Raw genomic sequence first — 42,455 nt, forward strand, 5'->3', positions numbered from 1 at the left:
GAGGATGAAGTAGGCGCTGAGGTTGCTGCCGATGGCCGCGGCCCAGATGGTCGCGAGGTGCAGCCGCTTGGGCAGCCGGTCCCAGCCGAAGATCCACAGGCCGATGAAGGTCGACTCCAGGAAGAACGCGACGAGCGCCTCGATGGCCAGGGGGATGCCGAAGATGTCGCCGACGAAGCGGGAGTAGTCGCTCCAGTTCATGCCGAACTGGAACTCCTGCACGATGCCGGTCACCACGCCCATGGCGAAGTTGATCAGGAAGAGCTTGCCGTAGAACTTGGTGAGCTTGAGGTACTTCTCGTCGCCGGTGCGGTGCCACATGGTCTGCAGGATCGCCACCAGCACGGACAGGCCGATGGTCAGCGGCACGAAGAGAAAGTGGTAGACGGTGGTGACACCGAACTGCCAGCGGGCGACGTCCAACGCGTCCACCAGTACCCCCCAGGCTGTGCATACTACGGGACGTAGTAAATACTACCGCTCGTCGTAGAGGATTCGGCAGGGACGGCGGTCCCCAAGCGGCCCGGGACCGATGACCCTGATCACCCCTGCCGGACGGCCCGCCGTGCCGGCGCCGCGTGAACCCCGCGCCGGGCGCGCGGGGCGCGCGTGCGACCATTGCGCGCTGATGGAGACCACCCGCCCGAGCTGGCGGCCGCCCCTGATCTGGCGCGTCGCGCAGGTACTCGCCCGCGTCGTCGTCGCGCTCGTGGCCCGCCTGCGGGTCAGCGGCGACGTGCCCGAGGCGCTGCGCCGCGGCCCGCTGATCCTGGCCGCCAACCACATCAGCCCGTTCGATCCCGTCGTGCTCGCCGCCGCCTGCCGGAGTCGGGGTGTCGCCCCCCGGTTCATGGCCACCGGCGGACTCTTCCGCGCCCCCGTCCTCGGCGCCGCCATGCGTCACGCCGGGCACCTGCGCGTCGACCGGGGCACCGCCGCCGTCGGTCGCGCCCTCGACGACGCCGCCGCGGCGGTCTCCGCCGGCTCGGTGATCCTGGTCTACCCGGAGGGGCGCATCGGGCTGGACCCGGGCATCTGGCCCGAACGCGGCAAGACCGGCACGGCGCGCCTCGCCCTGGCCTGCGGCGCCCCGGTGATCCCGGTCGCCCAGTGGGGCTCGCACGAGGTGGTGCCCTACCGGGCCCCCGAGGGGCTGTTGCGCGGGCTCGCCCGCGCGATGTGGCGCCGCCCCGTGCTGCGGGTGCACTTCGGTGACCCGGTCGACCTGGCCGACGTGGCCCACGCGACGCCCGGTGCGGCCCGGCACGCCACCGACCGGATCATCGACGCCATCACCGACGCCCTCGTCCCGCTGCGCCCGGACGAACCGGAGCTTCCCCGGCACGTCGACCCCGGGCGCCCCACCGACACCAGCCGCTCCCACGCTCGCCGCCAGCCCCGCTGACACCCGCGCCGCGCCCGGACGCGACCGACACCCGGGCCCCTGCCGGCCACGACGACCGGCTCCCAGCCCCGCGGGCCGGCCCGGTGGCGGGTGCGGCCCGGGTGCTGTGCGACCCCAGGCGGCCGACTGGCGCCGGCCCCGTCGCCGCTCCATGTCCGCTTCCACGCGCCCACGCCGAGCGGCCCTTCCGGCTCGTCTTCGCGGCTGGGCGTCACACAGCGCACGGGCCGCGCCGCCCCGCCGCCCTCCCTCGCCGCCCCTTTGCTCTGCAGCCATCCACGCACCGGCGACCGAGAGTGAGATCCGCCGACGCGGTCTGCCTCCGAGCGCGAGATGAACCGGCAGCTCAACGGCGTGGTGCGGATCGGGGTGCAGAGCAAAGCGCGAGAATGGTGCCCACCTTGCTCCCCGAAGTCGACTACGCAAGGTGACACGGCGCGAACATCACGTTGCGTGGGTGCGATCTCGGGGCCGGCCGAGGAGGCGGCGGCCCGGTCGGGCGGGCGGCGGTGCGCGGGCTGGCCGCCGGGCGGCGGGCGCGGACCGGCATACTGCGTCGCGTGCTCACCGGCCACCCGTTTCTCGACGCCCCCGCGCCGCTGGCGTTCGCCCACCGCGGTGGCGCCGCCGAGGGCGACGAGAACACGACCGCGGCGTTCGCCCGCGCGATCGAGCTCGGCTACCGGTACGTCGAGACCGACGTGCACGGCACCGCCGACGGGGTGGCGGTGGTCTTCCACGACGCCACCCTCACCCGGGTCACCGGCGAGCCGGGGCGCATCGCCGAGCTGCGCTGGGCCGACCTGGCCTCCGTACGCGTCGGCGGCGCCGCCGTGGTGCCCCGCCTCGACGAGGTCCTCGACGCCTGGCCGGCGGTGCGGTTCAACATCGACGTCAAGGCCGACGGGGGCGTCCAACCGACCGTGACCACCGTCGGGCGCGCCAACGCCGCCGAGCGGGTACTGCTGGCCTCGTTCAGCGACGCCCGGCTGGCGCGGCTGCGCGCCCTCACCGGGGGCCGGGTCGCCACCAGCCTCGGCATGCGCGGGGTGGCCCGGCTGCGGATGGCCTCCCTGACCGGTCGGCCGCTGCGGCTGCCCCCCTCGGTGATCGCCGCGCAGGTGCCGGTGCGCTACGGGCGGGTGCCCGTGGTGGACCGCCGGTTCCTGCGCCACGCCCACCGACTCGGCCTGCACGTGCACGTCTGGACGATCGACGAACCTGCCGAGATGCACGAGTTACTTGATCTTGGAGTGGATGGCATCATGACCGATCACGTCGGCGTGCTGCGCGACGTCTACCGCAGCCGCGGCCACTGGGCCGCCTGAGCGTCGAAGGACCCCGATGGCCGAGACCGTCACCCCCGCGGTGGGCGACACGCCCGCCCCGGCGAGCACCCGCCGCGAACGCAGCGGCTGGTACTTCTACGACTGGGCGATGTCCGCCTTCTCCACCACCGTGATCACCGTGTTCCTCGGCCCGTTCCTGACCACGGTCACCAAACTCGCGGCCGGCTGCGAACTCGGTGCCGACGACTGCTCCGGCTACGTCTACCCGCTCGGTGTCAAGGTCGCCGCCGGCTCGTACTTCCCGTACCTGGTGTCGCTGTCGGTGTTCCTGACCGTGTTCGCGTTGCCGGTCGTCGGCGCGATCGCCGACCGGTCGGCGCACAAGAAGCGGCTGCTCGCCGCCGCCGCGTTCACCGGCGCCGGCGCCACCGTCGGCATGCTCTTCGTCACCGGCGACCGGTACCTGCTCGGCGGGGCCCTCTTCCTCGTCGCCAACATCGCCTTCGGCGCCGGCGTCGTGGTCTACAACTCGTTCCTGCCGCAACTGGGCGGCCCCGACGACCGCGACGGCATCTCCAGCCGCGGTTGGGCGCTGGGCTACCTGGGTGGCGGCCTGCTGCTGGCACTCAACCTGGTCGTGGTCACCCTGTTCAGCGAGGAGGGCAACGACCAGCGCACCCTCGACCTGGCGCGCTGGTCGATCGTCTCCGCCGGCGTGTGGTGGGCGCTGTTCACCCTGGTGCCGCTGCGTTGGCTGCGCGAGCGCCCCACCGCCGCCGCGCTGGCCGGCGGCAACCCGCTCACCGACGGGTTCCGGCAGCTCGGACGCACCCTGCGCGAGATCAAGGCGTACCCGCTGACGTTGTTCTTCCTGCTCGCGTTCCTGGTCTACAACGACGGCATCCAGACCGTCATCGCCCTGGCCAGCCAGTACGGCACCGAGGAGCTGAAGCTCGGGCAGACCACCCTGATCATCACCATCCTGCTGGTGCAGTTCCTCGCCTTCGGCGGCGCGCTGCTGCTGGGCGCCCTCGCCAAGCGCATCGGCGCGTGGAAGACGGTGCTGATCAGCCTGGTGCTCTGGACCGGGGTGATCCTCGGCGCGTTCCGGCTGCCGGCCGAGGCCCCGCTGCCGTTCATGATCCTGGGCGCGGCCATCGGCCTGGTGCTCGGCGGCAGCCAGGCCCTGAGCCGGTCGCTGTTCAGCCAGCTCATCCCCGCCGGCAAGGAGGGCGAGTACTACGGCTTCTACGAGATCAGCGACAAGGGCACCAGCTGGCTCGGCCCACTGGCCTTCGGCCTGGTGTTCCAGCTCACCAACTCCTACCGGGTGGGCCTGGTCTCCCTGCTGATCTTCTTCGTCGTCGGGTTCCTGCTGCTGCTGGCCGTGCCGATCCGGCGGGCCATCGTCGCCGCCGGCAACACCCCGCCCCGGGTGCTCTGAGGCGGGCCGATCGGGCGGTGTCGATCGGCTAGGCTGCCCGACCGTGACCGACCACGCCGCCGCCCCGACCTGTCTGGCGCGCCCCCCGCTGGGCCCCGACGACTCCCCCGCCGGCTGCGCCGCGGCGCGGGGCGTCGACGGGCGTCCGCTGCACGCGGCGGCGTTGAAGTTTTTCTGGGGACCGATGGACTGCGGCAAGTCCACCATGGCGTTGCAGATGAACCACAACCACTCTCGGCAGGGCCGCCGCGGCCTGGTCACCACCCGCATCGACCGCTCGCTGGGCCCGCAGGTGACCACCCGCATCGGCCTGGCCCACGAGGCCGTCGAGGTCACCGACGAGCTGGACCTGCGCGCCCTCGTGCGCGACACCTGGGCCGAGGGCGTACGCGTCGACTACCTGATCTGCGACGAGGCGTCGTTCTACAACCTGGAGCACATCGAGCAGATGGCCGAACTCGTCGACAGCTACGACGTCGACGTGTACGCGTTCGGGCTGGCCACCGACTTCCGCTCCTGCCTGTTCCCGGCCGCGCGGCGACTCTTCGAGCTGGCCGACGAGGTGGCCCGCATCCAGGTCGAGGTGCTCTGCTGGTGCGGGCGCGAAGGGCTGCTCAACGCCCGGGTCGTCGACGGGCGGGTGGTCCGCGAGGGCCTGCAGGTCGTCATCGGCGACACCCTGGACAGCGCCGAGGTGCGCTACCAGGTGCTCTGCCGGCGGCACTACCGGGCCGGCGAGCTCGGCCCCCGCGGCTAGGGGCCGGCTCAGTACGGGTCACCGCACACCCGCCAGTCCCCGTCCTCGCGCACCACCGACAGCTTCCGCTCCTCGCTGAGGCCGCTGTCGCGGGTCAGCCGCACCGTCACCGTGCCGCGCGGACGACCGCCCCGGGTCGCCACCGACACGTCGACGATCTCGTAGTCGTCGACCACCGGCGGGGTACGCACCCAGCTGGCGAACCCGATCGGGCTCCACCGCGTGCGCGCGTCGGCGCAGAGCCGGTCGTACGCGCCGTCGCTGTCGCCGGCGGCGACGGAGCGCAGGAAACCGTCGGCGCTCTCCCGCACCGGGCCGCTGGCCTGCGTGACCACCTGCACGTTCCAGGCGCCCAGCCCGGCCACCCCGACACAGCACAGCAGCACGCCCAGGCCCGCGAACACCAGCCCGGTACGCACCGGGCGGCGCCGCCGGGCCGGCCGGCTCCACGGCTGCTCAGCGCCCACCCGTCGACCGTAGAGAACCGGCGGGCCCGTCCGCAGGAAAGTCGCCCTGTCGCCCGCGGCACCGCATCGTCTACCGTCGGCGCAGACCCCTCCGACGCCGCCGGGAGACAGTCGATGACCCGATTCGTGCAGCCAATGCCGGCACCCGACGACCCGTACACCGGTGACCGGCTGCTGCGCTCGTGGCTGGAGCGGCAGCTCGGCGCGGCCGGGCACGCCGCCGCGAAGGGCCGGCTGGCTGACCTGGCCGCCGACGTGGCCGGGCCGCTGCGCGCCGCGCACGCCGACGCGGAGGCACACCCACCCACCCTGGTGCGCTACGACCCGTGGGGCGCCCGGGTGGACCGCGTCGACACCTCCGCCGGCTGGCAGGCCCAGCGCGCCGCCGCCGCCCGCCACGCCGTGGTCGCCCTGCCCTACCTGGAGTCCGCCCGCGCCACCTGGGGGGCCGCCGCGCGGGTCGTGCAGCACGCCCTGCTGCACCTGTACGGGCCGGAGTCGGCCACCTTCTCCTGCCCCGTGGCGATGGCCGACGGGGCGGCGGCGCTGCTCAGCCTCCCCGGGGTCGACCCGGACGTGCGCGACGCCTGGCTGCCCCGGCTGGTCAGCACCGACCCGGACACCGCGATCACCAGCGGGCAGTGGATGACCGAGTCGCAGGGCGGCTCCGATCTGGGCCGATCCAGCACCGTCGGCCGGCCCGCCGCCGACGGGTCGTGGCGGCTGACCGGCGAGAAGTGGTTCTGCTCGGCCGCCGACTCGGCGATGGCGGTCGCCCTGGCCCGTCCGGAGGGCGCCGGGCGGGGCAGCCGCGTGCTCGCCCCGTTCCTGGTGCCCCGCTACGCCGCCGACTCGCCCCTGGCCGGCGGGGCCGCCCCGCACGCGCCCGCCCCCGGGGTGCGGCTGCACCGGCTCAAGGACAAGCTCGGCACCCGCGCGCTGCCGACCGCCGAGATCGGGCTGCGCGACGCGTACGCGCTGCCGCTGGGCGATCCGGCCGTGCCGGGGCTGGCCCGGGCGATGACCCTGGTCGTGGTGACCCGGGTGCACAACGCCGCCGCGGCGGCCGGCGGGATGCGCCGCGGCCTGGCCTACGCCCGCGCGTACGCCACCGCCCGGCACGTGGCCGGCGGAGCGCTGGCGGACGATCCGCTGCACCGGGCCACCCTCGGCGCCCTGGCCGTCGACGCCGCCGGCGCGTTCGCCCTGGCCGGGCACGCCTTCGCGCTGCTGGGCCGCATCGAGGTCGGCGCCGACCCGGGCGCCGTGGCCGAGCTGCGCGTGGTGGCGCCGCTGGCCAAGCTCGCCACCGGCCGGCTCGCGGTGGCCTGCGCCAGCGAGTACGTGGAGAGCTTCGGCGGGGCCGGCTACGTCGAGGACACCGGCGTGCCCCGGCTGCTGCGCGACGCGCAGGTGCTGCCGATCTGGGAGGGCACCACCAACGTGCTCGCCCTCGACGTGCTGCGCGCCGTCACCCGGGAGGACGCCGGCGCGCCGCTGCTGCGCCGTCTGGGTGCCGCCGCCGACCTGGCCCGGCCGCTGTCACCCACGCTGGCCGACACGCTCGCCGCCGTGACCGGGGAGTTGCGGGCCGCCCTGGCGGAGGTCACCGCCGAGCCGGGGGCCGCCGCGCTCGTCGCCGGCGCGCGCGGGCTGGCGCTGCGGATGGCGCATGCGCTGACCGCCGCGCTGCTGGTGGAGCACGCCGCGTGGGGCGACGAGCAGGCGGAGCTGGCGGCCCGGCTGTGGGCGCGCCGGTGGCTGCGGCACGAGGAGATCGCTGTCGAGGCGCACCACCACCTGGACGTGCTCTGCTGAGCCCCGTCAGGCCTCGATCAGGCCGGCGCGGATGGCGTAGCGGGTCAGCTCCAGCCGGTCCTTGAGGCCGAGCTTCTGCAACAGGTTCGCCCGGTGCCGTTCGACTGTCTTGACGCTGATGAAGAGCAGCCGGGCGATCTCCTTGGAGGAGTGTCCCTCGGCGACGAGCTTGAGGATCTCCTCCTCGCGTTCGGTGATGGCCCTGGCCGGCGGGCTCTCGCCGCGCGCGGCGCGTTGCAGGTAGGTGCGGACGACGGCGTTGAGGGCACCGGGATACAGGAACGGCTCGTCGCGTACGGCGGCGCGGCAGGCCTCCACCAGGTCGCGGTCGGCGACGGACTTGAGCACGTACCCGTTGGCGCCGACCTTGAGGGCCTCGAAGAAGTACTGCTCGTTGTCGTACATGGTGAGGATGAGGATGCGCAGGCCCGGCAGTTGCCGCGACAGCTCCCGGGCCGCCTGCAGGCCGGTCAGCCGCGGCATGGCGATGTCGAGGATCGCCAGGTCGGGGCGCTCGCTGAGGGCCAGGGCGATGGCCTGCGCGCCGTCGCCGGCCTCGGCCACCACCGTCAGGTCCGGTTCGCCGTCGAGGATGAGGCGTACGCCCCGGCGCACCAGTGCGTGGTCGTCGGCGAGCAGGATGCGGGTGGTCACGGCCGTCCCTCCGGTTCGTCGACGGGTACCCGCAGCCGCACCTCGGTGCCGCCCCGCGGGCCTGCCGTCACGTTCAACTGGGCGCCGATGAGCAGGGCCCGCTCCCGCATGCCGCGGATGCCGGCGCCCTCGGCGGCGTCGCCGACGCCCCGGCCGTCGTCGCGGATCCGCAACCGCACGTGGCCCGCCTCGCGGGCCAGGGACAGCTCGACGCCGGTCGCCCCCGCGTGCCGGACCGTGTTGGTCAAGGCCTCCTGGGCGACCCGGTAGATCACCAGTTCGGCCTCGCCGTCGAGGGCCGGCAGGTCGGCGCCGAGGTGCTGGCGCACGGTCAGGTCGGTGTGCCCGGTGACCTCCGCGGTGAGCGCCTTGAGGGCACTGGTCAGGCCGAGTTCCTCCAGTACGCCGGGGCGTAGCCGGCGCGCGATGCGGCGGATCTCGTCGAGGCTGTCGCGGGTGGTCTCCTGCACCTGCACCAGCTGCACGCGCACCGCCTCGGGCGCGTGCCGGGCGACCTGCCCGAGTTCGAGCAGGACGGCGGTCAGCGTCTGACCGACCTCGTCGTGCAGTTCCTGGGCGATGCGGCGCCGCTCGGCCTCCTGCGCGGACAGGGCACTGGCGGCGCTGGTGGCCCGTTCCGCCTCCAGCCGGTCGATCATGGCGTTGAACGCGCGGATCAGGTCGGCGATGTCGGCCTGCCCGGCCGGGACCGGGCGCGGCTCGGGCTGCAACAGGTCGATGGTGGTCATGGCCCGGGTCAGCCGGTGCAGCGGCGCCAGCCCGACGCGCAGCAGCGCGGCGTTGGCGACCAGCATGGCGGCCAGGCCCACGGTCAGGACGACGGCCTCGGTGAGCAGCACCGGGGTGGAGACGGTGACCGGGCCGAGCAGCAGCAGCGTGGCGGCGACGAGCACGGCGGCGTTGAGCAGGAAGATGCGCCAGAACAGCGACACGACACCACCTCCCTCTCCCGACCGGGGGCGCGTCGCGCTCCCCGCCGACGCAGGCACCCGGCGCCGCCGTCCTCGTCGTGGTCAGCCTGCCGGCCGGGGCAGGCGCGGTGAATCCGTGCCCGCACCCATCTTCCACCCGGCGCCGGAGAATGGGTGTCAGCCCCGATGCCGTCGTACGCCGGACGACCGACGATTGCGACGAGGCCCGCGACCGGCGCCGCCGCGGACCTCCTCCGGCGAAGCCGGCCGCCCCACGCCGCGCCACAGGACAGGAGGCAATGATGCAGATCGAACGTGTGCCGCTGCCCGGAATCGGCGTCGGTTACACCCTGCACACCGGCGAGGGCCAGGCGCTCGGGGTCGTCTGCCACCGCGGCGGGCGACGCGACCTCGTCGTCTACGCGCCCGGCGACCCGGACACGGTCGAGCGCTCCCTGACCCTCACCGAGACGGAGGCGCAGGAGGTGGCCGAGCTGCTGCATCCCGTCGCCACCATCGACCACGTCGCCCACCTGGAGCGGCACTCCGAGTCGATCAGCGTCGCCGAACTGCCGGTCACGGCCGCCTCGCCGTACGACGGCCACCCGCTGGCCGAGGTCGTCGCGCGTGTCCAGGGAGTGAGCGTCATCGCCGTCGTGCGCGACGGACGGACGAGCACGGCGCCGGGGCTGGGGTTCGTCCTGGCCCACGGCGACGTGCTGGTCGTCGCCGGCGCCCCGGGAAGCATCGGCGCGCTGAGCCGGGTGCTCGTGCTGGCGCAGCCGTAGGCCGCCGCCCGCCTGCCTTCCCGGCGGGACGCTGGCGGTGGGCGGCGGTCAGCCGCGGCGGCGGGCGCGGGCCGCCCAGACCGCGTACGCGGGGTCACGGTCGAGGTTGTGCCGGTCGCGGTCGTAGCGCCGGGTGGTGCGCGGGTCGGCGTGACCCATCGCGTCCTGCACGTCCTCCAGGGGGACGCCCTCGGCGCGGGCGGTGGTGGCGAACGCGTGCCGCAGGGAGTGCGGTGACAGTCTCGCCCAGGCCGCGATGCCCGCGTCGCGGGCCAGCCTGCGCACGAGCCGGAACACCGCGTGCCGGTCCAGCCGGGCCCCGGTGGCGGTGACCAGCAGCGGGCCGGTCAGGTCGGGCACCGCCACGCCGAGCGCGGCGGCCCGCTGGGCCAGGTAGGCGTCGACCGCGTACGCGGTGCCGGGGGTCAGGGCGCGGCGTCGGGGCTTGCCGCCCTTGCCGACGAAGCGCACGCTGCGGTGGCCCCGCTCGGCGCCCAGGTCGCTCAGGTCGAGCGAGACCAGCTCCCCCACGCGCAGCCCGAGGTCGGCCAGCAGCGCGATCGCGGCCCGGTTGCGGGCGGCGGTGGGCCCGGTGTCGGCCTCGGCGGCGGCGAGCAGCGCGTCGACCTCCTCGGGGGTGAGCCCCACGGTGGCGGAGTGGTCCCGGTCGATGCGGGGCCGGTCGGCGCCGGACACCGGGTTGGCCTCGACCGCCCGCAGCTTGACCAGGAAGTCGTACCAGCTGGACAGGGCGGAGAGCCGGCGGGCGACGGTGGCCGGGGTGAGCGGTTTGCCGCTGCGCGCGCCCAGCGTGCTCTCCAACTCCCGGGCGTACTCGTTGACGTGCAGGAAGTTCGCGCGCAGGGGGTCCAGCTCGTGCGCGGCGCACCAGGCGAGCCAGCCGGCGACGTCCCGCCGGTACGCGTCGCGGGTGTGCTCGGACAGCCGCCGGTTGCGCAGCCAGGCCTCGGTGAAGTCGGTGGGCCCGCCGGGCAGGGCGGGCGGGGACGCCGGGCGGGTACGCACCGGCGCGTTCGACGACAGCATGTGAAAAAGGTTCCCAGAGTCGGGTGGGAAAAGGGCGGAGGCGCGCCCTACCCGATCGCCTCGCCTCGCCTCGCCTGCCGGGCGGGCGGGCGGCACCGGCGCCGGCGATCGGGGCGGGTGCGGGCCGCGGACGCGCGTCGGGGCGGGCGGCCGTCGTCGGCCGTCCCGCCCCGAGATGCCGGTTCAGGCGTTGATCTCCCGGCGGCCGTTGCCGCCCGCGGCGGCGGTGATGGTGACCCGGCGGGGCTTGGCCCGCTCCGCCACCGGGATGCGCAGGGTCAGCACGCCGTTGTCGTAGCCGGCCTCGAGCTTGTCGGTGTCGAGGGTGTCGCCGAGGAAGAGTCGCCGGGTGAATGTGCCCATCGGACGCTCGGCGGCGACGAGTTCGACGTTCTCGCCGCTGGCCCGGCGGCGCTCGGCGCGTACGGTCAACACGTTGCGCTCGACGGTGCAGTCGATGCTGTCCGGGTCCACGCCCGGCAGGTCGAACGCCGCGTAGAACCAGTCGCCGTCACGGTAGGCGTCCAGCGGCATGACCGCGGGGCGCGCGGCGGTGCCGAAGAACTGCTCGGTGATCCGGTCGATCTCACGGAACGGGTCGGTACGCATCAGCATGGTCGTGCCTCCTCGGTTCTCCTGGCCGAAGGTTCCAAGTTGAGTCTGACTGACTCAACTTCTGCTTCCGTTTTAGCGCGCCACGCACGCGTCGTCAAGCCGGGACCGCGAACGTGTCGACGGTGCGGCGAGGGCGGGGTCAGTCGCCGACGCGCCAGTACACGCCCCGCTCCCGGGCCAGCAACGACTCGTCGACGAGGTAGCGCCACGTGGTCGCAGCCGCCGGCCTCGCACCGGCCCCGCAGCACCTCGTCCACCGCCCGCTCCGGATAGCGCACCCCCGGCTCGAAGGACCTCGCCAGGTGGGCCAGCACGATCGCCGCGAAGACCCGCCGCCGTACGTCGTCGGCGAGCGCGCCCGCCAGCACCTGTGCTGTCATGCCACCCTGCCAGCCGGCCGGCGCGCGACGCACGTCATTTCGGGCCGCCGACCGACCAGCCGCGCCGCAGCCGGAGGGCGCGGCCCGAATCCGACCCCTGCCGGTTCTGCGCGCCGGCGCCGGGTGCGGCAGAGTGGCACCGACGACCGAGGGGCGGCCGGACGGCCGGCGGCGAAGGGACGGTGCTCGTGGAGGGTCCGACCGGGGTGGTGTTCCCGAAGACCGACGGGGCACGCAGCACGTCCGCGCTCGGGCGCGCGGTCGTCGCCGACGCCCTGCGTGCCGTGGACCCGGTCGGCGCGCGTGCGGTCGAGCACGAGACGAACTGGCGGCACGGATACCTCGGGCACTTCCGGCGGCTCGTCGAGGCCGGACTGCTCTCCCGCGAGGCCGCGGTGACGATCGCCCGCGACGGGCTCGCCGCCCTGCACTCCCGGATGAGCGTGCTGCGCGCCGACGGCACCGAGACCCGCCTCGGCGACGTGTTCGCCGTCGGCACGGACGTCGAGCCGCTGCACACCGCGACGGTGGCGGGCACCGGCGAGGTCGAACGCGAGCTGTCCGTGCCGTACCGGGGCCGGCGGCTGCGCGGCGACGACCTGCGCCGCCGGCTCGACGCGTGGGTCGCCGCCGGCGTCGTCGAGCCGTCCTGCGCGGAGGCCGTACGCGCCGTGCTGGCCAACCCCGACTGGCTCGACCTGCGCGACCAGCGCGTCGTGGTGCTCGGCGCGGGCGCGGAGATGGGGCCGCTGCCCTCCGTGCTGCGCTGGGGCGGCGACGTCGTCGCGGTCGACCTTCCCCGGCCGGACATCTGGCGGCGCCTGCTGCACACGACGCGCCGCTGCGGCGGCCGACTCCACCTGCCCGTGCCGGCCGACACCGCACCCGACGACGGCGCGCTGGCCGCCCGCGCGGGCGCCGACCTGCTGCACAACCTCCCGCAGGTGGCCGACTGGCTGCTCGGCCTCGACGGCCGGCTCGTGCTGGGCAACTACGTCTACGCCGACGGCGCGACCAACGTCCGGGTCGCCACGGCCGTCGACGCGCTCACCTTGCGGCTGCGCGAGCAGCGCGACAACACGGCGCTGGCGTTCCTGGCCACCCCCACCGACGTCTTCGCCGTGCCCGGCGACGCCGTACGCCACGCCGAGCGGGGCTACGCCGCCCGCGGCGTCCTGCGGCGGTCGCTGCGGGTGGCCTCCGGCGGCAGGCTCCTGCACCGCAACTACCCGCCGGGGGCGGACCCCGGCGTCAACGACAGCCTGGTGCCGCAGCAGGGCCCCAACTACGCGCTGGCGAAGCGGTTGCAGCGGTGGCGGGCGACGGTCGCCCGGGAGGCCGGGGCGACGGTGTCGTTCACGGTCGCCCCGCCCACCCGTACCCGCTCGGTGCTGCGCAACCGGGCCCTGGCCGCCGCGTACGCCGGCGCGCACCGCTTCGGCATCGAGGTGTTCGACCCGGCCACCAGCAACACGCTCATGGCCGCGCTGCTGGTGCACGACCTGCGTGCCGGCCGGCCGGCCCTGCCGCACCCGTGGCAGGACGAGGCGTACGGCGCGGCACACGGCGGGCTGTGGCGCGTCCCGTACGCCCCGCGCAGCGCCCTGGGCCTCGCGGTGCTGCTCGGCCTCGGCGGCGCGCGGACCTGACGCTCCGTGCCGGTGCCCCGCCGGTTCACTACCCTGACCGGGTGCTGTCACAGGTCAAAGGGTTGTCCCGGCACTTCACCGAGGAGACCCTGCGCGCCCACCTGCTCGACCGTTCCACCCGCCTCGCCAGCGGCTGCCTCGTCGTGCGCGGCTACGGCGACCGGCGCGGCGTGCACCAGAAGCTCGCCGGGCGGGCCTGGGCGCACATCGCGGCCTTCGTCGTCTTCGTCGGCGGCTACGACCCCGACCTCGACGTCCACCACTCGTGCGGGGTGCCGGACTGCATCGAGCCGAGCCACCTGCGCCAGGTCAGCCGCGCCGAGACCTGCCGCGGCCGGACACCGCACGCCACCTGCCGCAACGGCCACGACCGCGAACTCGACCCCGGCACGGGCCGCTACCGGCGGGCATGCCGCGTCTGCAACCGCGAGGCGCAGCGGCGATGGCGCGAACGCCGGGCGGCGGAGGTCGCCGAGGCCCGGGCCGGCTACGGCCGCCAGGCCGCACAGCAGCGGTGACCGACCGGCGCGGCGCACACGGCGGGGCGGCAGACCGCGCGCCTGCCGCCCCGCCGATGATGAGGTGGCACGGTGACCATCCACGATGACGAGGCTTCCGTCCCGCCGTCGACACTGGCCTGGGTGGGTCGGCACCTGGAGCCCGGCGAACGAATCGTCGGCATCGAGGTGCTGCGCGGCGGCATCACCGCCCGGATGCGGAGGATGACCGTCGGCAGGCCCGACGGCGGCACCCGCGCCCTGGTGCTGCGCAGCTTCGTCGACCCGTCGTACTTGGGACACGCCGAGGACTGGCTGAACCGGGAAGCCGACGCCCTGTCCCTGCTCGCGCGGACCAGCGTGCCGGCTCCTGGACTGGTCGCGTTCGATCCGACCGCCGCGCACTGCGAGTATCCGTCGCTCCTGATGACGCATCTGGCAGGCCGCAGCGTCCTGCACGACGAGGGCGCGCAGACGCGCGTCCTCCTGCTGGCCCGTCAGCTCGTGGCGATCCACGCGGTGCGCCCCGCCGAGCGGCCCCGACAGTACGTGACCCTGACGACCGCCGACACCGTGGTGACTCCGAAGGGCGCCGACGCGGCGGCCTGGGCCGCGGCGATCGACGTGATCCGCCGGCCCGCACCGCCCTGCGCGGGGCGGTTCCTGCACCGGGACTTCCAACCGGGCAACGTGCTGTTCGACGTGGCGTCCCCCGCGTCGGCAGGGGCCCGGATCACCGGGGTCGTCGACTGGGCGGGTACCTCCTGGGGCCCGGCGGATCTCGATGTGGCGCACTGCGCCACCAATCTCGCGCTGCTGCACGGCCCGGCCTGGGGCCCGCGGTTCACGCAGGCGTACGAGGAGGCCGGCGGGGAGCTGGCCGCGGCCGCGAGCGAGCGGCTGTACTGGCATGTGCGCGACGCGCTGGCGTGCTCCGAGGAAGTGCGGGCGGTGGCGCGGCCATGGCGCGAGGCGGGCAGGACGGACCTGACGACGCGAGTCGTCGAGCAGCGACTGGTCGCCTATGTCGCCGCCCTGATGGACGCGTCCGGCTGAACCGGAGCAGACCCGGCGTCCGGTCTGCGCCGATCACTCACCCGACTGCGGTGCGACGGGCGCTGAGGGGCGCCTTCGCGCCCGATTGCACCAACCTGATTCGTTATGCACACTAACTGTCATTATGATGTGTGGTCTTTATGCCCGTTTCGTCCGCGCAGGTTAGTAGATTTTCATTACCGATAATCCGTTAATATCTTCGCAGACTGCACGTAGGCACGGTCGCTGCCTTTCTCGGTGACCAGGCGGGGCGAAACCCCCATGTCGAGGTCGGGCACGTCGAGGCCGAGGGTCTCCTCGGTGCGGGCGCAGGTTTCGTAGAGCATTCGCCACAGCACCGCTCGCGCAGCGGGTTGCGGCTCGTCGGTGAACAGCCGCTCCACCCCGATCCCGGGACGGCCTCGTCCCGGGATCGGGGTGACCTTGCGGCGTTCCGGGCGCCGGCCGGGGTCGGTCGTCAGCCGGTCCTGACGGCGGCAGTAGGCGGTGAACGAGGTGAGCGCGGACAGGCGCCTGTCCCAGGTGTTCGCGGCCCGCTCGTCCCAACGGGTCATCGTCTGCTCGTAGAGCTCTGGGGTGAGCGCGGCGATCGGCAGCTGGTCGGCGACGGTCTCGCGCAGCCGGCGCAGGGTCTCGCTGCAGGTGGCGCGGGTGCCGGGTCGTCGCGGAACCGGTCGAGGAATGCGCCCTGGCGACCACGAGAGCCACCGGCGCCGAGCGGCCGGCAGCGGGATCACGGACACCGCGGCGCGGTGATGACGTTCGGCAGGGGGCAAAGGTTGGATCATCAGCCCTGCGGTCGGTAGGCATTCTTCGGAGGTGAGTGTCGGTAGAGGTCGCTGGTGGACCAGCGCAGCTTGCGCTGCATCAGCCGTTCAGTCGTCTGTGGCTGACGATCGGCCATTTCCATGTGCGTGTGCCCATACGCAACGGCTACGAAGTACGGGTGACCAACGAGGTAACCGTTCCCCTGCTGCCCTGCGCGTCTATCGACGACATCGTCGCCTTTTACGAGGTGCTCGGTTTCCACACCACTTACCAGCAGCGCAAGCCCAACCCGGCCGTGGGGTTGCAACGTGAGGATCTACATCTGCAGTTCTTCGAGATCGCGGGGTTCGATCCGGCACAGTCCTACGGTTCGTGTCTCGTGCTGACCTCGGACACGGGGCAGCTGTACCGGGCTTTCGCGGCGGGAATGCGTGCCGCGTACGGCAAGGTGTTGGTCTCCGGGACGCCGCGGATGACCCGGCCCCGGGCGCGGAAGAACGCCGACGGGCTGAGCGGCTTCAGCGTCATCGATCCAGGCGGCAACTGGATCCGTGTCTTCCAGAACGCCCCGGCCTCCCCCGCGCCGGCACCGACCGGGCGGCTGGGCAAGGCGATGGCGAACGCCGTCGTGCAGTCCGACTCCAGAGGGGACGCCCGACAGGCGGCGCGGATTCTTGACAGTGCATTGGCCCATCCCGAGGCAGATGACGACCCGGTCACGTTGGTGGAGGTGCTCGTCTACCGCGCTGAGGTAGCGATGGCTTTGAACGATCCGGCCACGGCGGCCGAGATGCTGGCCCGCGTTGACCGTGTCGCGTTGAGCGCGGACGAAGCCACACGGGCTGCTGCTGCGTATGAGGCCGCCACCGACCTTGCGGCAGCGCTGTCCTAGCCGCATTCGGTTGACACCGCGCCCCGGCTGAGACCTTGAGCCAGGGGTCAGCCGCCGATGGCAGTCTGCGCGCATCAGGTTCGTCGAGCCAGCCGACACCCGAGCCGGGACAGCTCAGGACGATGCCCGCCGGTTCCGGTGGTTGAGGTGCCTGCGGACGGCGAATTCGTACGCCTCGGCCAGCAGTTGCCGCACGGTGCCCAGGGTCGCCTCGCCGGGATTCACGACACACACCCAGTGCTGCCCCGCGTAGACCGGATGCGGCAGCAGGACGTCCGCCGCCGTGTGGTCCACGTCGGCATCCGACCCGCCGCGTCCCGGCAACAGCGCGGCGTACGCGGCACGGGGCAGGCCGATGTTGAGCCGCCAGGCCCCCGGCCGGCTCAGCGCCGAGGCGTCGTCGTAGTGGTCGCCGGTCACGAGCGTCGCGAACGGCAGCTGCCGCTCGGCGGGCAGGTCCCGGTCGGGGTCGTAGACGAAGAAGGTGTCCCCGTTGGCCTCCGGGGCGCTCACCCCGGCGAACGTCGCACAGATGTACCGCTTCATTTCCCCAACATCCATGCCTCAATTTTTTCATTGAAACGCTTATTGAGGGCTAAGCCCCTTTTTCGACCGGTTTACGGCCGGGAACCCTCAACCGCGGGTGGAAGCCGGCCGACGGCGACGAGAGGCCCTCGCCGGTCTCCCACCCCCGGCGCGGTCGCGGCGGCGCCCACCGCCGGCGCACCCGGGGGTGTTGGTAAGAACCGCGACACCAGGGGCCAGAAGACCTCGCCCTCAACGCCGAAGACACCGACGACGACCTGGAGCCGCTGAGCCGATCGGCAAAGGCAAGACCGGACGGTCACTGATCGCGGCAGCGGTCGACGACCGTGCTGGCGTCGTTGGCTATGGTGACCGCATGGGTTGCTTCGCCGCCATGAACATCCGCGCCGCCGCTTAGCGGCGGTATCGCGGTTGCCGAGAACCGCGGCCTCACTGCCTGCCCCGCCGGGGTCAGTGCCAGGCGTACCGCCGGATCAGTGTCCCGCCGGCAGTCAACCCGCGTGTCTCCCTGTGCTGCCGGATCGCCCTGCATGCTCCGGGGAGCAATCCATGTCGCAGCAGTTCCCTCCACCGCACCAAGATTCTTTCCCTCGCGCGTCCGAGGCATTCCTTGCCGGCACCGACAAGCTGGCCGCAGCCACCGCGAATGCGAGGCCGAACCATGACGTGCGGCGCCAACCCGCCAAGCTTCTCCTGATGGTCGGGCTCCCCGGCGCCGGAAAAACCACCCGGGCCGAAGAACTCGCCGCGGCGCACCGCGCGCTGCGGCTGACCCCCGACGAGTGGATGATCTCCCTGTTCGACGGGCCGCAGCCCGAGGGCAAGCGCGACTTGCTGGAAGGACGGCTCATCGCACTAGCCCTGCAGGCGCTGCGCCTGGGCACCGACGTCGTGCTCGACTTCGGGCTCTGGAGCCGCGACGAACGGTCGGCACTGCGCTGGCTGGCAACATCGGCCGGGGCAGCCTGCCGGGTCATCTACCTGCCCATCGACACCGATGTCCAACGTGCCCGGATCGCACACCGCCAGGCAACCGCAGCGCACACGACATTTCCGATGAGCGAGGCGGACATCGACACATGGCGGAAGCAGTTCCAGGCACCAGATGCCGCCGAACTCGGCGGCGGCGACATCCCCGGCCCGCCACCGGGGTGGCTGGGCTGGCCGGAGTGGGCCGCGGACCGATGGCCTTCGCTTGCACACGGCAATGCCTCCGAGGCGCGGGGGCGAAATCGGCCAGCGGCCGGGTAGACGGATCCGTCCGGCAGCGGCACATAGGTCCGGCCTCGGCGGAGTCAGCGTGCCGCTCCCGGCGTCGCGCCCTTTTCAACCCGTTCACGTCCGGGAACCCTCGACTGCGGGTCGAAGCCGGCCGACGGCGACGAGAGGCCCCCGCCGGTCTCCCGCCCGGGCGCGGTCGCGGCAACGCCCACCGCCGACGGACCAGGCCTCGGCGAATCGACGACGAAGGGGGCGAGCAGGCCGGGCAGGACCCGCTCGGCCAGGCCGGTCACGTCGTCGGCGGCGACGTCGATCGCCGCGTACCGGCCGTGCCCGGCCGCGGTGGCGGCGGCGAGGGTGGCCAGCCCGAGCCGGCGTTGCCACACGCTCTGGCGCACCCGCCAGCCGACCACCGCCCCGCCCCGCAGGGCCGCCGTCGCCCGACTCACCAGGCCCGAGCGGACCACGAGGTGCCCACCGGAGACCGCGTGCCCCAGCGACCGGTACGCCACCCCGGCCGCGAGCAGCGCCGGCGGCGCCAACGCGACGCCGCCCAGCCAGAGGCGGGAGGAGCCCAGGGCGTCGCCCGACACGGCCAGCACACCGGTGGCCGACACCACGGTCAGCACCGCCCAGCCGACGCGACGGCGCAGCGCCGCCCGGGGATGGCGACGCAGCGGCGCGGCGAACGGACTCGGGTCGGCCTCCAGCACCGCCGCCGCGACCGCGCGGGCCACCCGCACCGGACCACGCGGCAGGATCGTCGTCGCGGGCGTCATGCTCCACACCTTCAGGCCGGTGGTGATGACGTTCGTGTCCGCCGTGCCCATCCACCGCCACAGCACCGGCTCGGCGATCTCCACACCGCGCAGCCGGTCGTCGTCCCGGTCGACCTCGCGGGTCTTGAACAACCCGTGCGTCGTACGCAGCACGGTGCCCGCCGGCGTGCGCACCCGCAGCAGCCGGAAGTCCCAGTACTCGGCGACGAACGCGACGGCCATGCCGAGCACGCCGAGCGCCCCGGCGGCGGCGACCCCCAGCACGACGGTGCGGCCCGCGCCCAACGAGCGCCAGTCCACCAGCCCCGCGACAGTGCCGGCGGCGTCCAGCCCGAACGACTGGGCCGTCCAGTAGGCGCCCCAGAGCAGACCGGCCGCCATCACGAACGCCCACCAGTTGACGACGTTGTGCACGACCCACGACCAACGGATCCGGGCGAGGACCGAGGCGGAGTCACCGGCGGCCACCTGTCCGCCGTCGTGCCTCGTGGGACCCGCGTCCGCCGCGACGGCACCGACCGTCGCGCTCGCCTCGTCGGGCACGCCGCGCAGGAGCTCCCGGCGCAGCCGCCCGGCCGTCTCGACGGTCACGGCGTCGAGCCGCACCACCGCCTGCCCGCCGCCGGACAGGCCGGCCCCGACGGTCACCACCCGCAGCCCGGCCAGCCGGTGGCGCAGCAACGCCGTCGCCTCGACGCTTCGGATCCGCTCCCGCCGCACCGACCGGTGCGTGCGGAACAGCAGACCGGTGCGCATCTCCACCCGCTCCTCGGTGACCCGGTAGCGCGTCTTCGACCAGCGCAGCAGGTCCCGCGCCGCACCGGTGACGCCGACGACCGCGACGGTGAGCACCGGCCACAGCGTCGCCGACCCGGGCTCGACCCCGAACACCGTCACCGCCAGCCCGACCGGGGCGAGGGAGAGCAGGCTGCGCGCCGCGTCGACCCACACCACGCGCGAGTCGAGGCGGCGCCAGGGCACGCCGCTCACGTCGCGTCCCCGGGGGTCCGCCGCACCAGCTCGGTGAGCTGCCCCGCGGTGCGGGCCGCCACGTCGGCGTCCAGCCCGACCAGGCGCATCGCCCCGTGTGCCGACGCCGTCGTCACGGTCACCGTGGCCAGCCCGAACAGCTGCTGCACCGGGCCGCGCACCCGGTCCACGGTCTGGATCCGCGACATCGGGGCGACCTGCCACTCCCGGACGAACCAGCCCGAGGTCGCGTACACCGCCTCCGCCGTGCTCTCCCACCGGTGCACCGCGTACCGCCAGGACGGCACCACCGCCGCGTGCCCGGCGGCGAGCACCGCGACCGCGACCAGCAGCGGCCCCGACCAGGTCCGGGCCGACTCGAACACCGCGTACGCCACGGCGAGACCGGCCAGCGGCGGGACGGCTCCCAGCAGCGACCGGACCGTCCAGTAACCGATCGCCCGCCGCGCCACCCGGTGGCGCGGCGGGCGCAACTGCACCGTCGATTCGCTCATCGCCTCATCGTGCGCGGCCCGCCGGGGCCCGCACCGCCGCCATCGGGCCAGAGAGCTGGCCGGGTGGCCAGAACCCGTGGCCGATCGGCACGGGCCCGGGCGTTCCCGGCCTGCCTAGGCTGACGGCATGAGCCCGCCCCCGCGCGGCAACGGCCGCACCTCCCCGCACTGGCTGCTGCCCGGCGAACTCGCCGCCGCCGCCGCGCGCGGGCGCGCACCTCGCACCCTGCGCGACTGGCTGGTCGACGGGCTGCTGTTCGGTGCGTCGGTGCTGGTCGGGCTGTCGGTGTGGGACGGCTACCCGCCCTTCTACGCCGACGCGGTACCGGCCTGGATGCTGACGGTCGACCCCTGGGTCGGCGCCGCCTCCTGCCTGGCCCTGTGGTGGCGGCGCCGGTTCCCGATGGCCCTGGCCGTCGCCCTGGTGCCGGCGCTGGTGGTCTCGGGCACGTCGGTGGGCGCCACGATGGTGGCCGTGCTGACGGTCGCGGTGAGCCGGGACTGGCTGCCCGCCTCCCTGGTCACCGCCGCCTACCTGGCCCCGGCCGTGACCTTCGGTGCGCTGCACCCGACGCCGGGGGCGAGCGCCGGCCTGTCGGTCGTGACCGTCGCGATGATGTACCTGGTGCCGCTCGGCTGGGGCATGGCCACGCGGGCCCGCCGTCAGCTCATCGCCACCCTGCGCCGCGACGCCGAACGGGAGCGGGAGGAACACCGCCGCCGCCTCACCGACGCCCGGCGCGGGGAGCGCGCGCGCATCGCCCGGGAGATGCACGACGTGCTGGCGCACCGCATCTCGTTGCTGTCGGTGCACGCGGGCGGCCTGGCGTACCGCACCGCGCAGGCCGACGCCGGCGTCGGCCGGCCGCTGGACGCCGCCGAGATCGGCCAGGCCGTCGAGGTGATCCGGGAGGCGGCCGTGCGGGCGCTCGACGAACTGGGCGAGGTGCTCGCGGTGCTGCGTACCAGCACCGGCGACGACGAGCAGGAGCGGGTCGCGCCGCAGCCCCGGCTCAGCGACGTTCCCCGGCTGGTCGCCGAGGCCCGCGCCGCGGGGCAGCGGGTGAGCTTCGAGATGGTCTGCGCGCCGGGCGCGGCCGAGTCGCTGCGCCCGGCCACCCAGCGCACCGTCTACCGGACGGTGCAGGAAGGGCTGACCAACGCCCGCAAGCACGCTCCGGGCGCGCAGGTCGCCGTGCGTGTCGACGCCGCGCCGGAGGTGGGCGTCGTCGCGACGGTGGTCAACCCCCTGTCGGGTACGCCGGCCGGTGGGCTCCCCGGCACCGGGGAGGGGCTGGCCGGGCTCGCCGAGCGGGTCGCGCTCGACGGCGGCACCATCGAGCACGGCGTCGCCGAGGGGTCGTTCCGGCTGACCGCCCGGCTATCCTGGCCGACGTGACGTCGGGTGCGATCCGTGTCCTGCTCGTCGACGACGACGCGCTGGTCCGCACCGGGCTGCGCCTGATGTTGGGCGGCGCCCCGCGGCTCGAGGTGGTCGGCGAGGCCGCCGACGGCGCGGACGTCGCCGACGCGGTCGCCCGGCTGCGGCCCGACGTGGTGCTGATGGACGTCCGGATGCCCCTGCTCGACGGCATCGCCGCGACCCGGAACATCACCAGCCACGCCGGGCACCGCCCCGCCGTGATCGTGCTGACCACCTTCGACGCCGATGCCACGGTCGTCGAGGCGTTGCGGGCCGGGGCGGCCGGATTCCTGGTCAAGCACACGCCGCCGGAGCGGATCGTGGACGCCGTGCACCGCGCCGCGGCCGGGGAGCCCGTGCTCTCCCCCACGGTCGCGCGTGCCCTGATGGACCGGGTCGCCGCGGGCGCCGACGCGCCGGTCGACGCGCGGCGGCGCCGCGCCCGGGAGCGCTTCGCCCTGCTCACCGAGCGGGAACGGCAGGTCGCGCGGGCGGTCGCGGCGGGCCTGTCCAACGCGGAGATCGCCGGCCGGTTGTTCATGTCGGTGGGCAGCGTCAAGGCGCACATCTCCAGCGCGCTGACCCGACTCGACATGACCAACCGGATCCAGCTGGCGCTGCTGGCCCACGACGCCGACGACGAGTGAGGCGGCACCGCCCCCCGGCCCGGTGCCGCGTCGTGCGCCGCTACCTGCCGTCGGTGCCGTCGAGGACGGGGATGAGCTGCTCCTCCTCGTACGTCAGGTGCGCCTCCAGTTCGGTGGTGAGCAGCTCGACCTCCCGGCGGGCCTCGGCGGCGTCGGCGTCGGGGTCGCCGACCACCCGCTGGAGGCGCTCGACGAGCGCCGCGATGCGGCGGTGTTCCTCGCGCAGCCGTCGCAGGGTCTCGGCGAGGTCGGGGCGCTGCCCGGCCAGCCCGGCGAACATGCCGTCGTCCTCGTTGCGGTGGTGGTGGTGCAGGCCGTGGCAGAAGGTCAGGCAGTTCACCCGCAGCTGCGCGCCCAGGCCCGGGCCGGAGCGGGCGACCTCGTCGCGGATCAGCGCCAGTTCCCGGCGGAACGCGTCGTGGATCAGCTTGAGCGCCGCGCCCCAGGAGGCGGCCTCCGGCGGCCCGCCCGCCACCTGGTGCAACGCCACCACGGGAATCACCCGCGACGTCTTCTCCTGGTACGCGCCCCACCCCGGGTCGGCCTCCACGGCCCGGGCGAAGATCTCGTCGCGTTCCGCGCCGGTCAGCACGACCGCGCGCGCCTGGTAGGTGAAGACCCCGTCCTCCACCGTGGCGTGCGGGTCGGCGAGCAGGTTGTGGTACCAGTCGGGGTGCCTCGGGCCGCCCCCGGCGGAGGCGATGACGAGGATGCGTTCGCCGTCCGGCAGGTAGCCGACGGGGGTGGTGTGCGGGGCGCCGGAGCGGGCCCCGACGGTGGTGAGCAGGATCAGTCGGGACCCCTCGAACGGTCCGCCGACCCGGCCGGAGTTGGCGCGGAACTCGTCGATGATCTGCTGGTTGAAGTCGTTGGGCAAGGCGCTGCTCTCTGTTCGGGCAGGAAGGGTGCGGCCACGGTGGGTCGCCCGCCCGGCGACCGGTGGCGGCGAGGATGCGGGACGCGCCGGCGCGCGGGCCGGCGGGACGGTGCGAGGAGCGCGGGGAGCCGCGACGCGGTGGACGGTGACGTCGACACCGAGGATGGGTGGGGCACGGCGGGCCGCGGGCCCGCCCCCGGCTCACCTGATGGCCGGGTGCCCTGTCCGCTCGTGGCCCATGGCCGACCCGGCAGTCACGGAAATGACCCTAGCGCCGGCGGCGGGCGGCGGGCAAGCACCCCCCGGTGGGTCGCTGCGGGCGGGGCCCGGCGGGGGCTAGCGGGCCCGGCGGCGCCAGGGCGGTCGCCAGCCCCGCCGAGGCGAACGGGATGGGGCTGGCGACGTGGCCGGCGGCACCGCCCGGGCTACGGCGGCCCGCCGCTCGTCCTGCCAGCGGCGTACGACGGCGTCGACGTCGACCAGGCGCACCGCGACCCGCGGGCCGGTGGGGGTGCGCAGCCAGGAGAGGATCTGCGCGTTGAGGTCGGCCACGAACGCGCGTACGGAGTGCTCGGTCGGCAGGTCGCGCACCTCGTCGGGCACCCGTTCGATGCGGCGGCGCAGTTGCAGCGGGGTCGGCAGCAGCAGGTCGGCGGGGAGCTTCTCCCGTTCCAGGAAGCTCTTGATCCACCACGACTCGTCGTAGGGCTGGCCGCGCCCCGGCAGGGGCTTGCCCATGCCGGGCAGGTTGTCGAACTCGCCCTGCTCCTGGGCGGTGCGGATCCGCGCCTCCACCGTCGCTTCCCAGCTGTCCACCCGCCGTCACCTCCCCGAGCCCTCACGGTAACGCGCGCGCCCGTGGCCGACCGCCCGCGACAAGCACAGCGCCAGCGCCGGGGCGGATGTTCCCGGGCGGGTCAGGCCCAGCGGGCGTGCCGGTGGCCGTCGCGGGGAAACGGCGGCCGGGCCGGCAGCACCTCCTGGAACGCGTAGCCGGCCTTCACCGCCACCCGGCAGGACGCCGGGTTGTCGACCTGGTGCAGCAGGTCCAGCCGCCGCAGGGCGGGAAACCGGGCGAAGGCCCAGCCGGTGAGCGCGACCAGGGCGTGCGGGGCGACCCCCCTGCCCCGGGCGGGCGCGGCGGTCCAGTAGCCGACCTCGGCGTCCTCGCCGTCCTCGGTGACGTGCTTGAGGATCACCTGCGCCACCGGCGTGCCGCCGTCCGGTCCGGGCTCGACGACGGCGAAGCTGAAGCGGTGCCCGTCGTCCCAGTCCCGGCGGGCCGCGGCGACGAACCGGCGCGCCTCGGCGGTCGTGGTCACCGGCGCCCGGGTCCAGCGGCGCAGCACCGGGTCCCGGTAGGCGGCCACCAGGGCGTCGACGTCGTCGTCGTGCCAGGGCCGCAGCAGCAGTTCCGGCAGGGTCGCGGTGGCTGGGGCGTACAGCATCGGCACAGTCTGCCCGCCGACGCGCCGGCGGTGGGGGCGGGCGGACCGGGCGCGACGGGCGGTCCGCCGCAACGGGGCGGCGGCCGGGCCGGGCGGGGCGTAGGGTCGGCCCGGGCCGGGCGGAACGGGGGCGGCATGGTCGGTACGGGTGCGCTGGTGGGCATCGGGTTGGTGGCGCTGGGGATGGTGCTGACCCCCGGCCCGAACATGGTCTACCTGGTGTCCCGGTCGGTGACCCAGGGCCGGCGGGCCGGGCTGGTGTCGCTGCTCGGCGTCGCCGCCGGTTTCGGCGTGTACCTGGCCGCCGCGGTGGCCGGCATCGCCACGGTGTTCGTGCTGGTGCCGGCCCTCTACACGGCGGTGAAGCTGGCCGGCGCGGCCTACCTGCTCTGGCTGGCCTGGCAGGCGCTGCGCCCGGGCGGTCAGTCGCCGTTCGCCCCGGCGCCGCTGCCGCCGGACCCGGCCCGGCGGCTGTTCACCATGGGGTTGGTCACCAACCTGCTGAACCCGAAGATCGCGATCCTCTACGTTTCGCTGCTGCCGCAGTTCGTCGACCCGGCGCGCGGTCACGTGGCGACGCAGAGCCTGCTGCTGGGGCTGACCCAGATCGTCGTGGCGCTGACGGTGAACGCGCTGATCGTGCTCGGCGCGGGCGCGCTCGCCGGCTTCTTCGCCCGCCGTCCGCTCTGGCTGCGGGTGCAGCGACTGGTGATGGGCACGGTGCTGGCGGGCCTGGCGGTTCGCATCGCCGCCGACCGGTCCCGCGCCGCCGTCGCCCTGCCCTGACCCCGGCACACGCCCCGGGGATGCGCCCGGGCCCGCGCGGCGGGTCAGTGGTCGGCGGCGGCCTCGCGGAGCACGGCGGCGCCCCCGGCGGGCAGGTGCACCTCCGGGTCGATCGTCGCGCCGGTGAGCAGGTCCACCCCGGCGGCCGGGACCCGCTGCGGCCGGTCGGTGTGGTTGAGCAGGAACAGCCAGCTCGTTCCGGCGCCGCGTCGGCGCACCGCCTCGACGCCGGCCGGGGCGCCGGGGCAGACGGGCGCCGCGCCGGCCGAGCGCGCCGCGTCCGTCAGCAGCCGGCGGTAGGTGGCGTCGTCCGGGCGGGTGGACAGGTACCAGGCCGTGCCGGCGCCGAAACGGTGGCGGGTCACCGCCGGCAGCCCGTCGAGCACGCCCCCGGCGTACGAGGTCACGGCCGTCGCGCCGGCGAGGCGTACCGTCTCGGCCCAGAGGTGGCCGGTGCCGCCGGCGCGCAGTGGCAGGGTCTCGTCCTCGGCGAGCGGGTGGAACTCCTCCACCCGGACGCCCAGCACGTCGCGCAACGCGCCGGGGTGACCGCCGAGGCGGACGCGGGCGTGTTCGTCGGCGACCCCGCTGAGCCAGGTGACCAGGAGGTGACCGCCCCGGTGGACGTGGCGGCGCGCCCACTCGGCGGTGGCGTCGGAGGCCAGGTAGAGGGCGGGCAGCACCAGCAGCCGGTACCCGTCGAGGGGGTCCCCGGGCGGCACCACGTCGCAGCCGAACCCGGCCCGCCACAGCGCCCGGTGCGCCGCGTGGACCTCGTCGCGGTAACTCAGCCGCGGCGACGGCATTCCCGGGTGGTCCAGGGCCCAGCCGCTGGCCGCGTCCCAGGCGATGGCGACCTCGGCCTCGACCGCCGCGCCGGCCACCTCCGAGAGCCGCTCCATGGCCGCGCCGAGGGCGACGGCCTCGCGGAACACGCGGGTGTCGGGGCCGGCGTGCGGCACCAGGGCGGAGTGGAAGCGCTCCGCCCCGCCCGCCGGGGCCCGCCACTGGAAGAACATCACGCCCCGCGAGCCGCGGGCGACGTGGGAGAGGCTGTGCCGGGCCATCCGGCCGGGTTCCTTGGCGTGCATCCGCCCGGCGGTGTGGATCTGGCCGGGCGCGCTCTCCATGAGCAGCCACGGCGCCGCCCGCTCGGCGTGGCCGGTGCGCCGTCGGGCGCCGTGGCGGGCCCAGCCGCGGGCGAGGTCGGCGGCGAGCGCGGTCTGCTCCTCGGCGCCGCCGTCGCTCGCGTCCGGGTAGTGGTCGATCGCCACCACGTCGACCTCGGCGGCCCAGCGGGCGTGGTCGACCGGCACCCAGTCGCCGAGGACGTAGTTGGTGGTGACCGGGACCGCCGGGGCGGCCGCGCGCAGCAGGTCGCGCTGCTCGACGTACGCGGCGAGCAGGGTGTCGGACCAGAAACGGCGGAAGTCCAGCAGGTGCCCGGGGTTGGCCAGGTACTGGGTGGCGCGGGGGGTGTCGACCTGCGCCCAGTCGGTGTAGTGCTGACTCCAGAAGCTGGTCGCCCACGCGGCGTTGAGGGTGTCGAGATCGCCGTACCGGGATGCCAGCCAGCGCCGGAACGCCCGCCCGGTGTGCGCGCAGTGGCAGGTGGTGCCGTACTCGTTGTGCACGTGCCACAGCGCGACGCCCGGGTGGTGGGCGTACCGGTCGGCGAGCGCGGCGGCGACGCGCCGGGCGGCGGCGCGGTAGGCGGGCGCGGCGGCGCAGTAGGTGTCCCGGCTGCCATGGTGCAGGCGGACGCCGTCGGCGGTCACCGGCAGGGAGTCGGGGTGGGCCAGCGAGAACCACGGCGGGGGCGACGCCGTGGGGGTGGCCAGCGCGACCCGGATGTCGTTGTCGTGCAGCAGGTCGAGCACCCGGTCCAGCCAGTCGAAGGTGTACCGGCCGGGTGCCGGTTCGAGTCGTGACCAGGCGAACACCCCGACGGTGACCAGGTTGACCCGGGCGCGGCGCATGAGGGCGACGTCCTCGCGCCACACCTCGGCCGGCCACTGTTCCGGGTTGTAGTCGCCGCCGTAGCGCAGGCCACCGTCGCCCCACATGCCGCACCACCATTTGTTGAGGAAGTGTCCAAAGTATTGAGGACATTTGCGCCTGTCAACGCCGGGAGTGCGGCGGTCGACCGAAGGTCGTCGTTGACAGTTAGTTGGAAAGCCAAAGAAACTGGCGGGACCGTCGCAACCACCCCGGAGGAGACGCCGATGCCCTACCGACCGCCGCTGGTGCCCTACGAGACCTTCGTGGCCGACCCACCCGACCTGCCGGTGCGGGCCCCCGGCGAGGACGGGGCCGCCGTCGTCGGGCGGGCGGAGGTCGTCTCGACCGACCCGCACGGGGTGACGTTCAAGGCCGCCCTCTCCGACGGCGCGAGCATGGTGGTGCGCGTGGAGGCCGCCGGCGACGGGATGATCCGGGTACGCCTCAGCGACGACCCGCAGGCTCGCAGCCGCTCCGCCCGGGCGCTGCCCCTGGTGCGTCCGGGCAGCCACGCCGCCACGATCACCGTCGACGACGCCCGGGTGCGCGTCGACGCCGGCGCCGTGGCCGCCGAGATCCGGCTGGACCCGTGGCACCTGCGCTTCCTCGCCGCGGACGGGCGGCTGCTGCTGGCGCAGGACCCGGGCACCCGGGACATCAGCGGCCGGCGGCGCACCCTGCCCTTCGGCCGCTCCACCGTCGACGGCACGGGCGTCGCCTGGCACGAGAGCTTCGTCGCCCCCGGCGACGAACGCTTCGTCGGCTTCGGCGAGAAGTTCACCCCGCTGGACAAGCGGGGGCAGCGACCGCTGATGTGGAACTTCGACGCCTTCGGCGGCGAGTCGGACCGCTCCCACAAGAACGTGCCGTTCTACCTCTCCGACCGCGGCTACGGGGTGCTGGTCGACAGCGGCCTGCCGGTGCAGTTCGACGTCTGCCAGTCCACCCACAGCAGCGTGCAGATCCTGGTCCCCGACGACCTGCTCGACTACTACGTGCTGGCCGGCCCGACGCCCGCCGCGGTGCTCGACCGCCTCGACCGGCTCACCGGCCGGCCGTACCTGCCGCCGAAGTGGGCCTTCGGCGCCTGGGTCTCCTCCGGGTTCTTCCCCGACTCGCAGGAGCGGGTGCTGGAGCGCGCCCGCCTGCTGCGCGAGCGGGGCATCCCCTGCGACGTGCTGCACCTGGACTGCTACTGGCAGGTCGCCGGCCGCTGGTCGGAGCTGCGCTGGGACGACGACGCGTTCCCCGACCCGCCGACGATGCTGCGGACCCTCGCGGAGCAGGGCTTCCGGGTCTGCCTCTGGATGAACCCCTACCTGATGACCGACAGCCCGCTCTACGCCCCGGCGGTCGAGGCCGGCTACTTCCTGCGCCGCGCCGACGGCACGCCGTACGTCGCCGACGTCTGGCACGGCAGCCACCCGGCGAGCGCCATCGTGGACTTCACCAACCCGGCCGCCGTCGAGTGGTTCGCCGGGCTGCTGCGGCCCCTGCTGGAGCAGGGGGTGGCGGTGTTCAAGACCGACTTCGCCGAGGGCGTGCCCGTCGACGCCGTCGCCCACAACGGGATGACCGGCGTCGAGCTGCACAACGTGTACGCGCTGCTGTTCAACGACGTCGTCGCCCGGGTCACCGGGGAGGTGGCCGGGCACCGCACCGTGTGGGCCCGCTCGTCGTACCTGGGCGGGCAGCGGCACAGCGCCCAGTGGAGCGGCGACGTCAACGCCACCTGGCCGGGGCTGGCCAGCACGCTGCGCGGCGGGCTGTCGCACGGGCTCTCCGGCGTGCCGTTCTGGAGCCACGACACCGGCGGCTTCCACGGCACCCCGACGCCGCAGCTCTACGTCCGTTGGACCCAGTTCGGCGCGCTGTCGCCGCTGGTGCGCCTGCACGGCACCACCAGCCGGCTGCCGTGGGAGTTCCCCGCCGAGGCCGAGCGGGACGCGGTGGCGGCCCTGCGGCTGCGCTACCGGCTGATGCCCTACCTCTGGTCGGCGGCGGTGCGCTCGGCGGCCGACGGGACGCCGATGATGCGCGCGTTGCTGGTGGACACCCCCGACGACCCCACCGCGTGGAGCACCGACCTGCAGTACCGCCTCGGCACCGACCTGCTGGTCGCCCCCGTCACCGACCCCTGCGGGCGGCGCGACGTCTACCTGCCGGTCGGGGACTGCTGGATCGACGCCGCCACCGGCGAGCGGCACGCCGGCGGACGGCACCTGCGGGTCACCGCGCCGGCGCACCGGCTGCCGCTCTACGTGCGCCACGGCGCGCTCGTCCCGACCGTGGCGCCGGGCGACACCGTCGGCGACGGGCCGTTCGACGACGTCACGCTGGTGAGCTGGGGCGCCGTCGACGCCCGGGTGGTGCTGCACGACGTCGACGGCGACACGGTCGTCGAGGCGGTACGCGACGGCGACACCCTGCGGGTGGACACGACCGGTCCGCTGCGGGTGGCGCGCGTCAGCGTCGTCGGCGCGCACGCCCCGGCCCGGCTGCTGCTCAACGGTGAACCGGTCGCCCCGGCGCCCTTCGAGCGGTGGTTCCCCGACCCGGCCTGACGGGTGCGGCGCCCGACCCGGGCCGGGGCGGGCGCCGCACGGGGTCGCTCAGCCCTTCACCGCGCCGGTGATGACGCCCTTGGTGAAGTGCCGCTGCACGAACGGGTAGACGAGCACCGCGGGGATCACGGTCACCACCACCACCGCCATCTTCACCGCCAGCGTCGGCGGGTACGCGCTGATCCCGGGCAGGCTGACCGCCGCCCCGGACACGTTCGGCGACTGCCCGGCGAGGATGTAGCTCTGCAACACCCGCTGGATGGGGAACTTGTCGTTGTCGTCGATGTAGAGCACGGCGTTGAAGTACGCGTTCCAGTAGCCGACGGCGTAGAAGAGACCGACGACGGCGATCACCGCCTTGGACAGCGGCAGCACGATGCGCAGCAGGATGTGCAGCTCCCCCGCGCCGTCGATGCGGGCGCTGTCGAGCAGCTCGCCGGGGACGTTCATGAAGAACGCCCGGATCACCACCAGGTTGAACACGCTGATGGCGCTGGGCAGGATCAGCGACCAGATGCTGTCCTTGAGCCCGAGGCCGGTGACCACGAGGTAGCTGGGCACCAGCCCCGGGAAGATCAGAAACGTCAGCAGGAAGAAGAAGAGCAGCCCACGGTGCCCGACCGAGCCGGGCCGCGACAGCCCGTAGGCGGCCAGGACCGTGAGCACCAGGCTCACCGTCGTGCCGAGGACGGTGACCAGGGTGCTGATCCACACCGCCTGGGTGATCTGCCCGCCGCTGAAGATGGTGACGTACGCCGACGGGTCGATCTCGCGGGGCACCATCACCATCCCGCCGGCGGAGTCGATCGTCTCGCGCGAGGCGAGGCTGGTCACCAGCACCGCCCACAGCGGCACGAGTACGGCGGCGACGAGCAGCGTGAGCACCGCCCCCTTGGCCAGGGTGCCCGGCACCGAGGGCGGCTCCTCCCAGGGTGCCCGGCGCGACCGGCGGCGGGGCGGGTCCGGTGTCGGGCGTGCCGGCACCGGGCCGACGCCACTGAGCTGTGCGGTCATGACTTCGCGTACACCCCCTGCTCGCCGAGCCGGTGCGCCACCTTGTTGGCGGTGAGGATGAGGACCAGCCCGACCACGGCTTTGAACAGGCCCGCGGCGGCGCCGAGGCCCCACTGCTGGGTGCTGATGGCCTGGTAGTAGACGAAGGTGTCCAGCACCTCCGCGGCCTCCCGGCCCACCGCCTCCCGTTGCAGGATGAACTGCTCGAAGCCGACCGAGAGCGCGTCGCCCAGGCGCATGATGAGCAGCAGCACGATCACCGGGCGCAGGCCCGGCAGGGTGATGTGCCACAGCCGCCGCCACCGCCCGGCGCCGTCCGCCGCCGCCGCCTCGTAGAGGTGCGGGTCGATCGCGGCCAGCGCGGCCAGGAAGACGATCGCGCCCCAGCCGATGTCCTTCCACACCGACTCGGCGGTGACCAGCACGATGAAGGTGTCCGGGCTGGTCATCACGTCGAACGGCCGCATGCCGGCCTCGCGCATCTCCTGGGCCAGCAGTCCGGCCCCGCCGAGCATCTGCACGAAGAACGTCACCACCAGCACCCAGCTGAAGAAGTGCGGCAGGTAGACCACGCTCTGCACGAAGCCCCGCAGCCGCGCCGAGACCAGGCTGTTGAGCAGGATGGCCAGCAGGATCGGCAGTGGGAAGAAGAAGACCAGCTGGAACGCGGTGATGGTCAGGGTGTTGCCCACGGCGTCCCAGAACAGCGGATCGCGGAACAGCGCCTCGAAGTTGCCGAAGCCGATCCACTCGCTGTACCAGAACGCCTCGACGGGGTCGTCGCCGACGAACGGGTTGTAGTCCTGGAAGGCGATGACGTTGCCCAGGGTCGGCAGGTAGTGGAACACCAGCAGCAGGGAGGCGGCCGGCGCCGTCATGGCCAGCAGCGGCCAGTCGCGGCGCAGCCGGTCGCGCAGCGTACGCCGCGCCCGAACCCGCGGCGTACGCTCGACGGTTGTCGGGGCCCCGCCCCCGGCGGATGGGGCCTGGCCGGTGGCCGGGGCGCTCATCGGCCGTTGTCGGCGAGCGCCTTCTCGTGGAACGCGCGCCCCTCCTCACCTCCGGCGGCGAGGAACTCCTTCCTGACCTGCTCCAGGTCGCCGACGGGACGGCGGCCACGGAGGATGTCGCGGATCTTGTCGTCGGTCGGCTGGATGATCTTCGACCAGTTGGCCGGCAGTTCCAGCTTGATGCCGGCGAAGAGGTCCTTCTCCATCTGGGCGATGTTCTTCTGGTAATAGCCCAGGTAGTCGCGCACGTGGTTGGGGGTGTCCCCGCTGCGCACCTTGACCGGGACCCGGCCGCCGATGTGGGTGTACTGCGCTCCCAGCTCCTTGCGGCCGAGTTCCGTGGGGACCGGGCTGCCGTCGGCCAGCCGGGTGAAGTGCCTGCCCTCCACGCCGTACTCGCGCAGCTCGAACTCGCGGCTGCCGAAGGGCGCGGCGCACCAGTTGAGCACCCGCAGCAGCTCGTCGACGCGCTCGGCGCCCAGGCCCTTCTTCACGAAGGTGTAGAAGACGGGCTTCTCGCTGCCCCAGATGACCGGCTGCGCCCCGGCGGCGCCGAAGACCGGCAGCGGCTGCATGTCGAAGCTCGGCAGCTCCTTGACCCGCTCGCCCTGCATGCCCTGCCAGGCGCCGAGGCCGTCCTGGTACATCAGGATCTTGCCGGCCTTGAACAGCTGCTTCTCGTCGGCGCCCTTGCTGGCCACGGTGTCGGGGTGCACCAGCCCGTCGGCGAAGAGCTTCGCGGTGAACTCCAGGGCGGCCGCGAACGCCGGGTTCTCGAACTTGTGCTCGAGACCGCCGTCGGGCTTCCTGCGCCAGATCTGCTGGCAGCCGTAGAACTGCTGGACCATCTCGAAGACGCTGCCGAAGGCCCACACCCCCTTGCCCGGGGCGGTCACCTGCCGGCCGAGTTCCCGCAGCTCCTCCGGCGACTTCGGCGCCGCGAGGCCGGCCCGGGCGAGCAGGTCGGCGCGGTGGAACAGGGCGTACGCGAACGGCCCGTCGGTGGGGAACGGCACCGCGTGCAGCCGTCCGCCCCACACGGAGTACTCCCAGGCGCCGGTGGGCAGCGCGGCCAGGTACGGGTACTTCGCGGCGGCGTCGCCCTTGAGGTGGTCGGTGAGGTCCTCGAAGAGCGCCCGGACCGCGTCGGAGAACCGGGCGACCTTGTCGATCTCCCAGTTGGGGGCGCAGAGCAGCTCCGGCACGTCGCGGGCGCCGAGCATCGCGTTGAGCTTGTCGGCGTACGTGGTGCCGTCCTGCAGGCTCGGGTCCACCTGCACGCCGAGGCGCCCGTTGACCGCCGCCAGGTAGGAGTTGCGGCCCAGCGTGGGCGGGGCGGGCCCCCACCACGGGCTCATCGTGCGGATCGGCGGGCCGCCGCGGCCGGGCTGCTCGGTGACGGCGTCGACGAGGGTGCGGGGGTAGCTCAGGTAGCCGTCGGGGATCGGCCCCTCACCGGGGATGTCGGGCTTGAGCAGCTCGGCCGGCTTGAGGGTGGGCAGCACCGACCGGATGGCGTCGGCCTTGGTGGCGCTGCCCCTGCTCCCGGCCTCCTTGCTGCAGCCGGCCAGGGTGGCGCCGCCCACCGAGGCGGCGGCACCGAGGCCGAGCAGGCGCAGCAGGGACCGGCGGTCGGTGGATGCGCCCGGCGGGGACGGCTTCACGGCGCACTCCCTTCGTCTTCGGCAACGGTTTCGCGGACCGTTCGCGTCCGGTTAGAATTAGTTGGGGTTCTAGCCGAACAAACTAATCGACGGTGATCCGTCCCACAAGACAGCGGCGGCCGTACGCGATGATGGGTCGCGCGGCACCACCGGATCGCGCACCGTAGGCACACGGAACGGACAGATCGTGATCAGCATCCACAGCGAACCGCAGCCGACTGAACTCGGCGACGTCCGGGTGGCCAACCGGGCGGTCGTGCTGCGGCACGTACGCCGACACGCGCCCTGCTCCCGCGCCGACATCGCGGCGCACACCGGGCTGAACAAGGCCACCGTCTCCAGCCTCGTCGGCGAGCTGATCGACCGGCGGCTGCTGCGCGAGACCGGGCTCACCGAGAACCGGGTCGGGCGCCCCGCGACCATGCTGGTCCTCGACGGCGCCCCGTACGCGGCCCTGGGCATGCAGATCGGCGCCGACGAACTGGTGGTGCTCGCCATCGACCTGGCGGGCACCCGGCTGCTCACCTGGCGCCGGGCCTTCGCCGCCCCGTCGTCCTCCCCGGCCGAGACGGTGCGGGCGCTGGCGGCCCTGGCCCGCCGCGCGATCACCCGCATGAACGGGCAGGGGCGCCGGGTGCTCGGCCTGACCGTGGGCGTGCCCGGCCTGGTCGACGCCGACGGGGCCGTGCCCCGGGCCACCGCCCTGGGCTGGCGCGACGTCGCCCTCGCCGCCGACCTGCGCGCGGCACTGCGGGAACCGGAACTCACCGTGCACGTCGACACCGACGCCAACCTCGCCGTGCTGGCCGAGCACCGCCACGGCCCGTACGCCGGGACGGCCCACCTGGTGCACCTCACCGGTGGGGCCGCGCTCGGCGCCGGAATCGTCGGCGGCGGCCGGCTGCTGCGCGGCGGCCGGGGCTTCGCCGGCGAGGCCGGGCACCTGACCCTCGACCCGACCGGTCCCGCCTGCGCCTGCGGGCGGCGCGGCTGCCTGGCCGCCGTCGCCGGCCTGCCGGCGGTGGTCCGCCGCGTGCTGCCCGACGCGGAGCACGACGGCCCGGTCACCGACTACCTGCCGGAGATCGAACGCATCCAGGCGTTGGCCCGCCAGGACGACCCCACCGTGCTGGCCGCGCTGGCCGACGTCGGCTGCCACGTCGGGCACGCCGCGGCCATCCTGGCCAACCTGCTCAACCCGGAGGCGGTGCTGCTCGGCGGGCACTTCGCGGCCCTGGCCCCCTGGCTGCTTCCGGCGGCCCGCGCGGAACTCGCCGCGCGGACCCACGCCCCGCTGGCCGGCGGCTGCCGGCTCGACGCCTCCAGCCTCGGCTCGGCGGCGACCGCCCTCGGCGGCGCCACCGCCGCGCTCGCGGCCGTCGAGTCGGGCCGGCTGCCCGCGGCCTGACCGTTTAGCCCGCCGGGCCTTGACCTCGGCGGCGCGCAGGTGCCAACCTCGAACCGCCGCCTCGTGGCCGGGCAGCCACCGGCGGCATGTTTTCCGCGATCGTCGAAGCGCTTCAACGCTTCCGGGCCGGCGACCGCCACCGCACCCCACCGCGATGCCGCCCGCCCCCGGTCGTCGAAGCGCTTCGACAATCGGACGGGGTGGGCCCACGGAAGGCGACCGACCATGACCGACCGCACCACCCCGACCCCGGAAGCCCTCGTCGACGACCTGCTGCGCCGCCTCACCGTGCCCGAGAAGCTCGGCCTGCTGCACCAGTGGCAGGCAGCCGTGCCCCGCCTCGGGCTGCCCCCGTTCCGCACCGGCACCGAGGCGCTGCACGGGGTGGCGTGGCTCGGCCCGGCCACCGTCTTCCCCCAGGCGGTCGGGCTCGCCAGCAGCTGGAACCCCGAACTGGTCCGCGCCGTCGGCGACGCCGTCGGTGACGAGGTGCGCGCCAAGCACCGGGCCGACCCCGAACGGGTCGGGCTCAACGTCTGGGCGCCGGTGGTCAACCCCCTGCGCGACCCCCGCTGGGGACGCAACGAGGAGGGCTGGTCCGAGGACCCCTGGCTGACCGGCCGCCTCGCCACCGCCTACGCCGAGGGCCTGCGCGGCGACCACCCCGACCGGCTGCGCACCGCCCCGACGATCAAGCACTTCCTCGGCTACAACAACGAGACCGACCGGGCCACCACCTCCAGCGACATGCCCCCACGGGTGCTGCACGAGTACGAGCTGCCCGCCTTCCGGGCCCCGCTCGCCGCCGGCGCGGCCGTGGCCGTGATGGCCTCCTACAACCTGGTCAACGGGGTGCCGGCGCACCTCAGCCCGCTCATCGCCGACGAGCTGCGCCGGTACGCGCCCGACGAGCTGCTGGTCGTCGGGGACGCCGGCGCGGTGACCAACATCGCCGGCGTGCAGGGCCACCTGCCCGGGCAGGTCGACGGCTTCGCCGCCGCCCTGCGCGCCGGCATCGACAGCTTCACCGAGGACGACGCCGACAGCGCGCCCACCGTCGGGCGGCTGACCGAGGCGCTGCGGCGCGGGCTGATCAGTGTGTCCGACGTGGACCGCGCCGCCCGGCGGGTCCTCACCGTCCGGGCCCGCCTCGGCGACCTCGACGGATCGCGCGACGACCCCTGGGCCGACGTCACGCCGGACGTCGTGGACTGCCCCGCGCACCGGGACCTGGCCCGCGAGGCCGCCCGTCAGTCGGTCGTGCTGCTGCGCAACGACGGGCTGCTGCCGCTGGCCGGGCCGGAACCGCGGGTGGCCGTGCTCGGCCCGCTGGCCGACACCGTCCTCACCGACTGGTACAGCGGCACCCCGCCGTACGTGGTCACCGCGTACCAGGGCCTGTCCCGGCGACTGCCCACCGTCACCACCCATCCCGGTACGGACCGGATCGCGCTGCGCGTCGGCGAGCGCTACGTCGGCTGCCCCGACACGCCCGACGGCGGCCCGCTGAGCGTCGGCGCCGACGCCACCGGCTTCGACGTCTTCGACTGGGGAGGCGACGCGCTCGCGCTGCGCGCCGCCGGCAACGGCCGGCACGTCGGGGCCGACGACGACGCTCTGCTCGTCAACGACCGCCCCGGACCGGGCGGCTGGGTGGTGCGGGAGACGTTCCGCTTCCACGGCGGCCCCGACGGCACGGTGCTGCTGCACCACCTCGCCACCGGCCGCTACGTCGCCGTCGACCCGCACGGGCGGCTGCGCGCCGACGCCCCCAACCGCCACGAGGCGACCCCGTTCACCGTCGAGCTGCTCGCCGACGGGGCCGCCGAGGCCGCCGCGCTGGCCGCCGCCGCCGACGTGGCGGTGGTGGCGCTGGGCAACCACCCGATGGTCAACGGCCGGGAGACCGAGGACCGCCTCGACCTGTCCCTGCCGGCCGGGCAGGAGGCCCTGCTGCGGGCCGTGCACGCCGCCAACCCGCGCACCGCGCTGGTGGTGACCAGCAGCTACCCGTACGCCCTCGGCCGGGTCGCGGCGCACCTGCCGGCGGTACTCTGGTCCGCCCACGGCGGTCAGGAACACGGCAGCGCCGTCAGCGCGGTGCTGCTGGGCGACGCCGAGCCCGGCGGCCGGCTGACCCAGACCTGGTACGCCGACACCGCCGACCTGCCGGACCTGCTCGACTACGACGTCATCGGCGCCGACACCACCTACCTGTACTACCGGGGCGAACCGCTCTACCCGTTCGGGCACGGGCTCGGCTACACCCGCTTCGACTACGCTGGGCTGCGGTTGAGCGCGGCCGAGGCGACCGCCGGCGAGGAGGTCGAGGTGAGCGTCGAGGTCACCAACGTCGGCGACCGCCCCGGCGAGGAGGTCGTGCAGCTCTACACCCGCCAGCGGCGCTCGCGCGTCAAGCAGCCCCTGCGCCAGCTGCGCGACTTCGCCCGGGTCAGCCTCGCACCCGGTCAGCGGCGGGTGGTCCGGCTGCGGCTGCGCACCGCCGAGCTGCGCTGGTGGGACGAGACCCGGGGCCGGCACGTGGTGGAGGACGCCACCCACAGCGTCCTGGTCGGACGCTCCGCGCGCGACATCCGGCTGGTCGGTGCCCTCGCCGTACGCGGGGACGAGACCAGCGGCGACCGGCCGGCCGCAGTGCCGGCTGCGGGGCGGGCACGGTGAGCGCCGCGCGGGGGCGACCGTCCGCCGAGCAGCCCACCATCGCCGACGTCGCCCGGCACGCCGGGGTCGCGGTGAGCACCGTGTCGTACGTGCTCAGCGGCAAGCGCGCCATCTCCGAGGTCACCCGCAACCGGGTGCTGGCCAGCATCCGGCTGCTCGGCTACCACCCGCACGCCGGCGCGCGGTCCCTGGCCAGCCGGCGGGCCAATGTGATCGCGCTGGTGCTGCCGCTGCGCGCCGGCATGCAGGTGCCCGTGGTGATGCAGTTCGCCATGGCGGTGGTCACCACCGCCCGCCGCTTCGACCACGACGTGCTGCTGGTCACCTCCGACGAGGGGCCCGCCGGCCTGCGGCGCGTCGCCGCCACCGCCCTCGTCGACGGCGTGCTGGTGATGGACGTCGAGCTGGACGACGCGCGGGTGCCGCTGCTGCGGGAGCTGGCCCGGCCCAGCGTGCTGATCGGGCTGCCCGCCGACGCCACCGGCCTGACCTGCGTGGACCTGGACTTCCGGCGGGCCGGCTGGGCCTGCGTGGCGCACCTGGCGGGGCTGGGGCACCGCCGCGTCGCCCTGCTCGGCGCGCCCTCGGCCGTCTACGACCGGGGCACCGGCTTCGCCCACCGCACCCGCGCCGGGGTCGTCGAGGCCGCCGCCGAGCACGGCGTCGACGCGCTCACCCTGCCCTGCGAGGAGGGCGCGGTGGCCGTCCGCGCGGCCCTCACCGACCTGCTGGAGCGCCACCCCGACGTGTCGGCACTGGTGGTGCAGAACGAGGCCGCGGTCGGCCCGGTGCTGGCGACGCTGCCCACCCTGGGCCGGCGGGTGCCGCGCGACGTGTCGGTGGTGGCGGTCTGCCCGGACCAGTTCGCCGAGCAGGCCAGCCCGATGCTCACCGCCGTGCCGGTGCCCGCCGAGGAGATCGGCACGCAGGCCGTCTCGCTGCTGATGCGCAAGCTCGGCGACGAGGCGGTGCCGGAGGTCACGCTGCTCGAACCCCGGCTGACGGTGCGCGACAGCACCACCGTGCCCGCCCCGGCGGCGAGGGTCGGGCGGTGACGGCCGGGCCCGCGCACCGCATCGTCGACACCGCCCCCGCCGCCCGCTGGGAGGACGCGTTCCTCGCCGGCAACGGAGAGTCCGGGATCATGGTGTACGGCCGGCCGCACGCGGAACGCATCATCGTCAACCACCACCGCTTCGTCCTGCCCAACGGCACCCGCGACGCCCGGCCGCCCGAGCTGGCCGCCCTGCTGCCCCGCATCCGGGAGCTGATCCTCGCCGACCGGCGCGCGGAGGCCAGCCGGCTGCTCGCCGGCGACGGGGTGCTGCGCTGGACGCAGTCGTTCCACCCCGGTTTCGCCCTCACCATCGACGCCGTCGATGCCGGCCCGGTGCGCGACTACCGGCGGCGCACCGAGTTCGGCACCGGGGAGGTCGTCGTCGAGTGGGCGGGCGGGCGGCGACGCTCGTTCGTCTCCCGCCACGACGGGCTCGTGGTCACCCACGTCGACGCGGGGGCCTGCGAGGTGAGTGTCACCGGCGACCTGCCCGGCCGGCCGGGGTCGGTGCGCTACACCGCCGCCGCGTACCGCCGGGGGGACCTGGTCTTCCTGCGGGTGCGGGGCCGCTACCCCGACGCGGGCGGCGCGTACGGCTTCGAGGGGCTCACGCTGCTGCGCGGCGACGTGGCGGTCGCCGGCGACGCCCGGGTGGCGCTGCGCGGCCCGGCGCTGCTGACGACGGTGCTCGACCGGCCCGACTCCCCGCCGTGGCGCACGGACGAGCTGGAGGACCTGCTGGCGGCGCACGCCGGCGACGACTACGAGGCCCTGCTGGCCCGGCACGTCGCCCTGCACGGCCGCGCCTACCGGCGGGTCAGCCTGGACCTGGGGGTGCCGGACGCGCAGCGGCAGCTGCCGGTGGGTGAGCTGCTGGCGGCGCAGCACGCCGAGCCGGACACGCTGCGGCCGGCGCTGCTGGAGCGGCTGTTCCACGCCGGCCGGTACCTGCTGCTCAGCTCCAGCGGCGTCCTGCCGCCCCGGCTGACGGGGCTGTGGCTCGGCTCGTGGGACGCCGCGTGGGCCGGCGACTTCACCACCGACGCCAACCTGAACCTGCAACTGGCCGGCGCGAACGTCGGCGCCCTGCCGGAGGTCACCACCGCGCACGCCAATCTGGTGCGCGGCCAGGTCGACGACTGGCGGCGCAACGCGCGGGCGATCTACGGGGCCCGGGGCCTGTTGGCGCCCAGCCGCACCGACGGCGAGCACGGGCACCTGTTCCACCTGCACGAGGAGTGGCCCTTCGCGGCGTGGCTGCCCGGCGCGGACTGGCTGCTGCACCCGCTGTACGAGCACCACCTGGTCACCGGCGCGCCCCTCGGGGAGCTGGCCGGCTGGCTGGCGGAGGTGGCGGACTTCTTCGCGGACCTGCTCACCGTCACCGACGACGCGGGCACCGTGGTGGTGGTGCCGTCGTACTCGGCGGAGACCGGGCCGCTCGACGGGCGGGGCCGGGCGGTGCACGTGGCGGTGAACGCCACGATGGACGTCGCCGCCGTCCGGCACGCGCTGCGCACCGCCGCCGAGGTGACCGGCTCGCGGCGGTGGGCGGGGCTGCTCGGGCGGCTGCCCGCCTACCGGGTGGACGAGCGGGGGGCCTTGGCCGAGTGGGCCTGGCCCCGCTACCGCGGCGACGACGACCACCGGCACGTCAGTCACCTCTACCCGGTGTGGCCGCTGGACGAGATCAACCCGGACGACACCCCCGATCTGGCCGGGGCCGCGCACCGCGCGTTGACGCTGCGCGGCGACGAGAACCTCTCCGCACACGGCAGCCTGCACCGGGCGCTGGCCGCCGCCCGGCTGCACGACGGCGCGCTGACCGCCGCGAACCTGCGCAAGATCGTCGGCAGCGACATGTTCTTCCGGTCCCTGATGAGCGCGCACAATCCGGGGTTGGTGACCTACAACGCCGACGCCGCACACGCCCTGCCGGCGGTGCTGATCGAGTCGCTGGTGCAGTCCCGCCCGGGGCGGCTGCGGCTGCTGCCGGCCCCGCTGCCGGGCCTGGACGCCGGGGTGCTGCGCGGGGTGACCTGCCGGGGGCGGATCACCGTGGCGGAGCTGTCCTGGTCGCCCGGGCGGGTGCGGGCCCGGCTGGTCTCCCCCGTCGCGCAGCGCGTGGACGTACGCAGCCCGTACGGCGGGCGGGAGGTGGAGCTGGCCGCGGCGACGCCGGTCGAGGTGGCGTTCGGCGCGCGGGGATGACCGGCCGCCGGCACCGGGCGCCCGCGCCGCAGCCGGGTCCGGGGCCCCCGCGAGGGGGCGGGGGGCGGCCGGTCAGAGCGCGTCGGGCCGGTTGAGCGCCGGATGCCGCTCACCGGGGGCGGCGTGCCAGACGGGGGCGTCCGCGCGCAGCGCGGTGTCGATGCGCAGCCGTGCCCACGCGTCGACCTCCGGCAGGTCGGCCGGGTCGAACCAGGCCACCTCGATGGACTCGTCGTCGTTGACGCGCGGCTCGCCGCCCACCGCCCGGCACCGGAACCACACGTTCAGGTACTCGCAGGCGTCGCCGTTGGGATAGACGACGGGGTGGGTGGCGACCCCGGCGACCCCGTCGACGCGTACGTGCACGCCGGTCTCCTCGTACACCTCGCGCACCACGGCGTCGGCGGGTTGCTCGCCGGGGTCGACGAGGCCGGCGGGCAGCGACCAGCGGCCGTTGTCGGCGCGCCGGGCCAGCAGCACCCGGTCGGCGTCGTCACGCGCGACCGCGCTGACCCCGGGCAGCAGCAGCAGGTCGTGACCGACGTGGGCGCGCAGCCTGGCGACGTACGGGGAGATGGCCACCGGGCCACGCTAGCGCGGTGCCGGCGCGGCGGGCCGCGCGGTGCCCCGCTCACCGGCGCCGGCCGTCGGGCGCCGCGGCGGCGGCCGGGCCCGGCAGTAGACTCCGCCCTCGATGGACGCCGAGCCCACCCCCACCGAGACCCGCCCCTGTGCCCACTGCGGACGTCAGGTGCCGCAGCGCGTCGGCGCCGGCCGGCCGTTTCGCTACTGCCGCGACAACGACGGCGCCTGCCAGCGGGCCTCGCGCAACAGCCGGATGCGGCACCGCAACGCCCCCGGCCTGCCCGGGCAGGTGGCACGCACCTGGGAGGCGGTGGACCGGCTGGAGCAGGTCGCGCAGACCCTCGCCGAGGCCCTGCACGCCGAGCTGTCCCCGGTCGGGGTGGAGCGTCAGCTCGCGCAGGCCCGCGCCGACGCGGCGACGCAGGTCGCGGCCGCCCAGACCGAGCGCGACGACGCCCGCCGCGACGCCGAGGACGCCGCCGCGGCCGCGGTGCGGGCCCGCGAGGCGGCCCGGCACGCCGCCGCCGAGCGTGACGCCGCCGGCGACGGGCCCCGGCGCGCCGCCCAGCTGGCCACGAAGTCGGATCGTA

The 42,455-nt window shown here is 74.7% G+C and carries 38 protein-coding genes and 1 pseudogene (1 of these 39 only partly in view); 20 read left to right on the top strand and 19 right to left on the bottom strand.

The features are described 5' to 3' along the window. A protein-coding gene (locus V6V16_RS12010; RefSeq protein WP_334562065.1) for a cytochrome ubiquinol oxidase subunit I crosses the window boundary here: on the bottom strand, positions 1-432 show its 5' portion. 984 nt of this gene lie to the left of the window's left edge; only the first 432 of its 1,416 coding nucleotides appear in the window; the start codon lies at positions 430-432; its stop codon lies beyond the left edge, outside the window. Between the two features lie 196 nt (positions 433-628). On the opposite strand from V6V16_RS12010, the gene V6V16_RS12015 reads away from it, so the two are divergent. The 4 genes from V6V16_RS12015 (at position 629) to V6V16_RS12030 (ending at position 4,895) form a co-directional block, all read left to right on the top strand. Then, positions 629-1,405, top strand: coding sequence for a lysophospholipid acyltransferase family protein (locus V6V16_RS12015; protein WP_334562066.1), 777 nt, complete (start codon positions 629-631; stop codon positions 1,403-1,405). Positions 1,406-1,965: 560 nt separating this feature from the next. Then, positions 1,966-2,733: a glycerophosphodiester phosphodiesterase gene (locus V6V16_RS12020; protein WP_334562067.1), complete on the top strand. Its 768-nt coding sequence runs from the start codon at positions 1,966-1,968 to the stop codon at positions 2,731-2,733. A 16-nt stretch (positions 2,734-2,749) separates the two neighbouring features. After that, positions 2,750-4,138, top strand: coding sequence for an MFS transporter (locus V6V16_RS12025; RefSeq protein ID WP_334562068.1), 1,389 nt, complete (start codon positions 2,750-2,752; stop codon positions 4,136-4,138). Positions 4,139-4,181: 43 nt separating this feature from the next. Beyond that, positions 4,182-4,895 carry a thymidine kinase gene (locus tag V6V16_RS12030; RefSeq protein ID WP_334562069.1) on the top strand — a complete coding sequence of 238 codons (714 nt, stop codon included), beginning with the start codon at positions 4,182-4,184 and terminating at the stop codon, positions 4,893-4,895. An 8-nt stretch (positions 4,896-4,903) separates the two neighbouring features. On the opposite strand, the gene V6V16_RS12035 is transcribed toward V6V16_RS12030, so the two are convergent. Next, positions 4,904-5,362 carry an Rv0361 family membrane protein gene (locus V6V16_RS12035; protein ID WP_334562070.1) on the bottom strand — a complete coding sequence of 153 codons (459 nt, stop codon included), beginning with the start codon at positions 5,360-5,362 and terminating at the stop codon, positions 4,904-4,906. Positions 5,363-5,476: 114 nt separating this feature from the next. Here V6V16_RS12035 and V6V16_RS12040 point away from each other — a divergent pair, with 114 nt between their 5' ends. Further along, complete coding sequence (locus V6V16_RS12040; RefSeq protein WP_334562071.1) at positions 5,477-7,180, top strand: acyl-CoA dehydrogenase family protein; 1,704 nt, start codon at positions 5,477-5,479, stop codon at positions 7,178-7,180. A gap of 6 nt (positions 7,181-7,186) precedes the next feature. Here V6V16_RS12040 and V6V16_RS12045 read toward each other — a convergent pair whose 3' ends face one another. Together V6V16_RS12045 and V6V16_RS12050 are read right to left on the bottom strand one after the other, a co-directional pair. Further along, positions 7,187-7,834, bottom strand: a complete 648-nt coding sequence (locus tag V6V16_RS12045; RefSeq protein WP_334562072.1) for a response regulator transcription factor — start codon at positions 7,832-7,834, stop codon at positions 7,187-7,189. Then, entirely contained in the window at positions 7,831-8,787 is a 957-nt protein-coding gene (locus V6V16_RS12050; protein ID WP_334562073.1) for a HAMP domain-containing sensor histidine kinase, read from the bottom strand. The genes V6V16_RS12045 and V6V16_RS12050 overlap by 4 nt, the downstream gene beginning before the upstream one ends. Positions 8,788-9,068: 281 nt before the next feature. On the opposite strand from V6V16_RS12050, the gene V6V16_RS12055 reads away from it, so the two are divergent. After that, on the top strand, positions 9,069-9,554 hold the full coding sequence (locus V6V16_RS12055) for a cation:proton antiporter regulatory subunit (RefSeq protein ID WP_334562074.1): 486 nt from the start codon (positions 9,069-9,071) through the stop codon (positions 9,552-9,554). Positions 9,555-9,602: 48 nt separating this feature from the next. Here V6V16_RS12055 and V6V16_RS12060 read toward each other — a convergent pair whose 3' ends face one another. The 3 genes from V6V16_RS12060 to V6V16_RS12070 form a co-directional block, all read right to left on the bottom strand. Further along, on the bottom strand, positions 9,603-10,601 hold the full coding sequence (locus tag V6V16_RS12060) for a tyrosine-type recombinase/integrase (protein WP_334562075.1): 999 nt from the start codon (positions 10,599-10,601) through the stop codon (positions 9,603-9,605). 183 nt (positions 10,602-10,784) lie between these two features. Continuing rightward, positions 10,785-11,216, bottom strand: a complete 432-nt coding sequence (locus tag V6V16_RS12065) for an Hsp20/alpha crystallin family protein (RefSeq protein ID WP_334562076.1) — start codon at positions 11,214-11,216, stop codon at positions 10,785-10,787. Further along, entirely contained in the window at positions 11,210-11,596 is a 387-nt protein-coding gene (locus tag V6V16_RS12070; RefSeq protein WP_334562077.1) for a DUF2087 domain-containing protein, read from the bottom strand. The genes V6V16_RS12065 and V6V16_RS12070 overlap by 7 nt, the downstream gene beginning before the upstream one ends. 188 nt (positions 11,597-11,784) lie before the next feature. Between V6V16_RS12070 and V6V16_RS12075 the strand changes: the two genes are divergently transcribed. The 3 genes from V6V16_RS12075 to V6V16_RS12085 all read left to right on the top strand — a co-directional run bounded on the left by V6V16_RS12075 (position 11,785) and on the right by V6V16_RS12085 (position 14,798). Next, the gene (locus tag V6V16_RS12075; protein ID WP_334562078.1) at positions 11,785-13,245 is read left to right on the top strand and encodes a hypothetical protein; all 1,461 of its coding nucleotides are present in this window, start codon (positions 11,785-11,787) and stop codon (positions 13,243-13,245) included. A 41-nt stretch (positions 13,246-13,286) separates the two neighbouring features. Beyond that, positions 13,287-13,763 carry an HNH endonuclease gene (locus V6V16_RS12080; RefSeq protein ID WP_334562079.1) on the top strand — a complete coding sequence of 159 codons (477 nt, stop codon included), beginning with the start codon at positions 13,287-13,289 and terminating at the stop codon, positions 13,761-13,763. Positions 13,764-13,835: 72 nt separating this feature from the next. Beyond that, positions 13,836-14,798 carry a phosphotransferase family protein gene (locus tag V6V16_RS12085; RefSeq protein ID WP_334562080.1) on the top strand — a complete coding sequence of 321 codons (963 nt, stop codon included), beginning with the start codon at positions 13,836-13,838 and terminating at the stop codon, positions 14,796-14,798. Between the two features lie 176 nt (positions 14,799-14,974). Here the strand turns inward: V6V16_RS12085 and V6V16_RS12090 are convergent, their stop codons facing one another. Beyond that, positions 14,975-15,586 carry a hypothetical protein gene (locus V6V16_RS12090; RefSeq protein ID WP_334562081.1) on the bottom strand — a complete coding sequence of 204 codons (612 nt, stop codon included), beginning with the start codon at positions 15,584-15,586 and terminating at the stop codon, positions 14,975-14,977. Positions 15,587-15,744: 158 nt separating this feature from the next. Here V6V16_RS12090 and V6V16_RS12095 point away from each other — a divergent pair, with 158 nt between their 5' ends. Beyond that, complete coding sequence (locus V6V16_RS12095; protein WP_334562103.1) at positions 15,745-16,458, top strand: VOC family protein; 714 nt, start codon at positions 15,745-15,747, stop codon at positions 16,456-16,458. A 114-nt stretch (positions 16,459-16,572) separates the two neighbouring features. Here the strand turns inward: V6V16_RS12095 and V6V16_RS12100 are convergent, their stop codons facing one another. After that, on the bottom strand, positions 16,573-17,019 hold the full coding sequence (locus V6V16_RS12100; RefSeq protein ID WP_334562082.1) for a DUF6194 family protein: 447 nt from the start codon (positions 17,017-17,019) through the stop codon (positions 16,573-16,575). A 534-nt stretch (positions 17,020-17,553) separates the two neighbouring features. On the opposite strand from V6V16_RS12100, the gene V6V16_RS12105 reads away from it, so the two are divergent. Further along, on the top strand, positions 17,554-18,255 hold the full coding sequence (locus tag V6V16_RS12105) for an AAA family ATPase (RefSeq protein ID WP_334562083.1): 702 nt from the start codon (positions 17,554-17,556) through the stop codon (positions 18,253-18,255). A gap of 44 nt (positions 18,256-18,299) precedes the next feature. Here the strand turns inward: V6V16_RS12105 and V6V16_RS12110 are convergent, their stop codons facing one another. Beyond that, positions 18,300-19,994 (bottom strand): PH domain-containing protein, encoded by a 1,695-nt coding sequence (locus V6V16_RS12110; protein ID WP_334562084.1) that lies wholly within the window; start codon positions 19,992-19,994, stop codon positions 18,300-18,302. Next, complete coding sequence (locus tag V6V16_RS12115; RefSeq protein ID WP_334562085.1) at positions 19,991-20,488, bottom strand: PH domain-containing protein; 498 nt, start codon at positions 20,486-20,488, stop codon at positions 19,991-19,993. The genes V6V16_RS12110 and V6V16_RS12115 overlap by 4 nt, the downstream gene beginning before the upstream one ends. A gap of 127 nt (positions 20,489-20,615) precedes the next feature. Here V6V16_RS12115 and V6V16_RS12120 point away from each other — a divergent pair, with 127 nt between their 5' ends. Both V6V16_RS12120 and V6V16_RS12125 read left to right on the top strand, forming a co-directional pair. After that, positions 20,616-21,887 carry a sensor histidine kinase gene (locus V6V16_RS12120; RefSeq protein WP_334562086.1) on the top strand — a complete coding sequence of 424 codons (1,272 nt, stop codon included), beginning with the start codon at positions 20,616-20,618 and terminating at the stop codon, positions 21,885-21,887. After that, complete coding sequence (locus V6V16_RS12125; RefSeq protein ID WP_334562087.1) at positions 21,884-22,558, top strand: response regulator transcription factor; 675 nt, start codon at positions 21,884-21,886, stop codon at positions 22,556-22,558. The genes V6V16_RS12120 and V6V16_RS12125 overlap by 4 nt, the downstream gene beginning before the upstream one ends. A 40-nt stretch (positions 22,559-22,598) precedes the next feature. Here V6V16_RS12125 and V6V16_RS12130 read toward each other — a convergent pair whose 3' ends face one another. The 3 genes from V6V16_RS12130 to V6V16_RS12140 all read right to left on the bottom strand — a co-directional run bounded on the left by V6V16_RS12130 (position 22,599) and on the right by V6V16_RS12140 (position 24,883). Further along, the gene (locus V6V16_RS12130; protein WP_334562088.1) at positions 22,599-23,435 is read right to left on the bottom strand and encodes a nitroreductase/quinone reductase family protein; all 837 of its coding nucleotides are present in this window, start codon (positions 23,433-23,435) and stop codon (positions 22,599-22,601) included. A gap of 336 nt (positions 23,436-23,771) precedes the next feature. Beyond that, positions 23,772-24,251 (bottom strand): J-domain-containing protein, encoded by a 480-nt coding sequence (locus tag V6V16_RS12135; protein WP_334562089.1) that lies wholly within the window; start codon positions 24,249-24,251, stop codon positions 23,772-23,774. A gap of 101 nt (positions 24,252-24,352) precedes the next feature. After that, positions 24,353-24,883 carry a GNAT family N-acetyltransferase gene (locus V6V16_RS12140; RefSeq protein WP_334562090.1) on the bottom strand — a complete coding sequence of 177 codons (531 nt, stop codon included), beginning with the start codon at positions 24,881-24,883 and terminating at the stop codon, positions 24,353-24,355. A 135-nt stretch (positions 24,884-25,018) separates the two neighbouring features. On the opposite strand from V6V16_RS12140, the gene V6V16_RS12145 reads away from it, so the two are divergent. Beyond that, positions 25,019-25,669 (top strand): LysE family translocator, encoded by a 651-nt coding sequence (locus V6V16_RS12145; protein WP_334562091.1) that lies wholly within the window; start codon positions 25,019-25,021, stop codon positions 25,667-25,669. Between the two features lie 44 nt (positions 25,670-25,713). On the opposite strand, the gene V6V16_RS12150 is transcribed toward V6V16_RS12145, so the two are convergent. Beyond that, positions 25,714-27,735 (bottom strand): beta-galactosidase, encoded by a 2,022-nt coding sequence (locus tag V6V16_RS12150; RefSeq protein WP_334562092.1) that lies wholly within the window; start codon positions 27,733-27,735, stop codon positions 25,714-25,716. A gap of 159 nt (positions 27,736-27,894) precedes the next feature. Here V6V16_RS12150 and V6V16_RS12155 point away from each other — a divergent pair, with 159 nt between their 5' ends. Then, on the top strand, positions 27,895-30,234 hold the full coding sequence (locus tag V6V16_RS12155) for a TIM-barrel domain-containing protein (RefSeq protein WP_334562093.1): 2,340 nt from the start codon (positions 27,895-27,897) through the stop codon (positions 30,232-30,234). 48 nt (positions 30,235-30,282) lie between these two features. On the opposite strand, the gene V6V16_RS12160 is transcribed toward V6V16_RS12155, so the two are convergent. Genes V6V16_RS12160 through V6V16_RS12170 form a run of 3 tightly spaced genes read right to left on the bottom strand, consistent with a single transcriptional unit; the run spans position 30,283 to position 33,922 of the window. Next, entirely contained in the window at positions 30,283-31,248 is a 966-nt protein-coding gene (locus tag V6V16_RS12160; RefSeq protein ID WP_334562094.1) for a carbohydrate ABC transporter permease, read from the bottom strand. Beyond that, on the bottom strand, positions 31,245-32,258 hold the full coding sequence (locus tag V6V16_RS12165) for an ABC transporter permease (protein WP_442934067.1): 1,014 nt from the start codon (positions 32,256-32,258) through the stop codon (positions 31,245-31,247). Before V6V16_RS12165 ends, V6V16_RS12160 begins: the two co-directional genes overlap by 4 nt. Then, a complete protein-coding gene (locus V6V16_RS12170; RefSeq protein WP_334562095.1) occupies positions 32,255-33,922 on the bottom strand; it encodes an extracellular solute-binding protein in 1,668 nt (555 codons plus the stop codon). Before V6V16_RS12170 ends, V6V16_RS12165 begins: the two co-directional genes overlap by 4 nt. Before the next feature lie 187 nt (positions 33,923-34,109). Between V6V16_RS12170 and V6V16_RS12175 the strand changes: the two genes are divergently transcribed. From V6V16_RS12175 to V6V16_RS12190, 4 genes are all read left to right on the top strand, one after another. Continuing rightward, a complete protein-coding gene (locus V6V16_RS12175; protein ID WP_334562096.1) occupies positions 34,110-35,330 on the top strand; it encodes an ROK family transcriptional regulator in 1,221 nt (406 codons plus the stop codon). Positions 35,331-35,555: 225 nt separating this feature from the next. Then, positions 35,556-38,012 carry a glycoside hydrolase family 3 C-terminal domain-containing protein gene (locus tag V6V16_RS12180; protein WP_334562097.1) on the top strand — a complete coding sequence of 819 codons (2,457 nt, stop codon included), beginning with the start codon at positions 35,556-35,558 and terminating at the stop codon, positions 38,010-38,012. Further along, positions 38,009-39,067 (top strand): LacI family DNA-binding transcriptional regulator, encoded by a 1,059-nt coding sequence (locus V6V16_RS12185; protein ID WP_334562098.1) that lies wholly within the window; start codon positions 38,009-38,011, stop codon positions 39,065-39,067. The genes V6V16_RS12180 and V6V16_RS12185 overlap by 4 nt, the downstream gene beginning before the upstream one ends. Next, positions 39,064-41,280, top strand: coding sequence for a glycosyl hydrolase family 95 catalytic domain-containing protein (locus V6V16_RS12190; RefSeq protein WP_334562099.1), 2,217 nt, complete (start codon positions 39,064-39,066; stop codon positions 41,278-41,280). The genes V6V16_RS12185 and V6V16_RS12190 overlap by 4 nt, the downstream gene beginning before the upstream one ends. A 72-nt stretch (positions 41,281-41,352) precedes the next feature. On the opposite strand, the gene V6V16_RS12195 is transcribed toward V6V16_RS12190, so the two are convergent. After that, positions 41,353-41,862, bottom strand: coding sequence for an NUDIX hydrolase (locus tag V6V16_RS12195; RefSeq protein WP_334562100.1), 510 nt, complete (start codon positions 41,860-41,862; stop codon positions 41,353-41,355). A gap of 112 nt (positions 41,863-41,974) precedes the next feature. Here V6V16_RS12195 and V6V16_RS12200 point away from each other — a divergent pair. Further along, positions 41,975-42,455, top strand: a pseudogene (locus tag V6V16_RS12200) (hypothetical protein); the annotation flags it as partial.

This window comes from Micromonospora sp. CPCC 205561, assembly GCF_036906775.1.
Classification (GTDB): domain Bacteria; phylum Actinomycetota; class Actinomycetes; order Mycobacteriales; family Micromonosporaceae; genus Micromonospora.

What these genes read in the sequence shown, in the direction of transcription:
- V6V16_RS12015 (WP_334562066.1), top strand. Translation starts at nt 629, where the DNA reads ATGGAGACCACCCGCCCGAGCTGGCGGCCGCCCCTGATCTGGCGCGTC.
- V6V16_RS12025 (WP_334562068.1), top strand. Translation starts at nt 2,750, where the DNA reads ATGGCCGAGACCGTCACCCCCGCGGTGGGCGACACGCCCGCCCCGGCG.
- V6V16_RS12040 (WP_334562071.1), top strand. Translation starts at nt 5,477, where the DNA reads ATGACCCGATTCGTGCAGCCAATGCCGGCACCCGACGACCCGTACACC.
- V6V16_RS12055 (WP_334562074.1), top strand. Translation starts at nt 9,069, where the DNA reads ATGCAGATCGAACGTGTGCCGCTGCCCGGAATCGGCGTCGGTTACACC.
- V6V16_RS12060 (WP_334562075.1), bottom strand. Translation starts at nt 10,601, where the DNA reads ATGCTGTCGTCGAACGCGCCGGTGCGTACCCGCCCGGCGTCCCCGCCC.
- V6V16_RS12065 (WP_334562076.1), bottom strand. Translation starts at nt 11,216, where the DNA reads ATGCTGATGCGTACCGACCCGTTCCGTGAGATCGACCGGATCACCGAG.
- V6V16_RS12070 (WP_334562077.1), bottom strand. Translation starts at nt 11,596, where the DNA reads ATGACAGCACAGGTGCTGGCGGGCGCGCTCGCCGACGACGTACGGCGG.
- V6V16_RS12090 (WP_334562081.1), bottom strand. Translation starts at nt 15,586, where the DNA reads ATGATCCAACCTTTGCCCCCTGCCGAACGTCATCACCGCGCCGCGGTG.
- V6V16_RS12100 (WP_334562082.1), bottom strand. Translation starts at nt 17,019, where the DNA reads ATGGATGTTGGGGAAATGAAGCGGTACATCTGTGCGACGTTCGCCGGG.
- V6V16_RS12105 (WP_334562083.1), top strand. Translation starts at nt 17,554, where the DNA reads ATGTCGCAGCAGTTCCCTCCACCGCACCAAGATTCTTTCCCTCGCGCG.
- V6V16_RS12115 (WP_334562085.1), bottom strand. Translation starts at nt 20,488, where the DNA reads ATGAGCGAATCGACGGTGCAGTTGCGCCCGCCGCGCCACCGGGTGGCG.
- V6V16_RS12120 (WP_334562086.1), top strand. Translation starts at nt 20,616, where the DNA reads ATGAGCCCGCCCCCGCGCGGCAACGGCCGCACCTCCCCGCACTGGCTG.
- V6V16_RS12140 (WP_334562090.1), bottom strand. Translation starts at nt 24,883, where the DNA reads ATGCTGTACGCCCCAGCCACCGCGACCCTGCCGGAACTGCTGCTGCGG.
- V6V16_RS12145 (WP_334562091.1), top strand. Translation starts at nt 25,019, where the DNA reads ATGGTCGGTACGGGTGCGCTGGTGGGCATCGGGTTGGTGGCGCTGGGG.
- V6V16_RS12150 (WP_334562092.1), bottom strand. Translation starts at nt 27,735, where the DNA reads ATGTGGGGCGACGGTGGCCTGCGCTACGGCGGCGACTACAACCCGGAA.
- V6V16_RS12155 (WP_334562093.1), top strand. Translation starts at nt 27,895, where the DNA reads ATGCCCTACCGACCGCCGCTGGTGCCCTACGAGACCTTCGTGGCCGAC.
- V6V16_RS12160 (WP_334562094.1), bottom strand. Translation starts at nt 31,248, where the DNA reads ATGACCGCACAGCTCAGTGGCGTCGGCCCGGTGCCGGCACGCCCGACA.
- V6V16_RS12165 (WP_442934067.1), bottom strand. Translation starts at nt 32,258, where the DNA reads ATGAGCGCCCCGGCCACCGGCCAGGCCCCATCCGCCGGGGGCGGGGCC.
- V6V16_RS12180 (WP_334562097.1), top strand. Translation starts at nt 35,556, where the DNA reads ATGACCGACCGCACCACCCCGACCCCGGAAGCCCTCGTCGACGACCTG.